Origin of the sequence: Blastopirellula marina DSM 3645, assembly GCF_000153105.1 — a bacterium.
GTDB classification, from domain to species: domain Bacteria; phylum Planctomycetota; class Planctomycetia; order Pirellulales; family Pirellulaceae; genus Blastopirellula; species Blastopirellula marina.
Genome location: NZ_CH672376.1, coordinates 549,092 through 606,762, shown reverse-complemented (window position 1 = coordinate 606,762; position 57,671 = coordinate 549,092). Strand labels below are relative to the sequence as shown.

General features: G+C 57.2%; 46 protein-coding genes (1 of these 46 cut by a window edge). 25 read left to right on the top strand and 21 right to left on the bottom strand.

Going from position 1 to position 57,671, the window contains the following annotated elements; genetic code table 11:
- A protein-coding gene (locus DSM3645_RS04115) for a PVC-type heme-binding CxxCH protein (protein WP_002650768.1) crosses the window boundary here: on the top strand, window positions 1–1,118 show its 3' portion. The gene continues 1,828 nt to the left of window position 1, outside the view; only the last 1,118 of its 2,946 coding nucleotides appear in the window; its start codon lies off the left edge, out of view; its stop codon occupies window positions 1,116–1,118.
- Window positions 1,119–1,147: 29 nt separating this feature from the next.
- Here the strand turns inward: DSM3645_RS04115 and DSM3645_RS04110 are convergent, their stop codons facing one another.
- The 3 genes from DSM3645_RS04110 to DSM3645_RS04100 form a co-directional block, all read right to left on the bottom strand.
- A complete protein-coding gene (locus DSM3645_RS04110) occupies window positions 1,148–2,035 on the bottom strand; it encodes a LamG domain-containing protein (RefSeq protein WP_040351591.1) in 888 nt (295 codons plus the stop codon).
- 165 nt (window positions 2,036–2,200) lie between these two features.
- Window positions 2,201–3,334, bottom strand: coding sequence for a formylglycine-generating enzyme family protein (locus tag DSM3645_RS04105; protein WP_002650766.1), 1,134 nt, complete (start codon window positions 3,332–3,334; stop codon window positions 2,201–2,203).
- 235 nt (window positions 3,335–3,569) lie between these two features.
- Window positions 3,570–4,184 carry a hypothetical protein gene (locus DSM3645_RS04100; protein ID WP_002650765.1) on the bottom strand — a complete coding sequence of 205 codons (615 nt, stop codon included), beginning with the start codon at window positions 4,182–4,184 and terminating at the stop codon, window positions 3,570–3,572.
- Window positions 4,185–4,483: 299 nt separating this feature from the next.
- Here DSM3645_RS04100 and DSM3645_RS04095 point away from each other — a divergent pair, with 299 nt between their 5' ends.
- A complete protein-coding gene (locus tag DSM3645_RS04095) occupies window positions 4,484–5,608 on the top strand; it encodes a prenyltransferase/squalene oxidase repeat-containing protein (protein WP_116344363.1) in 1,125 nt (374 codons plus the stop codon).
- Between the two features lie 229 nt (window positions 5,609–5,837).
- Here the strand turns inward: DSM3645_RS04095 and DSM3645_RS04085 are convergent, their stop codons facing one another.
- Entirely contained in the window at window positions 5,838–9,158 is a 3,321-nt protein-coding gene (locus tag DSM3645_RS04085; RefSeq protein WP_002650763.1) for an efflux RND transporter permease subunit, read from the bottom strand.
- Complete coding sequence (locus tag DSM3645_RS04080; protein WP_081444710.1) at window positions 9,155–10,891, bottom strand: HlyD family secretion protein; 1,737 nt, start codon at window positions 10,889–10,891, stop codon at window positions 9,155–9,157. The genes DSM3645_RS04085 and DSM3645_RS04080 overlap by 4 nt, the downstream gene beginning before the upstream one ends.
- Before the next feature lie 95 nt (window positions 10,892–10,986).
- On the opposite strand from DSM3645_RS04080, the gene DSM3645_RS04075 reads away from it, so the two are divergent.
- Together DSM3645_RS04075 and DSM3645_RS04070 are read left to right on the top strand one after the other, a co-directional pair.
- Entirely contained in the window at window positions 10,987–11,607 is a 621-nt protein-coding gene (locus tag DSM3645_RS04075) for a TetR/AcrR family transcriptional regulator (protein WP_002650761.1), read from the top strand.
- Between the two features lie 71 nt (window positions 11,608–11,678).
- The gene (locus tag DSM3645_RS04070; protein WP_002650760.1) at window positions 11,679–12,005 is read left to right on the top strand and encodes a hypothetical protein; all 327 of its coding nucleotides are present in this window, start codon (window positions 11,679–11,681) and stop codon (window positions 12,003–12,005) included.
- Between the two features lie 139 nt (window positions 12,006–12,144).
- On the opposite strand, the gene DSM3645_RS04065 is transcribed toward DSM3645_RS04070, so the two are convergent.
- The 5 genes from DSM3645_RS04065 to DSM3645_RS04045 all read right to left on the bottom strand — a co-directional run bounded on the left by DSM3645_RS04065 (window position 12,145) and on the right by DSM3645_RS04045 (window position 20,636).
- Window positions 12,145–13,599 (bottom strand): catalase, encoded by a 1,455-nt coding sequence (locus DSM3645_RS04065; RefSeq protein WP_002650759.1) that lies wholly within the window; start codon window positions 13,597–13,599, stop codon window positions 12,145–12,147.
- A gap of 311 nt (window positions 13,600–13,910) precedes the next feature.
- The gene (locus DSM3645_RS04060; RefSeq protein ID WP_002650758.1) at window positions 13,911–16,178 is read right to left on the bottom strand and encodes a glutamine amidotransferase; all 2,268 of its coding nucleotides are present in this window, start codon (window positions 16,176–16,178) and stop codon (window positions 13,911–13,913) included.
- Window positions 16,179–16,185: 7 nt separating this feature from the next.
- Entirely contained in the window at window positions 16,186–18,537 is a 2,352-nt protein-coding gene (locus tag DSM3645_RS04055; protein WP_002650757.1) for a BatA domain-containing protein, read from the bottom strand.
- 3 nt (window positions 18,538–18,540) lie between these two features.
- Window positions 18,541–19,437, bottom strand: a complete 897-nt coding sequence (locus DSM3645_RS04050; RefSeq protein ID WP_002650756.1) for a DUF58 domain-containing protein — start codon at window positions 19,435–19,437, stop codon at window positions 18,541–18,543.
- 242 nt (window positions 19,438–19,679) lie between these two features.
- A complete protein-coding gene (locus tag DSM3645_RS04045; RefSeq protein WP_040352100.1) occupies window positions 19,680–20,636 on the bottom strand; it encodes an AAA family ATPase in 957 nt (318 codons plus the stop codon).
- 288 nt (window positions 20,637–20,924) lie between these two features.
- On the opposite strand from DSM3645_RS04045, the gene DSM3645_RS04040 reads away from it, so the two are divergent.
- The 3 genes from DSM3645_RS04040 to DSM3645_RS04030 all read left to right on the top strand — a co-directional run bounded on the left by DSM3645_RS04040 (window position 20,925) and on the right by DSM3645_RS04030 (window position 26,843).
- Window positions 20,925–23,357 carry a DUF4159 domain-containing protein gene (locus tag DSM3645_RS04040; RefSeq protein ID WP_002650754.1) on the top strand — a complete coding sequence of 811 codons (2,433 nt, stop codon included), beginning with the start codon at window positions 20,925–20,927 and terminating at the stop codon, window positions 23,355–23,357.
- Window positions 23,358–23,652: 295 nt separating this feature from the next.
- The gene (locus tag DSM3645_RS04035; RefSeq protein ID WP_002650753.1) at window positions 23,653–25,215 is read left to right on the top strand and encodes a glycosyhydrolase; all 1,563 of its coding nucleotides are present in this window, start codon (window positions 23,653–23,655) and stop codon (window positions 25,213–25,215) included.
- Window positions 25,216–25,403: 188 nt separating this feature from the next.
- Window positions 25,404–26,843, top strand: a complete 1,440-nt coding sequence (locus tag DSM3645_RS04030; RefSeq protein WP_002650752.1) for a sigma-54-dependent transcriptional regulator — start codon at window positions 25,404–25,406, stop codon at window positions 26,841–26,843.
- 32 nt (window positions 26,844–26,875) lie between these two features.
- Here the strand turns inward: DSM3645_RS04030 and DSM3645_RS04025 are convergent, their stop codons facing one another.
- The 4 genes from DSM3645_RS04025 to DSM3645_RS04010 form a co-directional block, all read right to left on the bottom strand.
- Entirely contained in the window at window positions 26,876–27,433 is a 558-nt protein-coding gene (locus DSM3645_RS04025; RefSeq protein WP_002650751.1) for a hypothetical protein, read from the bottom strand.
- 102 nt (window positions 27,434–27,535) lie between these two features.
- Window positions 27,536–28,006 (bottom strand): PA2169 family four-helix-bundle protein, encoded by a 471-nt coding sequence (locus DSM3645_RS04020; RefSeq protein WP_081444709.1) that lies wholly within the window; start codon window positions 28,004–28,006, stop codon window positions 27,536–27,538.
- A 135-nt stretch (window positions 28,007–28,141) separates the two neighbouring features.
- On the bottom strand, window positions 28,142–28,312 hold the full coding sequence (locus DSM3645_RS29205) for a DUF1328 family protein (protein ID WP_002650749.1): 171 nt from the start codon (window positions 28,310–28,312) through the stop codon (window positions 28,142–28,144).
- A gap of 253 nt (window positions 28,313–28,565) precedes the next feature.
- Window positions 28,566–31,424, bottom strand: coding sequence for a hybrid sensor histidine kinase/response regulator (locus DSM3645_RS04010; RefSeq protein ID WP_161603287.1), 2,859 nt, complete (start codon window positions 31,422–31,424; stop codon window positions 28,566–28,568).
- Between the two features lie 137 nt (window positions 31,425–31,561).
- Between DSM3645_RS04010 and DSM3645_RS29200 the strand changes: the two genes are divergently transcribed.
- The 9 genes from DSM3645_RS29200 to DSM3645_RS03960 all read left to right on the top strand — a co-directional run bounded on the left by DSM3645_RS29200 (window position 31,562) and on the right by DSM3645_RS03960 (window position 40,668).
- Entirely contained in the window at window positions 31,562–31,846 is a 285-nt protein-coding gene (locus tag DSM3645_RS29200) for a hypothetical protein (RefSeq protein WP_116344362.1), read from the top strand.
- A gap of 363 nt (window positions 31,847–32,209) precedes the next feature.
- Window positions 32,210–32,575 carry a hypothetical protein gene (locus DSM3645_RS04000; protein WP_002650746.1) on the top strand — a complete coding sequence of 122 codons (366 nt, stop codon included), beginning with the start codon at window positions 32,210–32,212 and terminating at the stop codon, window positions 32,573–32,575.
- An 84-nt stretch (window positions 32,576–32,659) separates the two neighbouring features.
- Complete coding sequence (locus tag DSM3645_RS03995) at window positions 32,660–32,911, top strand: hypothetical protein (protein WP_002650745.1); 252 nt, start codon at window positions 32,660–32,662, stop codon at window positions 32,909–32,911.
- Window positions 32,912–32,983: 72 nt separating this feature from the next.
- The gene (locus DSM3645_RS03990) at window positions 32,984–33,538 is read left to right on the top strand and encodes an exopolysaccharide biosynthesis protein (RefSeq protein WP_237564862.1); all 555 of its coding nucleotides are present in this window, start codon (window positions 32,984–32,986) and stop codon (window positions 33,536–33,538) included.
- A gap of 512 nt (window positions 33,539–34,050) precedes the next feature.
- Window positions 34,051–34,974, top strand: a complete 924-nt coding sequence (locus DSM3645_RS30810; protein ID WP_002650742.1) for a hypothetical protein — start codon at window positions 34,051–34,053, stop codon at window positions 34,972–34,974.
- A gap of 183 nt (window positions 34,975–35,157) precedes the next feature.
- Window positions 35,158–37,908 (top strand): cation-translocating P-type ATPase, encoded by a 2,751-nt coding sequence (locus tag DSM3645_RS03975; protein WP_002650741.1) that lies wholly within the window; start codon window positions 35,158–35,160, stop codon window positions 37,906–37,908.
- Window positions 37,909–37,952: 44 nt separating this feature from the next.
- Window positions 37,953–39,113 (top strand): site-2 protease family protein, encoded by a 1,161-nt coding sequence (locus DSM3645_RS03970; RefSeq protein WP_002650740.1) that lies wholly within the window; start codon window positions 37,953–37,955, stop codon window positions 39,111–39,113.
- 41 nt (window positions 39,114–39,154) lie between these two features.
- Window positions 39,155–39,697, top strand: a complete 543-nt coding sequence (locus DSM3645_RS03965; RefSeq protein WP_002650739.1) for an ankyrin repeat domain-containing protein — start codon at window positions 39,155–39,157, stop codon at window positions 39,695–39,697.
- 89 nt (window positions 39,698–39,786) lie between these two features.
- Window positions 39,787–40,668, top strand: a complete 882-nt coding sequence (locus DSM3645_RS03960) for an alpha/beta hydrolase (protein ID WP_002650738.1) — start codon at window positions 39,787–39,789, stop codon at window positions 40,666–40,668.
- A gap of 78 nt (window positions 40,669–40,746) precedes the next feature.
- Here DSM3645_RS03960 and DSM3645_RS03955 read toward each other — a convergent pair whose 3' ends face one another.
- Entirely contained in the window at window positions 40,747–41,679 is a 933-nt protein-coding gene (locus DSM3645_RS03955) for a DUF1559 domain-containing protein (protein ID WP_081444902.1), read from the bottom strand.
- Window positions 41,680–41,814: 135 nt separating this feature from the next.
- Window positions 41,815–42,231 (bottom strand): hypothetical protein, encoded by a 417-nt coding sequence (locus DSM3645_RS30805; RefSeq protein ID WP_040351587.1) that lies wholly within the window; start codon window positions 42,229–42,231, stop codon window positions 41,815–41,817.
- Window positions 42,232–42,450: 219 nt separating this feature from the next.
- On the opposite strand from DSM3645_RS30805, the gene DSM3645_RS03945 reads away from it, so the two are divergent.
- Window positions 42,451–43,599 carry a serine hydrolase domain-containing protein gene (locus DSM3645_RS03945; RefSeq protein WP_002650735.1) on the top strand — a complete coding sequence of 383 codons (1,149 nt, stop codon included), beginning with the start codon at window positions 42,451–42,453 and terminating at the stop codon, window positions 43,597–43,599.
- A 66-nt stretch (window positions 43,600–43,665) separates the two neighbouring features.
- On the opposite strand, the gene DSM3645_RS03940 is transcribed toward DSM3645_RS03945, so the two are convergent.
- Both DSM3645_RS03940 and DSM3645_RS03935 read right to left on the bottom strand, forming a co-directional pair.
- Window positions 43,666–44,244 carry a TMEM175 family protein gene (locus DSM3645_RS03940; protein WP_002650734.1) on the bottom strand — a complete coding sequence of 193 codons (579 nt, stop codon included), beginning with the start codon at window positions 44,242–44,244 and terminating at the stop codon, window positions 43,666–43,668.
- 261 nt (window positions 44,245–44,505) lie between these two features.
- Window positions 44,506–45,204, bottom strand: coding sequence for a hypothetical protein (locus DSM3645_RS03935; RefSeq protein WP_002650733.1), 699 nt, complete (start codon window positions 45,202–45,204; stop codon window positions 44,506–44,508).
- Window positions 45,205–45,609: 405 nt separating this feature from the next.
- Here DSM3645_RS03935 and DSM3645_RS03930 point away from each other — a divergent pair, with 405 nt between their 5' ends.
- The 3 genes from DSM3645_RS03930 to DSM3645_RS03920 all read left to right on the top strand — a co-directional run bounded on the left by DSM3645_RS03930 (window position 45,610) and on the right by DSM3645_RS03920 (window position 49,857).
- Window positions 45,610–47,175, top strand: a complete 1,566-nt coding sequence (locus DSM3645_RS03930; protein ID WP_002650732.1) for a hypothetical protein — start codon at window positions 45,610–45,612, stop codon at window positions 47,173–47,175.
- Window positions 47,176–47,855: 680 nt separating this feature from the next.
- Window positions 47,856–48,752: a hypothetical protein gene (locus tag DSM3645_RS03925; protein ID WP_002650731.1), complete on the top strand. Its 897-nt coding sequence runs from the start codon at window positions 47,856–47,858 to the stop codon at window positions 48,750–48,752.
- 19 nt (window positions 48,753–48,771) lie between these two features.
- Window positions 48,772–49,857, top strand: a complete 1,086-nt coding sequence (locus DSM3645_RS03920) for an SHD1 domain-containing protein (protein ID WP_002650730.1) — start codon at window positions 48,772–48,774, stop codon at window positions 49,855–49,857.
- Between the two features lie 318 nt (window positions 49,858–50,175).
- Here the strand turns inward: DSM3645_RS03920 and DSM3645_RS03915 are convergent, their stop codons facing one another.
- Complete coding sequence (locus DSM3645_RS03915) at window positions 50,176–50,559, bottom strand: CoA-binding protein (RefSeq protein WP_002650729.1); 384 nt, start codon at window positions 50,557–50,559, stop codon at window positions 50,176–50,178.
- 19 nt (window positions 50,560–50,578) lie between these two features.
- Window positions 50,579–51,847 carry a hypothetical protein gene (locus DSM3645_RS03910; RefSeq protein WP_002650728.1) on the bottom strand — a complete coding sequence of 423 codons (1,269 nt, stop codon included), beginning with the start codon at window positions 51,845–51,847 and terminating at the stop codon, window positions 50,579–50,581.
- Between the two features lie 187 nt (window positions 51,848–52,034).
- Here DSM3645_RS03910 and DSM3645_RS03905 point away from each other — a divergent pair, with 187 nt between their 5' ends.
- Together DSM3645_RS03905 and DSM3645_RS03900 are read left to right on the top strand one after the other, a co-directional pair.
- Entirely contained in the window at window positions 52,035–53,042 is a 1,008-nt protein-coding gene (locus DSM3645_RS03905; protein WP_161603285.1) for an exonuclease/endonuclease/phosphatase family protein, read from the top strand.
- A 184-nt stretch (window positions 53,043–53,226) separates the two neighbouring features.
- Entirely contained in the window at window positions 53,227–54,093 is an 867-nt protein-coding gene (locus tag DSM3645_RS03900; protein ID WP_002650726.1) for a 3-keto-disaccharide hydrolase, read from the top strand.
- Window positions 54,094–54,335: 242 nt separating this feature from the next.
- On the opposite strand, the gene DSM3645_RS03895 is transcribed toward DSM3645_RS03900, so the two are convergent.
- Entirely contained in the window at window positions 54,336–54,812 is a 477-nt protein-coding gene (locus tag DSM3645_RS03895) for a DUF1499 domain-containing protein (protein WP_161603284.1), read from the bottom strand.
- A gap of 112 nt (window positions 54,813–54,924) precedes the next feature.
- Between DSM3645_RS03895 and DSM3645_RS03890 the strand changes: the two genes are divergently transcribed.
- The 3 genes from DSM3645_RS03890 to DSM3645_RS03880 are packed head-to-tail and all read left to right on the top strand — an operon-like array spanning window position 54,925 to window position 57,421.
- The gene (locus tag DSM3645_RS03890; protein ID WP_237564751.1) at window positions 54,925–56,277 is read left to right on the top strand and encodes a replication-associated recombination protein A; all 1,353 of its coding nucleotides are present in this window, start codon (window positions 54,925–54,927) and stop codon (window positions 56,275–56,277) included.
- Window positions 56,274–56,555 carry a GlsB/YeaQ/YmgE family stress response membrane protein gene (locus tag DSM3645_RS03885; protein WP_002650723.1) on the top strand — a complete coding sequence of 94 codons (282 nt, stop codon included), beginning with the start codon at window positions 56,274–56,276 and terminating at the stop codon, window positions 56,553–56,555. The genes DSM3645_RS03890 and DSM3645_RS03885 overlap by 4 nt, the downstream gene beginning before the upstream one ends.
- A 50-nt stretch (window positions 56,556–56,605) precedes the next feature.
- The gene (locus DSM3645_RS03880) at window positions 56,606–57,421 is read left to right on the top strand and encodes a sugar phosphate isomerase/epimerase family protein (protein WP_002650722.1); all 816 of its coding nucleotides are present in this window, start codon (window positions 56,606–56,608) and stop codon (window positions 57,419–57,421) included.
- The last annotated feature ends 250 nt before the right edge of the window (window positions 57,422–57,671 follow it).

The following is a 57,671-nucleotide window of genomic DNA, read 5'->3' as shown; positions in this document are numbered from 1 at the left end:
TTGCCGCGGTCGCTCGATCCATCTCAGAATTGCCGCTTGAAAACGATTCGGTCCGAGAAGTTTACCGTGACGTGATGCGTATGGCGTTGGCGCTGGATGTGCATCAGCCGCTGCTCCACACGTTTTCGACAAATCTAGGCGAAGCGCAAGACCTTGCCAGGACGATGATCGCCATCGACATTGTCAGCCGTTTGCCTAAGAGCCAGAGGGAAAAACTTCCCGCCCAGGCGATCGCAGCAATTCCGCAGGTCGCCCAGACGTCACGTGATCTGATTGCGTCTGATACGGCTCCCACTTGGCTAAAATCGTTGGCGATCAATTCGCTGTTCCTGGTTCCCGACAAACTTTCAGCCGACCTTCAATTGGCCACGCAAGTCTTGCAGCCCACGGTCTCCTCGGATCTTCAGAAAGCCCTGATCCGCCGACTCGGGGAACAGTCTACGCCAGAATGCTGCGACGTGTTGCTCTTGGGTTGGTCCGCCTATTCTCCGCAAATGCGACGCACCGTTCTTGAAGTAATCGCATCTCAACCCGCCTGGCACGACCGATTCGTTCAGGCGCTGCGTGATCGCAGGCTCGTCGCGGCGGATATCGATTTGGCGCTGCAACAACGCTTTCTCCATCACCCTGCGGCGGATCAATTTCGGGTCTATTTCGAGAGCCCTGCCGGGTCGAAGAAGGAGATGAGCTCTACGACCATTCTCGTTGATCAAGGAGACGCGGGGCGAGGAAAAATCGTCTTCCAAAAGAACTGCAGCGTTTGCCATCGCTTTCGCGACGCAGGCGGTCAGGTCGGACCCAACTTGGGATCATTGACCAACCGAACGCCCAAGAACCTGCTGGAAGCAATTGTCGCCCCCAATAAGTCGGTCGACTCGAAGTACCTGAACTATCTGATCGCTACGATCGATGGCCGCGTGATTTCAGGAATCATCACGCACGAATCGGATCATAGCCTGACAATCCTGCAAGCCAATGGCGAATCGACCGCCATCTTTCGGGAAGATATCGAAGAGCTGCAATCCACCGGAAAGAGCCTGATGCCGGAAGGCTTTGGCAAATCAATCTCGCACGAAAAGATGGCCGACCTTGTGACTTACCTGATGCAGCAGGACTGACGCCGCGTCAGGCGCCAGTCTGGCCCGGGTTATTCGGTCGCGGCGCCTTCTCCGGCAAGTTGGCCTAATTCCGTTTCGCGGAGCGCTCGATTAAAGATGGCCAAGCCTCCGATATCGCCGCCAAAGAAATTCCCCCACTCGTTAGAGCGATGCACGGCGCCAACGGTAAAGGGGGAGCCTTCCTTTTTTCCATCAAACAGGCCGCCTGGAGCGGAAAAAGGATTGTAGTCGTCCAGCGAGTCCAATTTACCATTCACATAGACTCGCGACGCTTGTCCGTCATAGCTCATCGCAATGCAGACCCATTCCCCCAACGGAATCTCGGTTGCTCCGCTGGAATAGGTAATGCAATACTTTTCTCCCGGCGTCGCTCCGCCGACATTCGAGACATGTCCATGCACTCGGTTCGAAAGAGGATACCGCTTCATTTCACTCGCTTTCGTACCGCGCGGCGCATTAAGAAATAAGCAGTATTGTCGTTGCCCGCGCGTTTCATCCCACAGCCCGGCAATAGCTTGCCAATGCGACTTCGATTGGCGGCGAACCCAAGCGACGACCGTCACTTGAGCAGCGGGACCATGCTGATTCAACGCACCCACGTCAGGCCGGTCGATCATGAAAAACTGTCCCAGCCGGATCCGAGCGGCGTACGATCCGAAGACTCCCTCCTGCACCCTCTGGATCGGCCCGTTTTGTTCCTGGAGAGCAAACTGGTGGGGTCCCTGGGACATTCGCGGCTGGCCTTCCGCTTCCTGAAAATCCCAGAATGCGATCAATCCATCGATCTGCAAAATCGATTTTGGTGCGACGCTATCCTCCGCCCGGCTGATCGCAAGCATGCTCCCCATCAAGCAGCACCCAGCGGTGACCGCAATGACCAACCCGAATGTTGCGACTCTCCAAACTTGCAATTTCATTGCCGATCTTTCCAATGGTAGAGGGCTTTGGCTCTCGGGCAGATTTCATCGGCTTAGGCCGCGAATGAACCCATCCTGCGCAAAAGCGATGACGAGAATCGCCGGCGCAAAAAAAACGCCGAGGGATAAACCCGCGGCGTTGTGTGGATAAGGCGCGTGCGACGGTTAGTCGGCGACCTTTTTGATCGCGGCCGGCAACTTTTCGTCGACCAAGCCCAGCACGCCGCGGCCGCCGCCCAGACGATCGTTGACGTCAAACTGTAGGAACTCGGGAAGCGAGTCCCAGTATTTGACCATCTCGGCCTTGGGCAATTTGGTTAGCGGCCGCATCAGGCGGAAACCGACGCAGGTCGCCGGGTATTCCGTGAACCACCACGGGCTGAGCGGAATGTTCGGATCGGAAGCTTTCCAATCGTCATCATGCGAACCCAGCTTGGAGGTAACCTTACAATTTTCGGCGTCGTCGTCCCACGAACCTCCCTTGGTGCAGAGCGGGAACGGTTTGGTCGGCCATTGAATCGCTTCAGCGACGGTGACCGTCTTACCGGCCAGCGTCTCTGGCGGCGCTTCGGTATAGGCGTCCAACACCCATTCCCAAACGTTGCCGTGCATATCGTACAAGCCGTAGGGATTCGGCTTCTTTTCGCCCACCTTGTTTTGAGCCCCTTCCGAGTTTTCGACATACCAAGCGTAATCGCCGATCTTGTCGACATCGCCAAACGAGTAGGGCCCGGCCACGCCGCCGGCGGCCGCATGTTCCCATTCGGCTTCGCTCGGCAACCGGTATTGGTCGCCGGTGACGCCGCTCATCCATTTGCTGTATTGCATCGCCGAGTACTGCGTCATGGTAACGGCCGCTTGCAGCGGGTCTTCCCCATTCTCAAAGGTGAAGCTCGGTTCGTACAACGGTGTTGGGATCGTCACGGCGTCAACTTTATTGTCGTCCGTGACCAGGCGATCTCCGTTGCCTTCGATCTTCTTGAAAATGTCATAGAGCTCCATGAACTCTTTGTACTGCGCCCAACTCGTTTCGGTCTTCGACATCCAGAACGGCTCGATCTTGACCGTATAGGCGGCGGCGCCTTCGCCCATGACGCGAGTTCCGCCGGGGACGGGAACCATCGACAGTTTGACCTGGGTTCCAGGGACGTCGATTTCGTAAGGGACCATGAAGCCGCCGTCGATTTCGACAAACGGGCCCTCGGCTGGTTTTGTCTTAGAAACGCCAAGCGTATCGGCCGCCGTCGCGGTAGACACGGCCAACAGAAGTGCGATCAAACAGGCAGACGCAATTCGCATGAATCTCAGTTCCGGTGGAGAGTGAACAATTCGCCCTGGTGCATAGCGGCGACCATCAACAGTCGCCCAAGCACTCTATCTTACACTACGCCGGTTCGAGCGACGACTGACGCATTGTCCCAGGAATGGCCGAATTTTGCCGCGATAGCGGCTATTTCGCGCTCTCTCGGCAAATAATTGCGCTGGCGGCGAGTACCGGCCCGGTGGGCGCCGCGCCACTCCCACAGCGACGAAGCTAGTCAGGATTACTAGTTTCGAGATCGATTTCCACGACGTTGTGATTCGCGGCGACGATTCGCCAGTCCGAAATGACGACTCCAACGGCCGGAAAAATCATGTTGCAGGTGAGCCAGGTCGGCGCCGCCGCGATCTTGCCGCGAAAGACGAGCCCGTCGCCGACATTCAGCTTGCGCACCAGCGAAAACGGAATCTCTTCACCGATTCGCAAACCGACAGGCTGCACAAACAAGTTGCGGCGCGGCATCGGCTGATAGATCCAAGTTTCGTTGTTGCCAAACATCGGCGGATGACTGTGCTGCATCGCAATCAATGTGCGACCAGCCCACGAAACGTTGACCATCACTTCGTCGTGATCAAAGTTGCGAACCCCCGCGGTGAACTCCACTTCTCGTCCCACGAGCGAATCGGCGATCGCTTGCAGCTTGATCGCTTCGTCGTGGTAGAGATACGGATTGGGGCGATAGGTCGCCAGCGTCGCGGCCAACTGTCCAAACTGATACAGCTCGTCCATATCGACCAGTTCGACTTCTTCCGCCGGTTGAGCGGCCGAAACCGGAGCAGCGCCAAACCCACCAACGAGAAGCGCGACGAATAATGCAAAACGAGACATGGTTCTACTTTCCGAGGTAGCAAAAAAGCGCAGGTTCCCCCCAGAGGGTTCTCTATTTTAGGTCACGCCGAGCAGCGGCGGCAAAAAATTGAACCTCCCCTGCTGACGGATAAACCGACATACATGTCGAATCCGCCGACAACCGATACCCACGCCCGAAATCAAGGTACAAATAGAGAAGCAAGCGGTCCGACGATATCGCCGCTTTGTAACGGATAATCGGCTTGGCGCGGCAATTGCTATCCTGGCCAGTTGTAATCACATGGCCCCCTGCTCTGTCACATCCCATGGAGAATCGTATGTTGGTGAACCCCTCGGCTTGTCACAAGTTTCTCAGCGCCGTTGTGCCGCTGTTGGTCGTCACCTTGGCGTTTGGCTCGCTCCGCAGCGCCAGAGCGGCCGACGCCGACTATGACGCGGTTGTCGCCAAAGGGGTGAAGTTCCTCTCCTCCAATCAGGCGGACGACGGTTCCTACAGCTCGCAAGTCGGCATCGGCCCGACCGCCATCGCGACGCTGGCCCTGCTCGAACATGGTCGCAGCCCCAATGATCCGCAGATCGCCAAAAGCCTCGCCTATCTCGAAAAAGCGGTCCACGATGATGGCGGCGTCTACGCGGCCAATGGACGGCTCAAGAATTACGAAACCTGCATCGCATTGATGTGCTTCAACAAAGCGAACACCGACGGCAAGTACGACACGATCGTCAAAAACGCCGAACAGTTTGTTCGCGGCGTGCAGATCACTGACACCGATGGGGTCGGGGAAGAAGAGGTCAACTACGGCGGATCAGGCTATAGCGGCAAAACGCGCCCCGACTTGTCGAACACCGCATTTCTGATGGACGCGCTCGTTTCAAGCGGCGCCGATAAAGAGGACGAAGCGATTCAAAAGGCGCTCGTCTTCGTCAGTCGCTGCCAAAACCTGGAAAGCGAATACAACACGACCAAGTTCGCCGGCAAAGTGAACGACGGCGGCTTCTACTACACTCCGGCGGTGAGCGGCGATCAGGGAGATCGCGGGACGCCGGACGGCGGGCTGCGAAGCTATGGCTCCATGGGTTACGCCGGGCTGAAGAGCATGATCTATGCCGGCGTCGACAAAGATGACCCGCGTGTGAAAGCGGTGCTCAAGTACATCCAGAAAAACTTCGACGTCACGGCCAATCCCGGCATGGGTCAGGCCGGCGTTTTCTATTACTACCAAACGTTCGCCAAGTCGCTCGACGCATTGGGACAACCGACGATCACCGACGCGTCCGGCGTCGCTCATGATTGGCGCAAAGAACTGCTGGCCGAACTGGCCAAACGCCAAAAAGAGGACGGCTCGTGGGCCAACAGCAACACGCAATGGCTCGAAGGAGACGCCAACCTGGCGACCTCGTTCGCTCTGCTGGCTCTGGCCGATTGCCAGGAAAAGAAATAGCGCGCTGCCCAAGCCGACGCTAGAAAAAGGAGGGCATGCTTCGGCACGCCCTCCTTTTTTTATGGAGCCCACCGCTGGACTGCGCACCAACATTCTTCGTAGCCCTCGCTTGCGCTTCGGGCTACGAAGAAGGAGAAGCAGGAATAAAAAAGGCTTGCATCGAGGCCATGATGCAAGCCTTTTCCGGTACGCTCGTCGCAACGAGCGTTAGTCCCTTCCTTCGTATTTCTTAACTACTGGGCGCTGGCGTCTCATCTTTCACGAACGGGCGCAGTCCGAAGGTCTCGATCACCACGGCGTACAAGGCCGGTATGACGAACAACGTCAACAGCGTCGCGACCATCAGGCCATAGATCATCAGCCAGGCCATCCCCTCCCACAGCGGACCGCCGGCTAGCGCTAGTGGCAACAAACCGCCTACCGTCGTCGCCGTGGTCAAAAAGATCGGCATCAAACGTTGGCGGCCTGCTTCGACCAAAGCGTCGCGAAACTCGGCTTTCGTCAAACCAAGAATGGGACCGCCAGTCGCTTTTTCAGCTCGCTCGCGAATGACGATATCGGCGAACTCCATAAAGATGATCCCGGCGTTCAGCACGATGCCAAACAGCGACAGTACGCCCAACTGCGGCATAAAGCCGAGCGGATTGGACGTGATCCAAAGCCCAAAGATTGATCCGATCATCGCCAGCGGCAACGTGCCGACGATCACCAGCATCTTGGACAAACTATTGAACTGAATGATCAACAGCAGCACGATGACCACAAACGATAGCCCAAACGATTTAAGCATCTTCCCTTGGGCCTTCATCGACTCTTCCATGGCGCCGCCGATCTCGACGCGAAAGCCTGGCGGCAACTGCGCTATCAGCTCTTTCATCTCTGGCGAGTTCATCACGCGCATCGTGATGTCGTTGCCTGACGCTCCTGGCTCCACGCGTGAACGAACTTCAATCGTCCGGTTCATATCACGACGGTCGATCATCGCCGGCTCCCAGGTCGCCGAGATGGTCGCGACCGCCGAGAGCGGAATTTTCCCGGCGTCTCCTTCGACATAGGCCGATTCGATATCGGCGATCGAGCGCCGTCCCTCGGGCCGCAGGCGAAAGTAAACCGGCACCTGATGATCCCCTTCGCGGAAGGTGGTCAGCAAACGTCCCGAATAAAAGGCATTAAGCGTCTCCGCGATCTGCGAGTTGCCGACACGCGACAAGCTCGCTTTGTCAGAATCGACGTCGACTTGCAGCTGGTAACCTTCGACGCCCCACGAGTCGTTGACGTCCCACGTCTCCGGCTCCGCTTCGACCATCGACTTGACCTGATCCGCCGCTCGATGCAGTCGCTTCATATCGGCGAATCCGTCTCCGACCACGCGCAGCACGACGGGATCGGCCGGTGGCCCCAAGAACAGCTCGATCGGCACGACACGCGCGCCCACAATCGGTTGCAAACCGAGTTGCTCATCCCCCCGCTTCGAGACCGCTCGCAACTTTTCGGCAAACTCGTGCGTCAACTTTCCGTCGGTCGTGTGAATCAAAATTTCCGCGTAGTTCGGCTTACGCGGCTCCGGTTCCCACGACAGATACCAGCGCGAACCTCCTCCACCCACCAAGGTGCGCATGGCAGCCATGCGTTCGCGTTGATTTCCTTCGGCGTCAACATACGGAGAGAGCTCGCGAATCATCGCTTCGACTTCTTTCGCGACGGCGTCGGTCTGCTGGATCGTCGCGATTTCCGGCAACCAGATTTCTACCACAAATTGGTCACGTTCGGTCAGCGGAAAGAATTCGCTACCAACCGGCAACCGCATCGCCAAAATCAACATCAACACTGCGAACCCAATCGTCGCAAACTTGAACCGTAAAGCGAACCGGCCGAGCAATGCGTAGGTCGCGTAGACGATCCCCTGCCCTTCTCCCTGCGGTCGTCCTCCGCGGCGAAATCGCGCGGCGCACCAGACCATCAGCCGCGGAATCGGCGCGGTCGGCTTCGCTGGATCTTTGGGCGCTCGGATAAAAGCTGCGGCCAGGATGACGCAAAAAGTCATCGCCAAGATCCAACTGATCCCCAGCATGACCGACAAGGTGACCGGCAAGCCGTAGATGAACTCGCGATTGGCGCCATCCAGCGCAATCAACATCGGCACAAATGCGGCGATCGTCGTCAACGTGCCGTTCAGCATCGACGCGCCCAACATCTGCGCGCCCGCGACTGCGGCGGCGGTTGGCGACATGCCCGCCATTTGATTGGTGCGGGCCTGATCGCAAATCTGAACGGCGTTGTCCACCAATAGTCCCAACGCGATGATCATCGAGGCTAGCGACATTTGCTCTAACTGCACGTCAAACAACGTGATCACGCCGATGGACGACAGCACGACAAACGGAATGTTCGCCGCCATCACCGCCGCCGTACGAAATCCGACCACCAGATAGACCAAGACGATCACGATCAAGATCGCTTCGATGATGTTGACGATCACATCCCGAATTCGCCCTTTCACGCTGTCGGACTGATCCGAAATGATCGTCACGCCCAAGTCCGGCGGCAACGAGCCGACGACGTTCTGCATTTGAGCAACTTTGGCTTTGGCCGAATCGCAAATCTCAATGATGTTCGAGCCCGACTTCATCGTCACGGCGACCACTACTGCGGATTGTTCCAGTTCGTTGTCGCCGTAACGGCAAATCAGCGGCGGCGGGTCAAGATAATCGCGACGGACGCTCAGACCGAGACTTTCGAGATAGACATGGTTGGCGCCGCTATCGGTGGGCGACAGGGCCGCGATGATCGAATCGAGTTCCTGGACCGCGTCGAGTTCACCACCCGGTTTGACATAAAATCGCCCGTCATCGGCGTCGATCGTGCCGCCGGGCGCAACAATGTTGCGCGCTTCGACCAGCGACTTCAATTGCGACGAGGTCAACTGCAGCTTCGACCAGGTTCCCGCGTCGGTTTCGATATAGATCGCTTCTTCCAAAACGCCGAACCGGTCGACTTTGGCCACGCCTGGCAACAGTCGCAGTTCGTCTCGAATCTGCTCCGAGAAAAGATCCAAGTCGCGCGGCGAGTAAGCGTACGCCGGGTCAATTTCGGCGGCGCCGTTAAGCGGCTTTTGATGCACCGCGAACAAGATGATGTTCGTATCGGTGAACTCGTCATTCACGTACGGCGTGATGTTCGGCTCCGGCATCGGGACATTCCGAACGCGAGCGCGAACCTTGTCCCACGTGTCGTCGACTTTGTTTCCCGGCAGCGCATCTTCCAGCTCGACAAAGATCGTTGAGAGTCCGTTGCTAGAATTCGAGCGAATCAGCTTCACTTCTTCCAGGCCGTCAATCGCTTCTTCCAGCGGATCAGTGACTAACTCTTCGATCTTTTGAGCCGAAGCCCCGGTCCAACGGGTCGCGACGACGCAAACCTTGATCGTAAAGTCGGGGTCTTCACGGCGCGGCATCGTCATAAAACTGACGACGCCCCAGATGACGGTCATCAGCACGATCGAGACGACGACCGTCGGCCGTTTGATCGCGAATTCTGGCAGATAGTTCACTGGGCGGCTCCCGGTTTCTTGATCAACACGATCTCATCGCCATCGACCAGATAATGGACTCCTTCGACGATCAATTGTGCGCCGGCCGCCAAGGTCCCGGACTTGACCGGTTCAATCCGCTGCAGCGCGGCGTCTTGTCGCAACGCCGCGTCAGCCGTCGCAATCGTGACCGGCACTTCGCGCGCGAGGGGGCGATCCGGCGTGGATCGATCTACGACAAAGACCGACGCCTGACCGCTGGCGTGCCGCAGCGCTTTCATCGGGACATACAACCCGCTCCCCGCCGATTCTTCCGAGAGTTCGACGCGCACCAGATCCCCTGGCCGCAACAGCCAGCCGCCGCGATCGTAGAGCAACTTATCGCCGTTCCAATCGTCGACTTCTTGTCCCTCGACGATCATCTTGCCGGCGATCAAATCCCGCTCTGGATCAAAGTTTTGATCGCTGCGAATCGTGACCGGCACAAAGTTCCAGTTTCCTAAAAACGGCACGCTGACCGACTGAGCGTCGACGCGAATCTTCTCGACCGTCAGCACGCGGTTTTTGTTTTCGGAAATTTCCCCCATATGCCGATTGGTCGCTTTCCAAACGAAGGCGCCTTGCGAGTCATGATGAATCGATTCTTCTTCGACAAACAGACGTTGGTCACCGCTCAAAACGGGGCCGATGTTCAGCGGCCAAAGATCGACAGTCCGCGCCACGGGGTATCCATCCAACTCCATCGGCGGCGTCATTTGCACTTCTTCGTTACGAGCCAGCAACTTGACCGTAAAGGTGCGCGTCTGCGAATCGGCGACGGCGTCGGTCAGATAGACAAAGCCGCATAGCTCTTTCCGCGGTTGGCCAGGATTGATCGTATAGATCCGCAGCGAATCGCCATGTTGAAATTTGCGCGACGCCGCGGCGGACAGCTCAAACTCGATCGAGACGGGATCCATCAGCTGCACCGTGATCACCGGATCGCCTGCTTTGACGTAGCTGCCCGGCAGCACATGCGTCTCGGCGACCTGTCCGCGAAACGAGCTGTAGAGCACGACATCTTCTAAATTACGCTCCGCATCGGCCAACTGTTGTTCGGCTTGCAACGATTGGGCTTCCAACGAACGAACTTCCGCTTGTCGTGAGGAGAGCTCGGCTTTGGCGCGCGCGACGTTCGCTTCGGCAGTCGCCATCGTCGTGATCGCTTGATCGAGCGCCGCCTGGGTGCTGGCCGATTTGTCAAACAGCTTTTGCGTGCGAGCCATCTCAATCGCGGCAAGCTGCTTCTCCGCTTCGGCCGCGGCGATGCTGGCCGGAATTCGCTGTTCGATATCTACTTGGACGGCCTCGATCTGCCGGCGAGCCACTTCGACGGCGGCCTTCGCCGACAGCACGGCGATCTGAAAGCGTTCGTCATCCAACCGGGCCAGCGGGGTCCCTTCCGCAAGTAACTGCGACTGGCCATTTTGGGCGACCAAGCGCCCTTCGATCTGTTCGTTCGGCTCAATCACCTGACGAACGCGGCCGTCGACCTCAAAACCAATCTGCTCGGTTTTCCAAGAAACGACCGATCCGGTTACCTCCGAAGCGATTCCAGGTCGCGTTGCATTCAGCGTGATCGTCGAAACGGGACGCGGCGGTTTATGAACTTCCGCAGTTTCGGCCTGCGGCGAGCAGCCCGAAAGCCCCCCCACCAAGAGACCAACCAAGGAGACGAAAGCCGATATATGCGTTAAACTGCGAGTAAAGGCCATAAGATTGCCTTAGTTTGTCAGCGGATTTGCCGAAAAGTAAACCGATCGGTATAGTTTAAGCGTTGCCCTGCAAAAGTAAACCCCAAGGTGTAAGTTTGGCCGTCGAGCTCCCCACCGAATCCCGCCTGACTGATCGCAAACGAGCCGCGATCGTGGCCGCTGCGGTGAAAGAATTTGAAGCATGCGGCTTCGACAACACCAGCATGAACCGGATCGCCGAGACCGCCGAAGTCAGCAAAAGGACGGTCTACAACCATTTTGAGAGCAAAGACGCGCTCTTTCTGGCGATTATCGAAGAGCTGCTCGAAACGACCGAATCGCTGCCGGACTTTCCTCATGAACCAGACCGCAACTTGGCCGACCAACTTGCGGAGAACGCTCGGCATGTGGTCGAGCTGTTCACCTCCAGCAGCTTTCAGGGACTCGTACGGGTCACCCTCTCGCGTTTCTTGATGTCGCCCCATTTGGCCCAGCAGACGATCGGCGATCAGAAACGCTTTCGCGTGCGATTGGTTCGCTGGCTCGAGCAAGCGTCCGCAGCAGGGCGACTTCAAATGGAAGACACGGAGTTCGCCGCCGCCCAATTTTGCGGGCTGCTGCAAGCGTTTACCTTCTGGCCGCAAGTCTTTGGGATCGAACCGATGCCGGCGGCGGCCGAAAAAGAACGGATCATCCAATCTGCGGTCGAGATGTTCCTCAAGCAATACGCCGTGTAGTCAACCGGCGTGGGCAAGTGCTACGATGTCGGCATTGTTATTCGCCTGTCGACCTCTGAAGGATCTGTCCGTTGTCTGAACCGAGCACTTACTTTTTGATGGTCGAGCTAAAACCGACCGCCGACAGCGCCTTCAATCCGGCCGAAGTCTCCGGCATCTTCACCCACTGCTTCGTTCCGACCGGCAACTTCTACGAAGCGGTCAAGCTGTTTGAAGCGTCGATCGCCGAACAGAAACTGGAACTGGTCAACATCGAGTGGTGCATCTTGTTCGACACGTTCGACTGGACGCCGGAAGATATCGCCGTCCACGCGCCGCTCCGCGAAAAGGCGATCAGCAAGAGCGAAGTCTGCTTCGGCGACATGATCACCTGGGGTGAAGATGAAGAAGAGGATTAACGAGCCGTAGGGTCCGCTGTGAGTGCGGACCATCTGAAACGGGGCTGCGACGCGATTTCCTCAAACTTGATCCGCGCAAAAAAAACGCTCCCGGCCGGATTTCTCCGACCAGGAGCGCTGCAGTGTTTCAATCCGTTGACTAACCGCCGCTGACCCCCTTGGCGATGCGATCGCCGATCGTCTTGTCGATGTTGCGCCAATACTCCAGAACGCGGGCCAGCACCGGCTCTTTGACCCCTTCTTTAATGTGTCCGACGACGTTTGACACCAAGCGGTCCCGCGCGGCGTCGTCCATCACTTCACGCACCAAAGTTCCGGCTTGGCCCCAGTCGTCGTCATCGGGGCGAAGCGTATAGGCGGCATGCACAAACTCGCCGTCGGCGCTCCAAACTTCGGCGGCCGGATGCAGCGTGGGATCGGCGGCCGGGCCCCCTTTCGAGTTGGGCGCGTAGACCGGATCGGTCACGTTATCCATCCGCAGCGCGCCATCTTTGCTGTAGCTATGCACCGGGCACTGGGGACGATTGACCGGGACCTGCTTGTAGTTCACTCCCATGCGAGCACGATGCGCATCGGCATAGGCGAACATCCGGCCGAGCAACATCTTATCAGGACTGACGCCGATCCCTGGGACCAGATTGTTCGGCTCGAACGCCGCTTGTTCGATCTCGGTATGGAAGTCGGTGGGGTTCCGATTTAACGTGAGCTTGCCCACTTCCTGTAATGGATAGTCGCTGTGCGGCCAGACTTTCGTCAGATCAAACGGATTGAAGCGATAGGTCTTCGCGTCTTCAAACGGCATGATCTGCATGTGGAGCGTCCAACTGGGATAGTTACCCTGCTCGATCGCTTGGAACAGATCGCGGCGATGATAGTCGGCGTCTTCGCCGGCGATGCGAACCGCTTCGTCCTGGGTCAGAAAATCATTTCCCTGATCGGTGTGGAAATGGTACTTCACCCAGAACCGCTCACCGGCCGCGTTGACCCACATATAGGTATGGCTCGAATAGCCGTTCATGTTGCGCCAGGTCTTGGGAATCCCGCGATCCCCCATCAGCCATGTGACCTGATGAGCCGACTCCGGCGAGAGCGACCAGAAATCCCATTGCATATCATGATCACGCAAACCGTTGTCAGCGCGACGCTTTTGCGAACGGATGAAATGTTGAAATTTCATCGGATCGCGAATGAAGAACACCGGCGTGTTGTTCCCCACCATGTCGTAGTTACCTTCGGTGGTGTAGAACTTCAGCGCAAAACCGCGGGGATCGCGCCATGTATCGGGGCTCCCTCGTTCACCGGCCACCGTCGAAAAGCGAATCAACGTGTCAGTTTTCACGCCCGGCTGAAACACAGCCGCTTTGGTATAGGCGCTGACGTCGTGCGTCACCTCAAAATGCCCAAACGCGCCAGAGCCTTTGGCATGCGGCTGTCGTTCGGCGATCCGCTCGCGGTTGAAATTCGCCATCTGCTCGATCAGATAGTGATCATGCAGCACAATCGGCCCATCGGCTCCGACGGTTAGCGAATGTTCGTCACTAGCCACCGGAATCCCGGCGTCGGTGGTTGTCGGCTGCGGTTTCTCACTGGTCATCTTTCGTACCTCCCTGACACCCTTCGCCGGATGCGCTGTTGACGATGTGAAGCAAAACCGACCTCCCGCGCAAGACGCACGCGCAAGTCGTTCAGCTTACTAAGCGTCATTGTAGGACTCGGGAGGAGCGTTGTCACTGGAACGAAGTTTTCTTCGTTGCCCGAATCGCTCCGTAGTTCGTCATTCGAACATTAGGGCATTCATTCGACATTGGCGATTCGACCTTCGCCATTGAATAGAGAACTCATTTCCCTCGCTTGCGCTTCGGGCTACAAAGAAAAATCGCCGCTGCGTCTGGCCCCAGGCCCTACCTACACCATGCCCCACTTCTTGCGCAGATACCATTCGCCGCTGAGCAAGCCGACGACCAAGATTAGATTCAGCCACGCGTCGCGGGCCGACTCGGGCCAGGTCCATTTGGTTTGGACTTCGATCTCGGTCTCAGGCGGCGACTTCTTCACCAACTCGATCAGTTCTGGCAATTGCTCGGCGGCCCAGGCTTTTCCGCCGGCGCTGGCGGTGATCGCGGCCAGACTGGCCATTTGGGATGGTTTGGCCGAAGGATCGGCGAGTTCCAAATCTTGATCGGCGACAAAAAATCGCCCGTTACCGACGCCGAGCGCTTTCCCGTCGCGCAGCGCCGTGACTTCCAGCATGTAGTCGCCGGCGGTATCGCCGGTTTCGACCGTGCCGATCACCCCTTCATCGCCTGGCGCCAAGCGTACGTTGGTTTTACTGCCGTCAGGTGCGATGAGCGACGCTTGGAACGTCGCATCGGCGATCACATCTCCGGCAGCGTCCCGCGCGCCGGCGTTGAAGGTGAATTGCGACTGCGGCGGGAAGCGGCGCTGCGGCAGTTCGACAAAGACATCGCGGCGTTCTAGCTCTTCTTTCTTCGCCAGCCACAAGATGCACTGCCGCCAAAACCGTTTGTGCAGATCGGCCTTGCCAGACAACGCCCATTGCCAGGTTCCATCGACGGCGAAAGCCAACACGCGGCCGAGACCATACTCGCCGGCGACCAAGATCGGTACGTTGCGATTGGTTTCTAGCAAAACTTGAGCCCGCGGCTTAATCCCTTCAAAATGATTGGCGCCGCGCAGCGGCGGCAACGACTGCCAGGCGTTGTTATTTTCGGTCAGTACGGCGATTGTCGTTAAATAGTGCGGCTTGGTCGGATGCAATGCGAGCGGCCCGGCGACGTGCAGGTCTTCACGAATCGGCGCATCAAAGTCTTGCCCTTCAAAGCGGTTGATCGTGATCGGCAGCACGTCGGCCAGCGGGGTTCGTTGATATCGACCGGCGCCAAACGTGTGAAAGCCTCCCTGCATCATCAGCCCTTTTCCTTCTTCAACCTGCTTGGCCAACAGCGCCAGCGTCGGTTCGCTCAAAGCGGTCGAATCGAGATCGCCGATGATGAAAACGTCGTACTTCCCTTCTTCAATCTGCTTGGTCAGATCGATCGGCCACTGATCGCGGCGACGGCGATCGAGCCATTGAAAATCAATCTGCATATCGGCCGACTTGGCGATTGCGCGGCGCAAATACATTTGCTCATACCGATCGACTACGCGACCTTCGATATACAGCACCTTCAATCCGCCCGAGAGCACATTCAAGTAAGCGTCCAGCCGATTATTCTTGCTGATCAGCTCTCCTTCTTGCGGTTCGACCGCAACGGTCAGCTTGTACTGCCCCGGGGTTTGCGGCGTGAAGCGAAAACCGACATCCAGCGTCTCCTGATCTTTCGTCGATTGAATTCGCTTCGTATCGATGACGGTCGCTTCTCCCTTTTCGTTTTCGAGGATCAGCTGCACCGGCACCGGGCGATTGGCCATCCCTTGAATGTGAATCGCCGCCTGAACGACCATCTCGTTTTTGACGAAGACGGTAAACTGATCGGCCAACGTCTTGATCGCCACATCGCGGGCCTGCGACGGGTCGATCGCTTGACCAAATGTCAGCGTATGCAGCGGCACATCCAGCCGCGCCAAATCGCGGGCCGCTCGTTGCAATTCAACCCGCGGAGTAAAGACGCGCTGTGCACCATCGGACAACAGCACGACACCGGCCAGTTTTTTGCCGGCCATCTGCCGCACCACATCATCCAGTGACGAACCAATATCGGTAAAGCGGCCGACGGCGTCTGTGGGAAATGCAATCTTGCCATTTTCAAACGCGACGCGTTCGGCTTGTGAATCAAACGAATAAACCGCGACCTCAATGTTCTGACCGAGTGACGCGAGATCGGACTGCACCCCTTTCAGCGCCTCCTTCACCGCGTCATAGCGAGTTTCGCCAGAGGATGAGTCGGGGATCGACATGCTTTGACTGACGTCGTACATCACGACCAACGTCGCCGTTTGCGGTCGTGTGGTGGTCGTCAACCAGGTCGGCCGCAACATGGTCAGCACCAGCAGTGCGATCGCGCCAAAACGCAACAGCGCGATCAGTCCACGCCGACGTTCGGTGGTCGAGGCAAACGAAGGCGCGATCGCCAACAGCGCTACCAGGATCACTGCCGTAATGAACACGACCGTAAGGCTATCGAACGTTGGTTGCAGGTACCAGCCAGACATGCGCGCGCTACGCCTCCTGTCGATAGAAGCGTTGCGACAGGGCGAATTCGATCGCCAACATCAGCGCCACCAGCATGATCAAGGGCGAGAAGAACTCGCGGCCGACGCGGGCCTTCCCTTGCTCGCGCTCGATTTCGCTTTGCTCTTTGGCGACCTGATAGCGATCAGCGCCAAAGATCCCGTTCAACTCTTCCGCTGCAAGCGGAATGAGTTGCGTCGCATACGGCGGTAAATTCACACTAAAGCCGATCGCTGGACCGCCGCCGAGCGGGCGCAAACGGTACGAGCCGATTTGGTCAGTGAACGGAATCGTGATCAAACCCCGATCGGGGATCACCTCTTGCGGATCCCCGCCGCGCGGCGTGAACAGCAGATGCGTTTGTTCGGCTTGTAGCGGCCCCGTTTGCAGCGACGCACGCTCGCCGACAAAGTAATTCAATCGCTCTTCGCCGCTACGCACCAAATATTTCGCGATTTGATTCGTCAGCACGAAAAAGGGCCATGAGTCGAATCCGGTGAAGAGCGTATTCCACGGCGGCGATTCGCCCGAAGCGATCGACGTGGTGAAGGTCAGCACCAGGCCGTCTCCGATGCGCTGTTCGATCAGCGCCGGCAGATTGTTGCCGTCGCTAAACGGAATGATCACATCGGCCTCCGGCGCGAGATCGTCAAAGGACCAATGCCGTTCGACCGGAAAACTGCGCCACGGGACGCTGGCGCCGATTTCACGAAACGGAGCGAGCAACTGATGTTGGTAATCCTTCGGCTCCAAAAACCAGACTCGATCGCCGGCTCTCCATTGCCGCGACAATTTGCCGGGCAACAGCTTTTGCGGCTCTTCGCCGTTCAGCTTGTCGAGCGACGCCGCTGGCCCCAAAAAGATCGCGAGTCCCCCGCCTTGTTGGACGAATTTATCGAGCTTTCGCCAGGCGCTATTGGAATAGGCGCCGGGATCGATCAGCATAATGCCGCGATAAGCGTCCAACTCTTGCCGCTCAAGCGTATCCGGCGTCACAACATCCACCTGAAACGGCGCGCGGCCCGAATCTTGAAACGCCGGCGGCGCGATCGCGTTGATCAAATCGCGACTCGCGTCTGGCGTCGTCTCGACAATCAACAGCGGCCATGGCTCACGAACTTCAAACGTAAACCAACGCTTGTCATCCGCATCGAGACCATCGGCGGCGGTCAGATTGACCCAGCCGTGATGCACGCCGACCGGCAAGTCGGACAGGCGAAATTGAACTGCCTGCGACTCTCCATCGGTCAATTGCAAATTACGGCGATCCCGTCGATCGGCCTTCGGCAAGATCAGCTCGCCATCTTCGACGATCGGCAATGCGTTATCGAGTTGCTCGAGATAGAGCTCTAACGTCTCTGACGTCTCTGGTCCATCCTGCGCGACTTCTACCTGGACCAGCACGTCGCTATTTTTTGAGACGCTATCGGCCGAAAGTTGCAGGTCGGCGACCGACGTATTGCGCACATCGGCGGCGCTAACGTCGATCAAGTACAACGGGTAATCGGGGTGCTCGGCCAGCTTGTTTTTCAAATCGCTCTGCTGTGCCCCGTTCCAGGCCGGCTGGCTGAGATCGGTAAAGACGTAGATTTCTTTCCGCTTCTTTTCGCTGGAGTCGGCCAGATCGATTGCCTGCGAGACGATCCGATCCATGCTTTCGCCGCCAGGCGAAACTTCCAGCCGTTGAATCGCTTGACGCGCGGCGCCGATGTCGGCGGCGAAGATCGACGCGCCGGTGCGCCGATCGGCGATCGCGACTTCACTTTCTGGCGGCAGTTGGCCGGTCAGCCAGATCGCGATTTCTTGGGCTTTCTCCAGCCGTGTTTGATTCTCGTGCTGGTACAAAAGACGCGGCGAAGTATCAAACACAAAGACCGCCGAGACCGGCGCCTCTTGATCGCCCAGCGAACCGGCGCCTCCAGCGCTGAGCGCCAAGGGAGTGACAATCCCCACGCCAACAAGCAGCGCAATCGCGACCACCGTCATGCCGATGGCCAACCCCCGACTAGCGCCCACCATCCACGTCGCCGCCGCGATGATTCCGGCGATCCCGGCGCCGAACGCGAGCAGCCCCACCAAGACCCAACTGCTAACCGCGGCCGAACTGACGCTCGGTCGCGCCAGCGCCAACACCAGCAGCAAGATCGCAACGCAGCGGAGGAAGAGCAGGATCCAATGCTTCAATTCAAGCCGACGCTGGTTTTGCACGTTGCGCGCACGCACAAATCGCAAAGCGGGAAACACGATCCGCTTCGGCTGCTGCCGCATCACCAGATGCAACAAGATCGGGACGCCGATTAACAGGCCGCCGATCAGCAAGCTGAGGTTGGCCAACTGCATGGCTTAAAACCTCGTGCGACGGTTAATCAGGTATTCGGTCAACGCTTTGTCGAACGGCATGCTGGTATCCAGCTCGACGTAGTCGACGCCGGCCTTCGATGCGTCGCGGCGATAACGCTCGCGAAACGCTTCGACTTCTTTGCGATAGTCAGACCGATAACTGCCGGCGTCGAGTTTAAGGACTTCGTTCGACTCGGGATCTTCCAGTTCGACCATGCCGTCAAACGGAAACGTCACTTCCGCTTCGTCGAGAATATGGAAAAGAATCACGTCGTGCTGACGATGCCGCAGTTGATATAGCGCCTTGAAAACTTCGTCGGGGTCCGACAGCAAATCGCTGAAGATCATCACCACGCTGCGATGTTTGAGCATCGCAGCCAATTGCGACAAGCTATGAGCGATGTCGGTCTCGCCGGTCGGCTTTAAGTTGGTCAGCAGCGAGAGGACGTCTCCCAGATGTTTCCGTTTTGACTTCGGAGGCAGACTTTGGCGGATCTTGGTGTCGAACGTCACCAGGCCGACCGGGTCTTGCTGATGAATCATTAAGTAGCAAATCGCGGCGGCTAACGAGATCGCGTAGTCGAACTTGGTCATCTCTTGGCGGTAGGTGTAGCCCATCGACTTCGAGAGATCCATCGCGATATAGCCGGTGATGTTCGTTTCGGCTTCAAATTTTTTGATGTAGTAACGATCGGTCTTGGCGAAGACGAGCCAGTCGATGTCTTTGGGATCATCCCCTTGTTCGTAGCGGCGATGCTCGCTGAACTCGACCGAGAAACCGTGATAGGGAGACGCATGCAAACCTTGAAAGAACCCCCGCACGACAAACTGAGCGCGCAGGTCGAGCCGCGAAATCTGGCGAATGACTTCCGGCTTTAAGTAGCTCTCAACGGTCGACATGGAGTTCGTTCGTAGGACGTTGGACGAAACACTAGCCCGCTGCGCAAGCGAAGGAATGCGTGCGGCGATGTTTGTTCAGCATGGTTTTTGTGGGGGTAGCGGCGATGTTTTTATCTGTGGCGATGATTCTTTAATTCCGGCCGCATTCCCTTGGCTTGCGCCGCGGGCTAGTGTTCCGTCGTTTTGCAGGGCGAAGGTGCGTCGTGACGCACCCTACTATTTTACGCTTTCCGCTTTCCGCTTTACTTCTCAAACTTCTCAATCTCCGGCTCCGGGATCTCTTTCAGCAGTTTGCGAATCACGTCTTCGTTGGTCATCCCTTCGGCTTGAGCTTGGAAGTTGGTGCTGATGCGGTGACGCAGCACCGGGATCGCGATCTTCTTGACATCTTCGATCGCGACCGAGAAGCGACCTTCCATCGCGGCGATTGCTTTGCCGCCGTTGATCAGGTTTTGTCCTGCCCGGGGACCGGCGCCCCAGTCGACCAGTTCTTTGATGAACTTGGGGGTCTCTGGGTCTTTTGGACGGGTCGCGCGGACGAGTCGCGCGACATATTTGACCACGTATTCGCTGACGGCGACCGATTGGACCAGCTTTTGGATATTCAGAATCGCGCGGGCCGAAAAAATCTTACGGACTTCGACCTTCTCTTGCCGCGTCGTGCTCGACAAGATCTTCTCTTCTTCGCTCAGCGACGGATAGCCGATGATGATGTTGAACATAAAGCGGTCCAACTGCGCTTCAGGCAGCGGGTAGGTTCCTTCTTGCTCGATCGGGTTTTGCGTCGCGATCGTAAAAAAGGGATCGGGCAAGTCATATGTCTCGCGACCGACGGTCACTTCGCGTTCTTGCATCGCCTGGAGCAGCGACGCTTGCGTCTTGGGCGGGGTCCGGTTGATTTCGTCGGCCAACAAAATGTTGGTGAAGACCGGCCCTTCGACAAAGCGGAAATTGCGGCGGCCGTTCTCGTCTTCTTCCAACACATTGGTGCCGGTAATGTCGGACGGCATCAGGTCAGGCGTGAACTGCACGCGTTTGAACTGCATGTCCAACACGCGGGCCAACGTGCTGACCATCAACGTTTTGGCCAGACCGGGCACCCCTTCCAACAAACAATGTCCGCGAGTAAAGATAGCGGCGAACAATTGCTCGATGACTTCTTCCTGACCGACGATGACCTTCTGCAACTCTTGCTGCATGACCAGCTTTTGTTGCTTAAACTCTTGTAGTACTTCGCCGAGGTTGCGGGTTTTTGCCACGTAGCGATCCTCAATGGGCTGAAATCGTTGGCGGGCATGTCATGGTTAAATAACAAGCCGTTTCCTGTCAGGGCGAACCGAAATTGCAATTTTGTCGCCCAAAAGCGCCGAATGGCTCTAAAATAGTGGGAAGCGTCCAGACAGCGTGATTTTAGGAATCACAGCCGCCCACGGCAACGTGTACGGGCACTTCTGCATCGGCGTTAACTACTGAAAAGTTAGATATTTATGTCGACCATCCCACGCTGCACAGCTAGCCCGTTTACGGTTCCTGGGAAGCTTACGCAGCTTGCCTATGCAACCCTGGCGATTGTGACGATTGCGGCGACTTTGTCGACCAATTTGTCCACTGCCGCCGCACAGAATGTCCAACGCGGGGGAAACCCGGTCACGCCGCAGCGCGTGAACGAAGCGATTGCCCGCGGCGTCAATTTTCTACGCAAGCAGCAACAAACCGACGGCGGCTGGTCCGAATATCCGGGGCAACCCGGCGGCGTGACCAGCTTGGTGATGTTGGCGCTGATCGAAAGCGGGATCGATGAAGATGATCCGGCCCTGACCAAAGGGTTGCAGTATTTAGAAACGAAGATCGGCCAGCCAGAGCATACCTATGCGCTCAGTCTGCAGATTATGGCCTACAGCATGACCGATCCGACCGGACGCAAAGCGAGCATCGTCGCCAACGCCCAAAAGTTAGCCGGAATCCAAATCCGCGGCGGCGACCGCAGCGGCATGTGGACCTATTCGGATCCGCGCGGCGGCGGCGGCGGCGACAACTCCAACACGCAATTCGCCATTTTGGCGCTGGATGAAGCGGCCCATGTAGGCGCGAAGGTTGACGAACCGACCTGGCGCGTCTCGCACGACTACTGGGAAAAATCGCAAAACCCCAACGGCTCGTGGGGCTATTTGCCGAAATCGCCGGGACGCGGCAGCATGACGGCGGCCGGTATTTCGTCGATGATCATCACCACCAAACGGCTGGCCGAGGGAGACGCCCAGGTCAACGGCGAACACATTCAATGTTGCGGACAGCAAACCCCCAACGATGCGATTGAAGATGGCTATGCCTGGCTCGGCCGCAACTTTACGGTCTATACCAACCCAGCCGACGGGGGCGATTCGCTCAACTTGCTTTACTATTTATATGCGGTCGAACGAGTCGGACGCTTGGGCGGCAGGCGCTTTATCGGCGAGCATGATTGGTATCGCGAAGGCGCCGAAATGCTGGTCAACAATCAAGACGCGCTCAGCGGATCGTGGCGCGGCACCGGCAACGCCGAAGTCACCCATCCCGCAGTCTCGACTTCGCTGGCGCTCCTCTTTTTGGCCAAAGGCCGCCGGCCGGTCTTGGTCGCCAAATACAAACATGACGCCGCCGGCCCACGCAATACGATCAGCAATGACTGGAATCGTCATCGCAGTGACATCGCCAACTTGACCCACTTTATCGAACCGCGGTGGGGCAGTCAGCGCATGACCTGGCAAGTGGTCGACGCCGCGCATGCGACGACCGAAGATTTGCTGCAAACGCCGGTCTTGTGGATCAGCGGCCGCGATGGATTAAAACTGACGCCGGAGCAGGAAAAAAGCTTGAAGCAGTATATCGAGCAAGGGGGTTTCGTCTTTGCCGAAGCGGCCTGCGGAGGCGCCAAGTTTGACGCCGACTTTCGCGCTTTGATGAAACGGATCTTTCCCGACGCTCCGCTGCGACTGTTGCCGCCGGATCACCCGATTTGGTTCGCCGAAGCGCCGATCGAAGCACAGTACGCCAAACCGCTGCTCGGCATCGACGCTTGTTGCCGCACCAGCGTCGTTTATTGCCCCGAAGATCTCGGATGCTATTGGGAACTAAACCGTAGCGAAGCGGTCGCCAACTATCCGGAGAAGGTGCGCGGACAGATCGAAGCCGGCAGCTTGATGGGCGCCAACGTGTTGGCCTATGCGACAGGACGCAAGCTGAAAGATAAGCTCGAGGATATCGAGATCGACGACACGCTGGGAGTCGAAGATGGACAGCTGCGTAACACGCTGGTCGTCGCCAAGCTGCAACATAACGGCGGCGCCGATGACGCTCCGGCGGCGCTGACCAACATGGTCAAAGTTGCGGGACGGCAGCTTGATTTTCGCTTTGACGCTTCGCCGCAGCTGGTTCCGCCCAGTTACAGCAAACTGTACGAATACCCGATCGTCTTCATGCATGGTCGGCGTGATTTTCGCTTTACCCCCAAAGATCGGACCACGCTGGCCGAACATTTGACGCGCGGCGGATTTCTATTCGCCGACTCGATTTGCGCCAGCGTGCCGTTCACCACAGCGCTGCGCCGCGAAATGAAGATGATGTTTCCCGAGGCCGAGCTAAAGGAAATTCCGCTGGATCATCCGATTTATTCCGACGCCTACAACGGTTTTGACATCACCACCGTGACCGTCAACGACCCGCAAGAGCGTCAGGAAGGCGAAGGATTGCAGGCGACCCAATCACGTCAGGCGCCCAAACTAGAAGGCCTGTGGCTGGACGATCGCCTGGTGGTCGTTTTTTCTCCGTTGGACATGAGCTGCGCGATGGAAAATGGCTCCTCCCTGCAATGCAAGGGGTATGTGCGGGAAGACGCGGCCCGAATCGCGGCGAATATCTTGCTGTTTGCAATGCAGCAATAACAGGGACGCGAACTTCCGAAAATCGCAACATTAGCACGCTGCGCAAGCAAGGGAATTCGGCTGAGCACTTCAAACCTTGTTGGCCCTGCCAACCGCATTCCTTCGCTTGCGCAGCGGGCTAGTATTTGGCTTATCTCCAGGTCTGTCCTATTTTTCTGATTCTGCATTCGTCATTTCCATGGGGGAACTGCTCCCTCCGATGCGACGACGTGCAACCAGACTAATCTTGGTTGATCTGAGCGACCTGCTAGATTAGAGGGGAAACTTTGATCTCGCAGCCGGAGCGCTTTAACGCATGTATCAAGAGTCGGAAAGCAGTCGCAAGACGATGGGTGACGTCGACGTCGTGTTTCACGACGGGCTATATCACCTCTTTCACCTCGTTCTGCCAAATCACGACTTTATCGCCCATGCGGTCAGTGATGATGGTCTGGCCTGGCATCGCGTCGAGAATGCGCTCTTCATCGGACATCCCGGTGCGTGGGACGATTCGATGCTCTGGACGATGCACGTTTCGCCCAATCCGTTCAAGCCAAATTCGTGGCGCATGTTCTACACAGGACTCGCGCAGCATGACAACGGACTCGTGCAGCGGCTGGGGATGGCGATCAGCGACGACTTGTATCAATGGGTCAAATCGCCGGTCCGCTGGGTCAGCCAATGCAAGCGTTGTCGCGTGACGAACGCGCCGGCCAGCAACATTAATGCGCATTATGACGAGACGAGTCATTTCCCGTTGGAGTCGCCGGCGCCCTATTACGAAAGCAAATTGTCCGAAGGTCGCAGCTGGATCAGCTGGCGCGACCCCTTCTACTATCGAGATGAAAACCAAGGCTGGCTGCTAGCGGCGGCCCGCGTTCCGGATGGGCCGGTCTGTCGTCGCGGCTGCGTCGCTTTGTTGGAAGAAACCGCCGAAAACCAGTTTGAGGCGAATCCCAGCTTATTTCATCCCGGACTGTACGATGACATCGAGGTCCCCAACTTGATGAAGCTGCGCGGCGAACGTTATTTGATCGGCAGCATTCGAGAAGACGCCAAGATTCGTTACTGGCACGCTTCGGATCTCGAGCAGCCCTGGGCGAACTTTTTCGACAACGTGCTTTTGCCGAAGGGCAACTACGCCGGACGAATTTGCTTTGACGACCATGGCCCGATGATCTGGAACTTTTACTCGCACGATATCACGCGGCGAACCGTGAAAAATCTGCTTCCCCCGCCCAAGCGAATTCGCCAACTCTCGGATGGGCAATTGCAAGTCGCGTCGTTTGAAGGCTTCGACAAACGAATCAAGTCCGACATGACCAGCGAAGTTTTTCACATCTCGAAAATGCTGGCCGACAAGGATGGTTCGGCCGAAGTGAACCATGAAGCCGGTTCGATCCGCTTGCGAAATGACGCCGGCTTTCAGGCGTTTCTATTTGGCTCAACGGTCGATTGTTTTCGCTTTCGGGCGCGGCTAGATATGCAAGGCAACGGAAAATGCGGGCTCGTCTTTCGGATCAACCCCGAGACGCAGGACGGCTATTTTATGTCACTGGATATGTATCGCGGAGTCGCTCAGCTGCGAGCCTGGGCGACTGATCATGCGGCGACCGGCGAGCACATGATGCGTTTTGACACGCTCCAAGCCGGCTACTGGCGAAGCCGTTTGGACCGTCCTTGCGAGATTCGCCTGGTTGCTTACGGCAGCTACATCGAGTTTTCGATCGACCATCGCATCGTGATTTCCCTGGCCGATCAGACGTTTTCGGAGGGAAAACTGGGGTTCTACGTCGAGAGCGCTTGTCTCGATATCGACCAAATTCATTTAGAACAGATGCAACGTCCCGTGACGGCGGACGAAAACCTGGCCCAGTAGTCTAGGCTTCGCTATTTACCCCGCAGTCACTGCCCCACCTTTTGTGGTAGTTTAACAAAGTTTCGCGCAAACCCCTGTTGCTGACCGGTCGCAACTAGACTGATCGATACGTCAGGGGGTAAACTGTCGCTAGCCGGGAATTTCTCTTGAGGAGGGGGCGCGGAAGATCCGCTAGTCTCGATACATCCATGACGCAGATTCTTGTTGTAGACGACGATCGAGCAGTAGCGCGCTTAGTACAGCGTTGCTTTGAGGGTAGCAATGTAGACGTTCTGACGGCCCAGCGCGCCGCCGAGGTGATTCCGCTCATCGAAAACCACGCAGTCGACGTCCTGCTGTTGGACATCATGCTGCCGGAGATCAGCGGTCTCGAAATTGCCCGCCAGATTCGGAAGATCGACTCCAAATTACCGATTATTTTCGTGACGGGTCGCGACGATAGCGAAACGACCATCGAGGCGATGAAATTGGGCGCCTATGACTATTTGGTCAAGCCGCTCGATGTAGGCATGGTTCAAGAGCTGGTCGAGCGCGCGATCGAAAATCGCCGCTTGATGCACGAGCCGGTCGTGCTGACTCCGCAGCAAGCAGACGAAAACGAGACCGGCGATTTGCTGGTCGGTCGCAGTCCGCAAATGCTGGGGGTCTATAAAGAAGTGGGCCGCGTCGCCGCCCAGAACGTCAATGTGCTCGTTCGCGGCGAAAGCGGCAGCGGCAAAGAATTGATCGCGCGGGCCATCTATCAGCACAGCAATCGCAATGACCAGCCCTTTTTGGCGGTCAACTGCGCCGCGCTGAGCGAAACCTTGCTTGAGAGCGAACTGTTCGGCCACGAAAAAGGCGCCTTTACCGGGGCCGACTCGCGTCGCATCGGTAAGTTCGAGCAATGCAACGGCGGCACGATCTTCCTAGACGAAGTGGGGGACATGTCCCTGACGATCCAAGCCAAAGTTCTCCGTTTGTTGCAGGACCAACGTTTTGAGCGCCTCGGCGGCGCCGAAACGATCACCACCGATGTCCGCATCATCTCAGCGACCAATCGCGATCTGGAAGAGATGATCGCTGACGGCGATTTTCGCTTGGACCTGTTTCATCGCTTAAAATCGTTTGAAATCGCGATACCGCCGCTCCGCGATCGCGACGGCGACCTAGAGCAATTGGTGCAATACTTCCTAAAGCAGTTCAACAAACAGCTGGGCAAAGAAATCACTGGACTATCGGCCGAGTCGCTCGTTCGACTCAAGTCTTACGATTGGCCCGGCAACATCCGCGAACTGCAAGGCGTCCTGCGAAAATCGATGTTGATGGCGACATCCACCGTCCTAGCGCCAGAATGGCTGCCGCCGGAAGTATTTGGCGAAGCGGCGCCGATGCGCGGTGATTCGTCCGGCAATCAAGATGACGCCTTTGACGTCTTTTTAGGCCAGCTCGAAAGTCGCGGCTCCGAAGATATGTACGCCGAATCGCTCGAGTGGATGGAGCATCGACTGCTTTCGTTCGTACTCGACAAAACGGCCGGCAATCAATCGAAAGCGGCCGTTCTACTCGGAATTACCCGCGGCAGCCTGCGCCACAAAATGCGGGCCCTCGGCATTACCGTCGAGCAGGTCGTCAAAGGGGACGAATAACCGCGGCCCACTGCAGGCTCCATGTCAATCTGCTAAGCCGCCTGATGAGGGCGGCTTTCTTCCTTCATATCCATTCCTTCGGCGATTCGATTCGGCGAATCCGCCGGCGCGGCGTAGTAACGTATGGCGACGGCGTCGGCCGCACGCAGCGCATGTTCGGCCTGGGCGAGTTGCTCGGGATCGCCGCGCACCACGACTCCTTGCCGACCTGCTAATAGCGCCATGATCTCCGCTTCCTGGTCGCGCGGACGTCCCCAGCCGGACATAGCGCCTATCAGCGCGCCGACGATCGCTCCGGTTACGGCGATCCCCAACGGCGCGCTGCTCGCAGCCAGCTCTCCGCCGAGTGCGAACATCGCGAAAAATGATCCGACCGCGCCGAGCATTCCGCCCAATGCGGCGCCCCACAGAAGTCGCGGCTTCGCTTGATCCGTTTGCATGGCGATATGGGGCGCAAGCGCACGTAGGTCGTGCACGTCGCGCACCAGCTTGAAGTTGCCCTCCGTCAGTCCTCGCAACTCCATTTCGCGTTGGGCCGTTTCCCAATCGTTCGACGAATCAAACGCGCCGATTAGACAATCTTGGCTCATGATTTTTCTCCTTGGCGAAATAAAGAACGCGGCTGCAACTGCAGCCGCGTTCCCTCCCATCACCCAACTTCTTCCGATCGCCTTTCGGAAGGCTCGGTTGCTCTATTGCAGTTTCTGTTGGCGGAATTCGCGAACTTGATCGCGTCCCTGCTTGACTGCAACGAACTGTTCGTGGAAGACGGCGCTTAAGGGGCTGCCGGCCGTCTTGGGTAACAGCTTCTTATATTCATCGACCAGATAATCCTCCAAGCGTTCCATGTCCGCGAGGATGAACTCCAGCTTTCCTCCCGAGACCGAGGAACGAAGCGCCATCCATAATTTCTGCGCTTCGCCCATCAGCGTACCGGAGGAAGGGGGATTCTGGTCGTTTAGCTGAATGTACTGACGCAACTCGTGCTCAAGCTGAGCGCGACGCGTCGCCAATTCGTAGAAAAGCCGCGCCGTTTGCGGACACTCCACCTTCGCGGCGGAATCTGTCAGCGCCGTTTGACTGTCGTGCAGAACTCGCGTGAGCTCATGCAACGCCGTCAGCGTTTCTTCGTCGAGTTGAAAGATTGTATTCATATGAGACATGACGGCTCCCGTTTGGAAAAATTAGGAAGTGACTCGGAGAATCCTTCTTGGCCATCTCACTTGCCGTCGCTGATCAACCCGGGCCGGGCGACACTACGCCCGGCGTTTTCAACGATACTCGACATGCGTCTGCGCCTAAGCGACAGGACGGCGAACAACGCCGCTCAGCAGACTCACGACGAACAAGACTAGAAAGACGAAGAACAAAATCTTCGCGATACCAGCCGCTGCGCCAGCGAGGCCGCCAAAACCAAGTCCAGCAGCGATCAACGCAATAATGAAAAACATCAAGGCCCATGACAACATAATAGTCTCCTTCAGAAAGGCAGGTTCGTTGGATGATCTCGCAAGCCTGGGATGGTTGCGAGATGTTGCTTTCAATAAAACTACCATTGCAGTTGGTATGCCAAACTTCGCGGCGGCGACAAAAGCACACTCGTAACCACAGTGTCTGCAACGAGTTAGAATTCTCGCTGCTAATTAGAAATGCGTGCGACCGCTCAAGGCGAATGATTTGATCGCCATCGCTGTGAACGTGCGGCGACCAGTCAGAAGTCGCTTAACGCCGAAATGGTTCGAGCGCTTTCGCCAGACGATCAAACTCGACGAGCAGCGTATCAACCATCCCCTGCGCTTGCTCCATCTTTCCAGAACGAACCGCTTCTTCCATTTCGGCCGCCACATGAGCAGCCGTCTCGCCGCCGACATTAGCGGCCAATCCCTTGAGACTATGCGAGACCAGTTCTAACCGTCGTGCATCGCCTGCTTGAGACGCTGCGGCCAGATCGCTTAACAACGCTTGCGAGTCTTCGTCGTAAAAGCCGACGAAATCGCGGAACAATTCAAGATCGCCTCCCAGTCGCTCCAGGGTTGATTCTAGGTGCAAAGGTTCCCCTTGCGGGCGGATCTTGATCGGATTGGATTCGTTTTCGCCGTTCATATTGCTACTAAAATCGTTGGCCAGGCTTTCCAGGGTGGCAAGCAGATCATCAATATCGATCGGCTTAGAAATATACGCGTCCATTCCGGCGCCAAGACACTTTTCACGATCTCCCTGCATCGCATGGGCGGTCATCGCGATGATCGGCGTCGGCTCGTAACCTTCTTCACGTTCAATCTGACGGATCGCTGCGGTCGTCTGCAACCCATCCATGATCGGCATTTGCACATCCATCAAGATCACGTCAAACTCGTCGTCCCGAAATTTCTCGAGCGCTTCACGTCCATTGTGCGCCTCGACGACGATATGTCCCCGCTTTTTCAGCAGGCTGGTCACCAGTTTGCGATTCGCGGCGGTGTCTTCGACCAGCATCACACGCAATGCGTGAAAGCTCGACAACACTTCGACCGAACGAGAGCGTTGACTCTCCGGCGCGGCGATCGACATCGCTTCGACCAAGGAGTCATGCAAGCTGGACGCGGTGATTGGCTTGGCCAACGTCGAGCGAATCGGCAGATCTTCTTCGCGCTCGCGAAAGTGATGTCGATCGCTCGGCGCCGCCATCAACACGATCGGCGGAGTCTTTCCAGCAACCTCCCCCAGTCGTTTGCACAAATCGTAGCCGTCGATTCCCGGCATCAGCGCATCGATCAGCACCAAATCAAACGGGTCGCCCACCTTTTGCTTTTCGCTGAACAGCCGAATCGCTTCTTCGGCGTCGGACGTTGTAAATGCGTCCAATTCCCACGAACGTAACAGTTCTCGCAATATCTTCCGGTTCGTTTCGTTGTCGTCGACGACCAGCACCTGCATGCCGGCGAACTCCGGCGGCAGGATCGCACTTCGCAGGCGACTTTCGGCGGTCCGCGTGCGTGGAAAGAGGAGCGCGAACGAAAACCGGCTGCCGACGCCAGGCTCGCTATTCAGTTCCAGCCGTCCCCCCATCAACTCCAGCAGTTCGTGACAGATCGTCAGCCCCAATCCGCTGCCGCCAAAATTTCGGGTGGAAGAGCTGTCGACTTGCGTGAACGGCTCGAAAATCCGCTTTTGATCCGCTGGGGTGATGCCGACCCCGGTATCGCTGATCGTAAATCGAATGCGTACTTCGCGCGGAAATCGCCGCAACAGCTTGACCGACAACAGCACTTCGCCGCGTTCGGTAAACTTGACCGCATTGGAGACCAAGTTGGTGATAATTTGCCGCAGTCGAATCGCATCGCCGATCAATTCTTCGGGAATGCGCGGATCATAGTCGATCGCGACTTCCAACCCTTTCGAGAAGGCTCGTTCCGACAATGCTCGCATCGTTGCGTCAATTGTCTGCCGTAGATTGAACTCGGATCGATCGATCGTAAATTTGCCGGCCTCAATTTTCGAGAAGTCGAGAATGTCGTTCAACAAGCTCAACAGCGTATGCGCCGACGAGTTCGCCGTTTCGACATATTCCCGCACCGCTTCCGGCAGATCTTCGGCCAATGTTAACTTGGTCATCCCGATGATCGCATTCATCGGAGTTCGGATCTCATGGCTGACATTGGCCAAGAATTCGCTGCGAGCCCGATTCGCTCGTTCGGCGGCTGCTTTCGCTTTTTGCAACTCGCGTTCGGCGAACTTCCGCTCAGAAATATCGCGTTCGATGGTCGAGACGCCGATAATCCGCTCGTTGGCGTCGCGCAGCGGAGAGACCGTGATCGAAACCGAGATGATCCGTCCATCACGACGACGACGTTCCGTTTCAAACTGCGTCAATCGCTTGCCGTGCAACCGAGCGTCCGTGATTTCCGGCTCTTCCTCGCGCCGCGTCGGCGGAAACAAAATGGAAATCGGCTTGCCGAGCGCCTCTTCGGCCTGGTAGCCGTAAACCGCGTCGGCTCCGGCGTTCCAACAGGTGATCTTGTCATCGACATCGCGACTGATGATCGCGTCGTACGACGAATCAACGATTTGCGCCAAGCGTTGATACGATTCATCGCGACGCCAACAAGCGGCCAAAACGGACAGCCCGCGCATCGCATCCGCCATTTTCACATCAATCTGCGGATCCTCCAACCTTTCGGAGTCGCCGAATAGCTCGAGCGCCAACACCGGCTTGTCATCCAGAAATACGGGGATCGCCAAAATCGAGAGCGACTGGTCAGCACTCATTGTCGAATCGAGCGGCTCGATCATCGGCCGCTGCTCAAGAAAGGCGCGCCGCACCGCAGCGCCTGCTTCGGCCGGCGCCGCTTCTGAATATCGCCGCCGCAAGCGCTGGGCGACATCGTCGCAATCGATCAGTTCCTCGGGGTGCCAGAGCTGCGCAGCTAAAGTCTGCGGGTTTGCCGAATCGCCGGGAACGCTGACGCATCCAAAGCGACATTCAAACTCGCGCACTAGCCACGGCAATGCACGTCGTACGGAATCGGGTAGCGAATCGCCCACGGCGAACGCCTCCATCAGTCGGAGAAATAATTTCTTCGGCGGATCAGCGGCGTCCACGAACATCACTCCCACGGGAATTGAAAGCTCCTATCGTAGAACGAATTGCCCAATCAATCGACCGCACTTTGGCGCGCCGCTTGCTTACTTGAACCGTTCCGTAAGGCTTGCCCATTCCATTTGAGGTAAAGATCGCCATGACCCTGATCGAATTTTTGTTGTTACTACTAGTTGCCGGAATCTGCGGTTCGATCGGACAATCGCTCGCAGGCTATTCCCACAGCGGTTGCCTTGTTTCTGTCGCGCTCGGATTTATTGGAGCATTACTAGGAGCATGGATATCGCGCTGGATTGGAATCGGCGAACTATTGGCGATCCAAATTGGCGGCGCCACGTTTCCCATTGTCTGGTCCGTTATCGGCGGCGCTCTTTTCGCAGCCGCACTGGCCTTGATAAGTGGTAGAAATCGCTCCGCGGAGTGACCACCACCCCCCCGCATCTCCAGCAACTTTTCCAGATGCGACAACTGAGCAAATAGCCGACCATCCTTGCTTCGAAAGCTCATTTTTCTTGAGTTCAGGTCGAAATCGATCAAATCTGCGGCATCCCCGCCCACTCGCGCAAGTTTCAACAGCAAATCTCCTCGCCCGTGCGTGCGTAGCGCAATCAGGCTGGTCGTCAGACCGCCAACAATGCCCCACGCACAGTTCGCCGCACAGACGTCACAACCTGAAGTTATCACAAGGCTTAGGGTCTTTCGCGATCGATTGGCCCGCGAAATGCCTAAAGAAGGATCGCGTCGTTCGACGCCGTTTCCTTCCGATCCACATCCATGGAGAAACCCCATGAAGAATTACCCATTACGCCGCGGCAACTCGATAGGCGCCGTTCTGGCGACACTCGCCCTGGTAGTCGTGCTCGCTTGCGGAGTCATCTACGCGATGGGCTACGCCACCGTCGAGAACTCCAGTGACAAGACCACGATTGAAGTTAACACGCAGCAAATGAAAGAGGACGCCGATCAAGCGGTCGAGTCGGGCAAGCAGATGCTCAACGACGCCGGCAAATCAATCGAGGATGGCGCTGAAGAAGTCCAAGATCAAGTCGACGGCGATTCGGAGCCAGAAACCGAAGTGAACATCGAAACCGAACCGGCGCCGGTAGCCCCGCCTGCTGATAACAACGACGCGACCGCCACGATACCTGGCTAGTTTCGGCTAGTCGAACGGCTCGCCGCGTCACCAGCAGGGCGAGCCGTTCTTTTTTCGCGATACCTTCAAACTGGAGTCGTTCTCATGTTTCGTCGCCCTGATCCATTTGAACTGTATCACCTCGGGCTTGGCGCCGTCTGTGCGGCCGCGCTCTTACTCGGGTGCGCTCCCCCTCCCAATCAAGTCCCTGTGGATCCCGCCCCCCCCACGATCGACTCGACTGCGGATCCCGCTCCGTTAGAAGAGGAAAGCAAAGCGAAGATCGATATTGATATCGGCGGCGGACAAGGAGTCGACATTGATGTCGACGGACGAACCGATAATCCCGCCAACTAGGCGCAGTAACTTAACCTGGAGATCTTGATGGAGACGGCGTGCGCGAAGGAGGAACCGGAGAATTTGAGCGATGTGCTTGACCAGTTGGTAGACAATACCAAAGGCGATAACGCTTCGTTCGGCGACGTATTGGAGGCGCTGAACAGTCGCAGTTTCGGCCCCGTCCTACTGGTTCCCGCCGTTTTGGCTGTCTCGCCGCTTGGCGCGATCCCCGGCGTTTCCATTTTTACCGGCTTCTTGATCTTTGTCATCGCGGCGCAGATGTTTGTCGCGCGATCTCACATCTGGCTGCCGAAGCGCTTGCTTGCATTTTCCTTCTCGCGTGAGAAGTTGGTCAACGCGGTCAAGTCGACACGTCCTTGGGCGGTCTGGTTCGAGCCCTGGATTCACAACCGCTTCGCATTTTTGATTGATGCCCCATTTCGTCAGGCGATCGCCCTGGTCGTGATGATCTTGGCGGCCCTCTTTATCCCGCTCGCATTTCTCCCGTTCGCTGTCGCCGTGCCGGGAACAGCCATCTCGTTGATCGCTTTAGGCATGACGGCCAAAGATGGAGCATTAGTCTTGGCCGGCTGCGCCGCCAGTGTTGCGGCGATCGTATTGGCAGTCGTCTTCTGGCCATTCTAAAAAGTTGCCGCCGCTGACAAAAAATATTTGCGTCGCCCCCAATCGCGACCTAGATTGAAAGTGTTCGGCTGATGGGCCCTTTCGGTTTATCTGGCTCCAGATGACCGCAGTCGAACAGGGACGCTACACGGAGCGTTAGGTAACTGACCCGTAGCGTGAACCCGACGCGCGTTGACACCTAGCAATCGCGCGCCGGGCTTTTTTTATTTCTTGCCTGCGAACTCTTTCGCAACTTGTTCCGCTTCCATCCTCAACGCGACTGTGCGCGCAGTCGATTCAACAGCATTCGAGCGTCGGAATCTCGCATCGCGCTTTGTTGGCGCTGGTTGGTTGGCGGCTGACGCTTCACGATGGTCGCCGCGCCGGCGCCGTGGCGATTGTCTGGGGTCAAAAACGCCGAGAAAACAGCTTTCGCTCAAGCGGCATGGTCTTTGCTTCTATGTCTGGGCATGAAAACAACGCCGCGTTTCGAGATTCGCGGACGACCGATGGACTTGACTGAGGAGACTACTATGACAAAGACCACTTGGAGCTGGCTGGGCCTATTGGGCATTTGTGCTTTGGCGCTGCCTGTTGCTGCGCAAGACGTTGATCTGACCGAGGCGATCGAAGGCCCCCCGAAAGCCAACGCAGGCGTTGATGTCGACGTGAACGCTCCGAAAGTCGACACGCCGAAGGCGGTCGCTCCTCCGGCCGTTCAAGCGGATGACGCGCTGCCGGTGCCTGCAGCTCAAGGAGACGCCGCTGTCGACGTGGACGTCAAAGCGGATCGCGCCCCGCGACTTGATTCGCAACTAGAAGGGGACATGAAGGCCAGGGCCAACGTCGATCCCGCTCTTCCGGGTAATCCGAACCCCGGTGTTGATGTCGATGCGACGACCGACATTGATGCGCGCAACCGCGCCGCGATGGATCGTAATCGTAACAACGATCGCGACCGCGATCGTGATCATGTCGACAACAATGACCGGAACGCCAAATGGCGCTACAAGCAGCATAACGGCGAATGGTGGTACTGGACCCCTGCCGGACACTGGATGTATCACCGCGGCGGCAACTGGGTGACCTACGATCGTGCGAACTACTCGCGCCCCCGTGGTTATCAGCAGCAAGGTAATTATTACGGCGGTAACGTCGGCGGTCAGGCGTACTACAACGATGGCTACTACAACGGCCCGAACCGTACGTACTATCGCGGCGGCAATAACGGCTACAACAACGGATATGGCCGAGGCTACAACAATGGGTACGGTAACAACGGTTACGGCCGAGGTTACAACAATGGATACGGAAATGGTTACGGACCCGGCTACTACGGTGGCAACCGCGGCGCCCAGCAAGGCGCCAATATTGGGGCCGGAATCGGAGGAGCCGTTGGCGGACAACGTGGTGCGAATCTCGGCGCCGGCATCGGAGCCGCGATCGGCAGCGACTAACCACGCTTGGTAAATCTTTGATATAGCTGAAGTTCAGCAAAACGTCGCACCCCAACGGGTGCGGCGTTTTTTTTGTTGAGGACGCAAGCAGTTGGCGCTCGTACGACGTAGGGATAGCATGACGACGAAGCATGCTGCCGGTTCCCCGGCGATTATTAGCAAGCGCCGCATCCAGGAATCGCGATGTCCCACGATCTATCGATTGAAGACACCCTCTCGAAATTCACCGTCTCGCAGCAATCGGGACTCCCCGCAGACGAGGTGCGGCGCCGCCAAAGAAAATATGGCTCCAATGAGCTCGTAGAACATGGCGGGAAAAGTCCGTGGAAGACCCTCCTAGAGCAATTCTCGGGAACGCTGGTGATTGTCCTCCTTGTCGCGGCCGTCGTGTCGCTTTTCATGCACGAGTGGAAGGATGCGGTCGTCATCCTCTTCATCGTCATCCTTAATGCGATCATTGGATTTCGGCAAGAATATAACGCCGAACGAGCGATGGCCGCGCTGCAGACGCTCGCGAGACCAGCCGCCCATGTTCGCCGTGACGGCCATGTGGGAGAAGTTCCCGGCTTCGAATTAGTCCCCGGCGACATTGTGCTGCTAGAAGCGGGCAGCCTGATTCCCGCCGATGGTCGCTTGGTGGAAGCGGCCAATCTGCGGATTCAGGAAGCGACCCTGACGGGAGAGTCGCAAGCCGTCGAAAAAAAGGCGACAACCACCTTAGCGCCGGAGACGGCGCTGGCGGATCGCGTCAACATGGCCTTCATGGGCTCCTCTGTCGTCTATGGTCGCGGCGTTCTGGTTGTGACCGCCACCGGCATGAGCACGGAACTTGGCAAAATTGCCGACATGATCCAGACGGTTGATCAAGAGCAAACTCCCCTGCAACGACGGCTTGATACCCTGGGCAGACAGTTGGCGATGATCGTCTTGGCGATTGTCGTGATCTTGTTTTTCACGGGACTTTTCTTTTTCAGCCAAGAAGGCCAGACGTTCGCCGAGCGCGCTAGAGTCATGTTTCTCACGGCCGTCAGTATGGCGGTCGCCGCTGTGCCGGAAGGTTTGCCGGCGGTCGTCACCATCGCGCTGGCGATCGGAGCGCAGCGCATGCTGGGTCGCAACGCGATCATCCGTAATTTGCCGGCGGTCGAAACCCTGGGCAGCGTCTCGACCATTTGCTCGGACAAAACCGGAACGCTGACAAAGAACCAGATGACCGTCGCCGTGTTGTCCGCCGGCGATCAGCGCATCGACGACGCTCATCTCGCCGCTTCCAGTGAACAGGAGCAGAGCGCAGGAAGACGCACCGAACTCGGATCGCAAATCGACGCCGATCCATCCTTCGCGCTGCTGGTCGCCGGGGGAGCGCTCTGCAGCGACGCGTCGCTGGATCGGTCGAAAACGGGGGAGCGCATTGTCATCGGCGATCCAACTGAAGGCTCGCTAGTCATGGCGTCCGCCGACTTCCTGTGTTCCAAAGAAGAGCTGGAAAGCAGGTTTCCGCGCATCGCCGAAGCCCCATTTGATTCTGAGCGAAAGCGGATGACGACCGTCCATCAGGTTCACGACGGAGAGCCGATGTCGTTTGCGCCTCTGCTCTCCCAACCTAGCGTCGTCATCACCAAGGGCGCCATTGAAGGTCTGCTCGACTGTTGCACCAGCTATGTGCTGGGAGGCGCGGAGCGAGATTTAGACGACGTCCGGATCGCCCAAATCAAAGCCCAGCATGACGAATTAGCCGAGCACGGCATGCGAATTCTCGGGCTGGCCTACAAGCCGTACGCGGCCAATGGAGACACGTCTCCCGAAAGCTTGGAGCGCGACTTAATCTTTTTGGGACTCTTCGGACTGGTCGATCCGCCGCGTAGCGAAGCGCGAGATGCGGTCGAAATGTGCGCAGCCGCCGGCATTCGCCCCGTCATGATTACCGGTGATCATCCGCTGACCGCCAAGAGCATCGCGACGCAATTGCTGTTTGACGTTTCCGCAGGCGTCCTCACCGGCAATGATCTGGAGCGGATCGAATCGGATGCGGAATTGGATGAAGTATCGAAGCGTGTGAGCGTCTTTGCCCGCGTGTCGCCAAGCCACAAACTGCGGTTAGTCAGCAGCCTTCAGCGACAAAACCAAATTATTGCGATGACCGGAGACGGCGTGAATGACGCGCCGGCGCTGAAGCGCGCCGACATCGGGGTCGCGATGGGGATCACCGGCGCGGATGTCGCGAAAGAAGCGTCCGACATGGTGCTGCGCGACGACAACTTCGCAACGATCGTGTTTGCAGTTCGCGAAGGCCGCATTATCTATGACAACATCCGCAAGTTCATTAAATACACGCTGACCAGCAATACCGGTGAGTTGCTGGTCATGATCGTAGCGCCGTTGATCGGCATGCCGCTACCGCTGTCGCCGCTCCAGATTTTATGGATCAATCTGGTCACCGATGGTTTGCCAGGCCTGGCGTTGGCCATGGAACCGGGCGAACCTGACACGATGTCGCGGCCGCCGCATCCCCGAGACGAGCAAGTCTTGTCGCGCGGATTAGGCTGGGAAGTCATCTGGATCGGCGGCTTGATGGCGATCACTTCCCTCGCCGCGGGATATTTTTATTGGAGCCCCGACGCAAGCGATCATCGTTATTGGCGCACGATGGTCTTTACCGTGTTGACCTTTTCGCAAATGGGCAACGCTCTGGCGATTCGCTCCGCCCAACAGACTCTCTGGAAAATCGGGATCTTCTCTAACTGGTTGATGCTGGTCGCCGTCAGCACGACGTTCATCCTGCAAATCGGCGTGATCTATATCCCGGTCTTCCAAGATCTTTTTCAGACCGTCGCTTTGGCTCCCCGCGATTTGGCGATCGCCCTGGCGATTAGTTCCCTGGTATTTCTCGCCGTGGAAACGAATAAGCTGCTGACACGTGCGGCCGACCGTTAGAATTTATCTCGATATCGCAACATTGGCTCGAAAGGCGTTTACGCATGAAATGGTCGTTAAGGATTGGCACGCTGTTCGGGATCGGCGTTTACGTCCACTTCACCTTCCTAATTATCTTAATCTGGTTCGCCGCGCTTCACTGGACGCGTGGTGACGATTTTAGCGATGCGGTGCTGGGGCTGGCGATGGTCGTCGCTATTTTCACCATTGTGGTGCTGCACGAACTGGGACATGCGCTCGCCGCTCGTAGATACGGCATCGGGACCAAAGACATCACGCTGCTGCCGATCGGCGGCGTCGCGCGGCTCGAGCGGATGCCGGAAGATCCCAAACAAGAACTGGTCGTCGCGATCGCCGGACCGATGGTCAACGTCGTACTGGCGGTGATCTTTCTGGCGCTGACCCTCTTGATCGGCAGCTTGGCTCCTGATCGCAACATGGCCCTGGAGTATCTCAGTTCGGTTGTTTCCGATGAATCCAACGTGTCGATTTCGACGATGACCGATCACACCGTATGGGAGCAGGCCGCATCGATCTGTTTCGTGATGTTCGGCTTCAATGTCATCATGGTGCTGTTCAACATGCTCCCGGCCTTTCCGATGGATGGAGGCCGCGTGCTCCGCGCTTTTCTGGCGATGAACATGGACTACGTTCAAGCCACGCAGATCGCCGCCGGAGTCGGTCAGATGATGGCGTTTTTCTTCGGCTTCGCCGGGCTGTTTTACAATCCGTTCCTCGTCTTTATCGCTCTCTTCGTCTGGATGGGAGCGACGGCCGAAGCGGCGATGGTCACGCGAAAATTCGCCCTGACCGGCATTCCGATCCGCAGCGCCATGATCACCCACTTTCAAACGGTTCGCCCTGACGAAACCCTCGGCGCCGCAGCGGCGCATGTGCTGGCCGGATTTCAGCAAGACTTTCCGGTGGTCGAAGGGGGCCATGTGGTGGGGATGTTGACCAAGCATGATCTGCTGAAGGCGCTGGCCGAAAATGGCAATGCCGCCGCTGTCAGCACCGTAATGCGAACCGATTTTCAGGTTGCGACGCCCGGCGAAATGCTGCAAACCGCCTACGAACGCCTGCAGCAAGGCGCTTGCAACTCGATGCCGATTGTCGCCGGTGGACAACTGGTCGGCGTGGTCGATCTAGAAAACGTCGGCGAGTTTATCGCGATCCGGTCGGCGCTGCGGCAAAGCAGTAGTTAGAATGGATCGTTTCGCTCCTCGTTTCAGGAAAGCTTCGTCCGTTGTTTGATCCGATCGCCAACAAAAAGCTGGGCCGCGCCATTTATGCCGGCGACGCCGCCCTGGTGCAAGAGATTCTCGCCGCTGATCGCAGTCTGATCCGCGACTTTGTCACGACCGAAGACCTGAAACGATCATGGCTCAACTTGGCGGTCAAACGGGGCGCAGCGGCCGTCGTCGCGGTGATGCTCGATGCTGGCTACAACATCGATGTTCAATTGATCCCGACCGGCGAAACGCCGCTGCAAACGGCGATCATGCACGAAAAGGATGAAGTGGTCGCGCTGCTGATCGAGCGCGGCGCCAACCCGAACCTCGACCGTTCGCTCGTTTCGGCCCTCAATTGGAAGATCTCTCCCGATCGGCGACTTCGCTACGTGACGCTGCTCGTCGAAGCCGGCGCCGACTTGAATCGGCGATACGATCTCTACGGCGACCCCGGTTGCCAACTTGCGGCGCTCGACTGGACCGATGATCCCAAAGTGATTGAACTACTACGTAGCCATGGCGCGAAAACCGCATATGAGCTGCAGGCCCAGTGCTGACGCGCCGCGGGGCCCAAAGTTGCTTCGCTCTGCAGCGTCAGCTATTCTCGCGGATACCTACCTTCCCCGCTCTCACCCCAGGCTTCCCCATGAAAACCATACTCGCCGCCGCATTGCTCACCATCGCCGCTTCGCCGGTTTTGGCCGACAATGTTGAACTCAACCTCTGGCCTGCAGGTCAGGTTCCTGACCAAGACCAAGCTGTCAAAGAAGAAATTGTCGAAGTGATCGACGAGCGGATCGGTCGCAAAGTGACCAAGGTCACCAAACCGATGATTACGGTCTATCAACCCGCAGCGGAGAAGCGAAACGGCGCCGCCGTCGTCGTCTGTCCCGGCGGCGGTTACAACATCTTGGCGTATGACCTGGAAGGGACCGAAGTCGCCCAATGGCTGAATGACATCGGCGTCACCGCCGTGGTGCTCCACTATCGCGTACCGCGGGCCAAAGGGGACTATCAGATCGGACCGATGCAAGACGCCCAACGCGCGATTCGTCTCACGCGCCAACATGCCGCTGAGTGGGGCATCGATCCCGCTCGCATCGGCCTGCTCGGCTTCTCGGCCGGCGGTAATCTGACCGCGATCACCGGAGTAGGCCACGAACTAAAAACGTACGACCCGATCGACGACGCCGACAAACTCAGCTGCCGTCCCGACTTCTTGGTGCTGGTTTATCCCGCCTATCTGACGACCGAACCCGATAGCGTCGTCCTGAACGACACGGCCCAAGCAACCGCGACCACGCCCCCGGCGATTATGATCCACGCCGAAGACGATCCAGTTCCGTGCAACAACAGTATCGCCTTCTTTCTGAGCCTCAAGCGATTGAAAACGCCGGCCGAACTCCATATCTACCCGACCGGCGGACATGGCTACGGACTTCGCCCAACCGAGCATGCAGTGACCCACTGGCCGCAGGTCGTGACCACGTTCATGCAGAAACAAGGAATGTTGGACAAGCAAAAATAGTCGCGCCGCACGCACAGCAAGAAACAGCACAGGGGCCGATGTCGGCCCCTGTTTTTGTCGCTGATCGTGATCGCTCGATTAGTAACCGTCCGACGGAATCACGTTCCCATCTTGGCGATTCGCCAGATCGCGATAGATCTGAATATCGATCGTTTCCACGATCAGATGGACCGAACCATCGCAAAACGCAAAGTTGGTTCCTGCCGGGTGACGGCTGCGGAAATCTTCGGGATGGTTGTCATCATCATTCGGCGCATGGTCGTCGACAATTCCCAAGATGCGCTCGATCGCGTATTCCGACTCGCTTACCGAACCAACCCAGGTCGAAGGAGCTTCGTCGGTAAACATCCGCTCGCCGCAGTAGAACGTATTGGACGTGCCGTCGGTGATATGGGCGAATCTCGTGTTGCTGTTGTGATGCAAAACGCCGTTGCCGCCGCATTTGGAACCGGCGGTAAAGTCCTCGCAATCTTCAATCGTCGTCGCTCCATTATCGGTCGAACCGAAAACGCCGATGTAACTCGCGGAGGCAAGTTCGATATCGTCGTGATCTTCGCCGCCTGACTCTTCATGACCATGCTCTTCGCCGTGCACTTCGAAGGTGAATGGAGCCCGATCCGATGGGCAATGGTACCCTTGGACATGATGCGTCCGCACGGCTTCATGGGCCGAGTCGCGAATCGAAAGCCGAAAGTCGATCAAGTTGTCGACGACATTTTGCTGCTCTAGCATCGGCAACAACTGAGCCCCCCAGCCCCAACCGGGTTCGCCATGTGCGAACGGCGTGCTGGTTCCCTCGACGGTGGCGATCCAACCCGAAGGGAACGATTGGAAAGTGTCGTGATAGTTATGGCTCGCCAGGCCGATCTGTTTCAGGTTGTTCGTGCACGACATCCGTCGAGCCGCTTCGCGGGCTTGCTGCACCGCCGGCAACAACAAAGCGATCAAAATGCCGATGATCGCAATCACGACCAACAGTTCCACTAACGTAAATGCATCGCGCTTGGGCACGTTATGCTCTCCGGTGAAGATAGGAATGCTCGAGTCGCCTGCGATTTGTAAAAATCGGGCAGGCCAATCGCAACAGACGCCGCTGCGATCCAAAACCAGGTCGTCGTTCAGAGCGCAGAAAATCTGCGCAATCCGTTAAACGACCGGCGGCGCTCGAGGCGAAGCCGGAGAGAAAATCGCCAGTTGCGGCGAAGCAGGCAGCGTCAGCTCTAGCGAACGCGCGACGTCTTGAGCGACATCCGATTGCGTTGCTGCAGCGTAGGTTAAATTCTGTTGCAGGAAATGGCAGATCGCACAGTCATGCCAAGCGTGCGAATCGCTGCGCAGCTCAACTTCGCCCAGCACAACCGTTCGCGGCGCCTGGGCGATCGCGTTGTGCGAATGATCATGGTGGTGATGATGACCATGATCGTCGTGAGCATGTGAATGTGCATGAACGTGCGGATGCGGCCCGTGTCCGTGAGTACAACCTGAGAGCCCATGCATTCCTTGAGCCAACGTCACCGAAGCGACATAGGCGAGGAAGACAAATTTGGCGGTCAGATTCTGCATCAGGGGAATTTTGCAATCGGGACCAGACTTGCAATTCAATTGCACTCAAGCACATGCTCAATACTATCCAGATTCGCCGCAAAATCAACGGCTATCCTCAATTCTTCATCGACTTCTCCCCGAAACCACCCCGAATCGGCCGCAAAAGGAGGAAAACCGCAGCAGAGTCAGTTAAATTGGGGGTTCTCCCTTTTTTGCCCCTCGCCCTGGAGCCTTCTGATGCGTCCCCTGACTGTCCGACTCACGCTTCCTTTGCTATTGCTGCTGGCGCCGATTGCGGCGGCCGATACGCCCCAGATTCCGGCGATCTCGGAGGCGATGCAAAAGTTCGCCGCCGCCGGAAAAATCTCTGGCGCGGTCACGCTGGTCACCCAGGATGGCCAGATCATGCATCACGCCGCCGATGGCCAAGCCGATCTCGAATCCGGTCAGCCGATGAAGTCCGATACGATGTTCGCTATCGCGTCGATGACCAAACCGATCACCGCGACCGCCGTCATGATGCTGGTCGACGAAGACAAGCTGTCGCTCGACGAGCCGATCTCGAAATACTTGCCGGCCTTCGCCGACGTCCAATTAAAGGATGGTGCAGCACTCGAGCGCCCCATCACGCTCCGCGATTGCCTGACCCACACCGCCGGCTTCCAAGGGAGCCAAGCGTTTGAGACTTCGCTGGCCGACGCCGCACAAGATATTGCGACGCGCTCATTGCTGTTTCAACCCGGCACAAAATGGTCGTACAGTCCCGGCATTACCGTCGCCGGCCGGATTGTGGAAATCGTCAGCGGCCAACCGCTTGAGAAGTTCCTCGAAATGCGTCTCTTTCAACCGCTGGGCATGAATGACACGACGTTTTTTCCCAGCAAACAGCAACAAGCTCGCACCGCGAAGATCTACTCCCCCGGCGATAAGCCAGGCACGCTGAAATACTCGGGCAATCCTTACTCGGACCCCACTAAAGTGAAAGGCCCCAATCCCAGCGCCGGACTCCACTCCACCGCGTCCGATCTGGTGAAGTACTACCAAATGATGCTCGACGGGGGTCAGGCCAACGGCAAACGTTACGTGTCAGAGTCGTCGGTCGCTGAGATGACCAAGCTGCAAACCGGCGATCTAGAAACCGGCTTCACCGCCGGCTGCGGCTGGGGACTTGGCTTTTGCTTGGTGCGAACCCCGCAAGGCGTGACCGAGATGCTCAGCCCCGGCACGTTCGGTCACGGCGGCGCCTTTGGCACGCAAGGCTGGATCGATCCCAAGCAGAAGATGATCTTCGTCCTGATGATCCAGCGGAGCGGCTTTGGCAACGGCGACGACAGCGATGTCCGCAAAGCGTTTCAAACATTGGCGGTTGATGCGGGGAAGCAGTAGCCGTCACTATCCCAGCGCAGCGCTCGCGGTGGATCATCGTTGTGACACTAGCCCGCTGCGCACATTTTACTCGCCGAAAACCTCTCGCTCGATCCGCGGATCCGGAGTAAACCACAACGCGGCGACCGCCACGTATAGGGCGATCGCGATCCACGGATTGACAAACGCCAACGGAATCGCCGCGACGTACATCACCAACGTGATGCTCCCTTTCCAATCACGACCGACTGCTTTTCGCAGACGCGGATTCGCTTCGTCATGGGCCAACAACCGCATTTGCAGCAACTTCCAGGCGAGCGCCGCCATCAATAAGATCCAACCGTACACGGCGGTCGGCAGCGGCGTGAATCCGTTGTTGCCCATCCATTCGGTCGCAAACGGAACCAGCGACAGCCAAAACAACAGATGCAGATTGGCCCACAGCACTTCGCCGCAGACGTTTTCCGTCAACTGCATTAGATGATGATGGTTGTTCCAATAGATGCCGACGTAGATAAAGCTGATCACGTAGCTGGCGAAGACCGGCGCCAGCGGAAGCAAGTCGTTCCAACTATCTCCCTGCGGCGCTGACAGTTTCAGCACCATAATCGTGATAATAATCGCCAGCACGCCGTCGCTAAACGCTTCAAGTCGAGTGGTCGTCATGAGCTGAGATCGCCAAGGGAGAAACGGGAAACGCCGTTGTTATAGCATTTACTGTGATCAGCGATCCAATCCGACCTGAAGCAAAAACAACCGCTACGTTTTCAGGAAAAATATCAGCCGCAGAGCGTTAGCTCCGGTTTCTGTCGCGAGCCTCATTGCGACAAACCATCAGCGAATATTTGCGGTCAATCAGAAACCGCGGCTAACGCCGTGCGGCCGATTGCGCGTTGCGAATTTTTTCGGTGAGCTGAAATCGATGGGCTAATCATCCTCATCAAACTGATACGTGGCCATCGTGTTTTCGACGGCGCGGATTGCTCCATCGTCGCTGCGTGTGAACAGCTGTGGAAAGAGTTCCAGCAAGCGCTCGATCTCGTCAGGCGAAAGATTCTCAGTCGAAAAGATTCGCGGCGCCGCTTTGGCGGCGTTCTCGGCGCTCCCTTCCAACTCGTCCGTATCAAACAAGATTAACACGCCGCTGAACCGGCGAACCAGCATCTCGTCCATCCATTCGACCGGGGTAATCTCGCTGACGATCGCCTGAAACTTGTCAGTCGCTTCTTTGATCCGCTGCTTGCGGTTTTGCTTGGCCCACTGAATCAATTGCTCCAGTTCTCGCTCACTGATGTCGGGTTCAAACTCGACTCCCAGTTTGCGGGCCGTCCGCTTTTGCTTCTCTTTGGCCGGAGGGCTTTGCTTGAGAATGACGGTCGAGCGATCGCGTGACTTTGGCTTGACGCTTTTGACCGCCGGCTTCCCTTTCGCGGCATCGGCCGGAGGCTGACTGTCGACCGGCAAACCGCTGTCGTCCGCGGTCACTTTCTCGCCGGCGACCTGGGGAACACGGATCTTGGTGCTGCAATAGGGACAAGCGAAGCTACGGCCAGCATGCTTCGCTTTCGCTTTGAGTGTTTGCTTACAGGAATCGCATTTGAAGCGAATCCTCTCGTCATCCGACATACTTGCCGCTTTCGTTCCCTTGGCCCATTTGGCGCAATACCGCCCTAGGCTAGTTGGGAAAGATGAAGAAACGCCGATGGCCGGCGCAGTTGGTTAATGAAGCTTTTCGCGCAGGACAGCGAATTCCGCCCCCATTGGGGCATGTTTTGGTCAGACATCCGCGCTTCGTCAGCGCCGATCCGCGACCACGGCATAGGGCGCCTTGTCTGCGCAAACCGCTTTTTACTAAAGGCTTACGACGTCGCTCGCATTCATCGGCAAGGGGGCTTGTTCTTGCATCTATCGCAAAAACCAATATGCTGAATAGATTGACTTGAATCCCTAACCTGACTTGGATGCCTCCGCGATCGCTCGGCGGCGATTCCGATATGCGCAGCCGCACCCTGGCTCACGCCGAAAGTAACGATGCGTGAGATCCTCTTTCAATACGAAAGCATCAATCCCTCGACGTGGGCCTATGTCGCGTCGCTGCTGGCGATTGGTCTGTACTTTAAGTTCAATCGGGTCTGGAGCGTTCGCAATCTCGACATCTTCCTGATCATCTTGATGGCGCCGGGAATGCTGATGGTCCACTTTGGCCAACAGCAAATCTTAGAATCGTCGCAGCCGGCGATCGCGGCGGCCAACCCGGACGCTTCGCCCGACGATCCGAACAAGAATCTGCCCCTGACGCCGACCGCCGAACTCTCAAATTCGTTTGATTTAGAACCCGGCGAAGAGCCCGAATTGGCGGAGGTCGTTCCCTTTCCCGAGAATCCCTCCGAAGCGAACGACAAGGAAGCGGCGCGTACCGCCGCTCGCGACATTGGGCGCCAGCTCGAAAAGTATGGCTACATCTGGCTCTTCTGTCTGAGCGGCCTGTTGGTCGTGCGGCTATTCATTGATCCGACGATGGTTCGTCGTCCGATGCTGGAGCCAAACTTGACCGTCGGCGGCATGACCTTCATGAGCATCGCCCTCTTTATCTTCTTGATGGCGAACATCATTGTGGGTCGGCCCAGCGACGCCGACGTGCGCGGCATACGCGCCGCCGAGATGATGCTGGCCAGCGGCGACTCGCAAGAGGTCGAAAAGTCGCTGCGCCACTTTGGTCCTGGTTATCGCTTGTTAAGCTTCTTGCCGCGGATTCCTACTTCGCAGTTCGCCCAGTCCGAACCAACCACCAACGAAGAGGCCCGCAGTCAGCGAATTATCGTCATCCTGACGAAGCTGGTCGCGATCTTATCGAATCTGGCGATGCTGGTCGGCGTGGTGCTGATCGGCTATCGACACTTCGAGAATCTCTCGATGGGGATCGGCGCGGCGCTGCTTTACCTGTTAATCCCTTATACGGCGCTCTACACGGGTCGCGTCGATCACGTCTTGCCGGGGGCGCTGCTGGTTTGGGCGATCCTTTGTTATCGACGTCCTACGTGGGCCGGCATCTTCCTGGGATTGGCGATCGGCACCGTCTATTACCCCCTCTTTTTGCTGCCGCTCTGGGTCAGCTTTTATTGGCAGCGAGGAGTCGTTCGCTTTGCGATCGGCGTGACCGCGATGCTGCTGCTGTTGACGCTGACGCTGGCGCTTGTGGCGCCCAACTTCACGACCTTCTTAAATCAGTTCAGCGCGATGTTCGGCTTGTGGAGCCCGCGCAGCGAAGGCTTTACCGGCTTCTGGAACTACTTCATCTACTCCAACGACTTCCGCATCCCGATCTTGGCGGCGTTTGTGATCTGCGCGTGCGGCTTGGCCTTTTGGCCGGCGCAAAAGAATCTGGGCACAATGCTCAGCTGCAGCGCCGCAATCATGCTGGCCGCCCAATTTTGGCACGCCAATGACGGCACGACCTATCTCGCATGGTACATGCCGCTACTGCTGTTGACGGTGTTTCGCCCGAACCTAGAAGATCGCGTCGCGCTGCATGTGATCGGTGAAGGCTGGCTACCGCGTCGCCCCGCGCCCGCCAAAGCCGCAAAGAAAGCGGCCTAGTTGGGTAGGGTGCGTCAAGACGCACCGCGAACCTGCCAACTGGGCAACCATCGCATGGCGTGGCAACGCAATCAAGCAGCGGAATCGCGTCGCAACGCGTAGATAGAATCCGTGGTGGTTAGCAAGTCTTGTGCGTCCAGACGCAACCAATGATCTGGCCGACGCCGCAAGCGAGACAATGCGGTTGGTCGCCTCTGACTGCGTTCACTCGCTGGCGAAGTCTGCTAATGCCACAGCGTCCCGATCCCAGGCTTTTCATTGCGTCCGAATTTTCGTGTGGTAGAAAGAATAGACACTGGACGAAATGGGACTTTGTGTCTGGAAAAAGTGGACTGGACGGTGCTATCCCGCGCTACGCCATAGAATTCTTGATATGTGCTTAGGCAGACCTTACGCAACCATTCGTTATCTCTTGTTGACTGAGCATTCCGCTATCCTCCCGCGAACGGATTCCAATGTCACCGTCCGTCACTGACCATCTCGCGACTCCTGGGTTGGATGTAACGACTTACGTTAGGCGTAAACAAATCGCTCTAGCACACGAAATTCGTGCTAGGACCAAGGTTTACCTCGATACAAAGTATTGGGCGTTGCTTCGAGACGTAAGGCTCGGTCGCTCAAATTGTCCTGACACTCAACGCCTTCTCAGAGTTCTAGAGTCACGCGTTTCCGACGGTTCGTTGATTTGCCCGCTGAATGCGGACATCTACTTCGAGGTAATGAAGCAGGATGACGAGCAGACGCTAATGGCAACCGCTGGGCTCATAGACGATTTATCTCTCGGTGTTTGCTTGCTTCCAATGCCGCAACGATTCGAACTTGAGGCCTTTCATTTCGTCGAGTCAACTCGACAAGAAAGCGCCGCGCTCCATCAACTTTGGGAACTCGTCTGGACGAAAACGGCTTACGTTCTTGGATTTATAACGCCCGATAGCGATGCCATGCCGAAAGACCTCAACATGGCTATTCAAAAATCGTTTGCCGATTACATGTGGTCCCTCGGCTTGATAGACGTGCTGACCGTCATGGGGCCCGCAAACGTAGCTGCAAGGCAATCGCCATTTGAAGACATCTCCGACGCCTTAAACTCCGGAAAATTTGCCAACCTTGAGGTACACGCATCATTTAAGGAAATGTTCCTTTCCGAGGTTCAAGGGATTCTCGATGTATATCGAGACGCATTCTGTGATTTGTTTCGGTACATCTACGAACGCGATACGGGCAATAAACTGAGTGACGCAGAGCGACAAGATACACGGAGCGGTCAAATGTTCATCAATCTGATCTATAACGCGCTTCGACTCAACAAGATCACAAATCAATTCCCGTCACTTCGGATTGGAGCTGGGCTGCATGCCGCCGTTCGATGGGACCGAAGCCGCAAATACAAGCCAAACGATCTGTTCGATTTTCGCCACGCAATCGCCGCACTTCCATATTGCGATTTGTTCTTCACCGAACGCTCTTTGTGCCACTTGCTTCGAGACCGAAATTTGAAGTTTGAGTACCAGTTTACGTGCCAAGCGGTTTACAAGCCATCGGAAGCGCTGAAATTGGTTGATCAAGGCAACCCATAAATGCAGAGGTTTCGACAGCATGTTTGAATTTATAATACCAATCAAGACGGCTTGGCTTTACAAGCGATCTGCCATGGAGGTAACTCTTTTGCCTCGCTTCTCTATCGTTTTCGCGTTGTTTCTATTTCCTACGCTCAACGCTTTTGCATTGGGTGACGACGTAGAGTTGGTGCTCACCATCGTCGAACAACCCGACAACCATGTTCAACTTGCTGGCACAACCAATTTGCCACCAGGTACAAAGTTGATGCTGAGCGTCAAAGAAAAGATGGAAAATGGCTTTTCAGGGCAATCAAGCTGTATTGTGTCGAAGGACGGGACGTTTAGGTCCGAAACGTTCGGTCCAAGAGATGGACTCAAAGACGGACGATACATCGCGCAAGCGGTAATGCCGATATCTGCTGCTCAAACCGCTGATGTCAAAAAGCTGATCGGTGATAAAGGGGAGAAACTTACCGGGCCACTCGTTGAGACTGGACGCTTCGGAAGAACCGTCTCACAGCGAACGGGATTTTCTATCGGTGAAGACCCAGACGCCGCTCAGGCGGCGCGAATAAGCGACGCCATTGCGGCTACAGCAGTGATTAAGAGAAATGTCTGTGTACTCCTTGAGCAACTGCTGAAGTTCAAAGACGAACCCAAATTTAGAGAGTTCGGATTTGGAACTGCCGGACCATACAACAAGTGGCTCAAAAGCGTCGAAGCACTTCGTGATTCAACACCTACAGGCCAACACCCGATCCCGTTACTTGTGCGAACAGCGCCCGGAGATTTATTGATGCTTGGTATGGATTACACTCGTAACAGAGAGTCCGACTACAGTCGTCAGATGCTTCCGGAACTGAAAGAAACGATCGAGTATTCGAAATATTTAGCAACAAAAGGTAAACCTCTAGCAAGAACACCCGTTTTTCGAACTTGGAAAGATTCGACGGGCAAATTCAGTGTTGAGGCGAAGCTTGTCAAGAAGTCAACGACGCACGTCGTGTTACGAAAGAAGGATGGAGCAACCGTAAACGTTGCTATCGCTAATCTTAGTGCCGCGGATAAAGAATTCCTCAGTGGCGAAGCTTCAAGCGAATCGCAAGGAAGGCAAAAGCAATAGGTGAACCGGAGCCGCCGGTGAGGCGGGATTTGAGATCATGTTTTACTAGAGTTGCCACCGTCGGTCAGCGCCTCACAAGTGTGTGTATTATTAACGCGTAAGCGGTCGTGCACTGGGCAACTGACCGCTGCAATCCTAAACGCTCACGAAGTCGTTGAGGCCGAACAATCCGCAGTTCCGATGTGGCAACCCATGCTTACGGCTGTGACAGTAACCACCGTTAATGCAGAGTTTCGTTGACAATGCCTGTGACTCGGCCATCAAAGTCAGGTAAAGTGCGTCCAGACGCACCCTACAAATCTGGCCGCATTGCCGCGTTCAATCGGCCAATTCTCGCGGTGACATGCCGACGTCGACAATGCTGCAAGCTTGGATCGGATCGATCCCCAACGCGCGGGCTTTGGCCAGCAGCTCTTCACTTTCGGCGCCGGGATTGAAGAAGACTTCGGTTGCGCCGGCGGCGGCGATCTCTTCGAGCAACTCGATCCCGATCTTCGGAGGCAGATAAACGCTAATTCGATCCAGCTTGTCGATCGGCAAGTCCGCCAGCTTGGCGTATGCCTGCAAGCCTTCGATCTCGCCGGCTTGCGGATTGATCGGGTAGACCTCAAAACCTTGCTGCAGATGGGCGCGGACGGACTTGTTTCCGTATTTGGATCGATGGGTGCTCGCGCCCAAGATGGCGACGGTCGGCTTGTTCATGATTATCCTATTCCGGGTTTCAGTTACCGCGCCGAGCTTGAATCACCGGCGTCGCCGACACTTGCCGCTGCGTGTACCAGGCTTTCCAACTTGCCGCGTTATAGCCGAAATCGCCGCCGCCTGTCAGCTTACGCAGCGCCGCATAAACAGGGGGATTCTCGACCCAAGCAATCGCGTGGGCGCTTTGCGACCTCTCGACCACATCATCCACCGTTTTCATCCGATAAGAGGGAGTCGGCCCGGCGATGTCAAAACGCTGCGAAACCGGAAAACGAGAGTAGTGGTAGATCGCATTTCTTTCGTACGTTTTCCCGTTCGAGCTTTTCCGAAACTCTTGCATGATCACCCGCGTCCGCAGCGCGTTGGCCAACGGCGTCACCGCCGCTGGATACTCTAGCGCCGCCAGGCATTCGGCGGCGCGATTCACCAGGTTATTGTCGTACGAGGTGAGAAATCTCGCATAACGCTCGATCATTTGCGGATGGCGATGCTTGAGCACTTCGATCATGCACATCTCGCGATGATCCGGATTGTTTTGATAAACCGAATGATCCAGCAAAAAACTGAGCGCCGCGTTACGATCCAAGTTTCCCAGCGTTTCGATATAAAGTCGCTGCAGCTTGAGGTTATCCTCCCGCCCTAGCAGCGTCATCAAGCCATGCATCGCCATCGGATCGCGGAGCTGAGAAAAGTCGAGCTGGTTCTCGCGCTCGTGCGGCGTCCCCAGCGATTCGCGCCAACGATTCAGACGCTTGTACCACTCGACTTGCGCCGCTTTGATCAGCCGCGTTTCTTCCATCAACTGCACTTGCTGATGCGTTCGCCAGCGTCCCCGGTAACGGATAAAACCACGCGACTGCATATAGTCTTCGCGCTGGCTCCACTCGCCGTTTCGCTTGCGATAACCGAGCAGCTTTCTCGCTTGCTCATGATCGGGATCTAGCTCTAGGATCCGCTCACAATGTCGATTCGCTTCGTCATGCAGACCGTTTTCTCGACACCACTCGACCAGGCTCCATTGGTCGACGATGGTCGCCGCCGCACGGCGGGCGCGATCTCGGTACTCGGCCAACTCGGGCGGTTCCCGCTCGATCTCGACAATCTGGTCCAACGCCAACTCGACCACGCCATGGGACGAGACGATCCGCTGCGGCGCATCCAAGTCGCCGGCGGTCTCTTGCAAGTCGCCTGAAATCTTTCCGCCGCTAGCTAAGGTCACCGTATCCGACCATGCCGGTTGTGCCGTCATGATCCAGCATGCCGCTGCTAGCAACCAGGTAAACCGCATCGATTCTCCCGCACGTATGAGTCCCGAACAGCCCTTCCAAGATAAAGCTAGCCAACGGCCGATACAACGAAAAGGAGATCTTCGGTCCCGGTTTTTCGCCGACCAATTTTCTCCCGACTGTCTGGACCGGTGCAGCGACCGCGTCCCCCCCAAAGCCGAACTGGCGCAATTTCCTAATCTGGAGCGAATGGTGAACAAAGCGAGCGGACTAGCCCTGGCCGCCATCGCGTGCGGAGCGACTTGGTTCTTCTTTCAGAACTTTCGCATCGAAGGGCTCGACGGCCTCAAAGTCGTTCCCCGTGACGCAACGGCGTCGGCCGATCCATCAGGATCCGGAACCAGCCAGTTGATCAGCGCTCGCAAAGCGCCGATCACGCGCGGCGGCGAGACGATCCGGATCGCGTCGTTCAATATTCAAGTCTTTGGCCGCAGCAAAGCGGACAAACCGCATGTGATGGCTCGACTCGCGCAGATTGTTCGTCAGTACGACGTGATGGCGATCCAGGAGATTCGTTCGCTCGACCAATCGATTTTACCGGAATTTATCGACCAAATTAACGCCGCAGGGCGCCACTACGACTATGTCATCGGTCCCCGTCTGGGACGGAGCGACAGCAAAGAACAGTACGCCTACATCTATGACACCGCGAGTATCGAGCTCGATCGAACGCAGCTCTATACGATCGACGATCCCGGCGATGCGCTTCATCGCGAACCGCTGGTCGCCTGGTTCCGCGTCCGCGGGCCCAACCCAGAACAAGCGTTTACCTTTACCCTGGTCAACATCCATACCGATCCCGACGAAGTCAAAGACGAGATCAACGTGATGGACGACGTCCTCCGCGCCGTCCGCGGCGACGGTCGCGGCGAAGATGACGTGATCTTGTTGGGCGATTTCAATACCGACGAACGCAACCTGGGCGAGTTCGGCAGTCTGACCGGGCTCTCGCCGGCGGTGACCGGCATGATGACCAACACACGGGGAACTGCGTCTTACGACAATCTCTACTTCACCTTGCCGGCGACCAGCGAATTTACGGGCCGCGGCGGCGTGCATGACTACGTTCGCGAATTCAATCTGTCGATCGACGAAGCGCTGGAGATCTCAGACCACATGCCGGTCTGGGGCGAGTTCAGCATCTACGAAGGAGGCGTCCCCGGCAAGATTGCGGCTTCCCCCCAAGCGGTTCGCTAAACCCAACCAGAACCAACTATGTGCTCTCCTCGCCCGTTCTGGTGAAACAAACGCCCAAAAGCGTGAAACAAACGCATGGAATAGCCACCGGTGACCTGCGATACTGGGTAATCTGTGCTGATATCTCGTGAAATCTTGATATCTGTCGCCCTTCCCTGCCTTCTTAATTAGGTCACGCCAGAACATGCCCGCCTATCGCCTGTGCGCTCTTTTTGTCCTACTCGTTGGTCTGTCGACTTCGCTTGTCAGCGCCGCAGAGACTTCGCCGGCCGCCGCCCAAGCGATCACGCCGACCGAGACGATCTCGCTGCTCGGCGACGGCGACCTGTCCAAACATTTCTACACTTGGCTGACCGACGGCGGTTACGAAGATCCCCGCGGCGTCTTCACGCTGGGCAAAGATGGAATCCTCAAAATCTCCGGCGACGGCTTCGGCGGTCTGATCACGCGGCAAGAGTATGCCGACTATTACCTGGTGCTCGAATATCGCTGGGGTACCGAAACGCTGCTCACCCGCAAAGGAAAAGCGCGTGACGGCGGACTGCTGCTTCATTGCCAAGGCCCCGACGGCGGCTTCGGCGGCTCGGCCACCAAGCCTGGGCCTTGGATGACGTCGATCGAATGCCAAATCATCGAAGGAGGCGTCGGCGATATCCTGGTCTTGGCCGGCAAAGACGCCGCGGGCCAGCCGATGAAAGCCGAAGCGACCTGCACCATCGTCCGTGATCGCGATGGCGAAGCCGTTTGGTCACCCAAAGGAGAAGCGACCACCTTCCAACGAGGTCGCATCAACTGGTCCGGCCGCGATCCCGACTGGCAAGACGTCGTTGACTTCCGCGGCGCCGACGATGTCGAAAGCCCCGGCCAAGAGTGGACCAAGCTCGAATGCTTCTGCGTCGGCGACAAGCTCGTCTATCGCGTCAACGGAGTCATCGTCAACCGCGCCAGCGACGTCTTCCCCCAACAAGGCAAGATCCTCCTGCAAACCGAAGGCGCCGAGATGTACGTCCGCAAAGCCGAAATCGGCCCGCTGCCGAAAGAGATTCCGTAGTTGGATAATGACGAATGCCTAAGAAAGCAAGAAACGACTCTGGTCCTGCGAGCTTCATTCGACATTCGTCATTTGGTCCGACCGAATCCCTCTCGCTTGCGCGATTTGAAGTTGCGAATTCAGTAGCGATTCTTGCTAATTCGTGAGCTTCATTTCATCGTCCGAGGCGCGAGCCGAGGGAATGCGGCCGTAAGTGCAAAACTTCAAAATTTGCACGACAAGCTACGCCGAAAAACGTCCGTTCATTCCTCACACTTCCAAGCCTGTTCATCCACCGCCTGCAGCCGCCGCATCAGCTCTTTAATATTCCGCGGGTTCTGCCCCAGGTCTCCTTTGCCCAGCCGTGACTTGCTGTAGACCGCGATCGATGTCGCTGGTTCACCCGGCGTGATCGTCACGCGGATGTCGTCGACAAACCCCCATAGCGGCGTCTTGCGGGTTGCGTGAATCACGGTTTCTACTCCCGCGTCGGCGCTCTCGACATTCCACCGCGGGATAGATGCAATTTGCTCCTGAACCACGTTGCTCGCACAGTCGACGGTTCCTTTCACCAACAGCGGCCGCAGCAGCGGATCCGCAGCTTTGACCTGCGTCTCGGCGACATTGGTCGAAAGATCCCGCGACCAATCGTCGACCGTCATCACCACCGCCAAAACAAACAGAAGCGGGACGGCTCCGACGACGGCCACGGCGATCCAGATCATTTTGCGTAACTTCATTTCGATCAGGGGGGCGAAAACGGCCAGTGAATTGCGACGCCGCCCGGTTGCCCAGGCCGCTTCGTACGATTCCAATAGTATGGCCGAAACGTTCCTTTTGATGGTCGCGCCAGTGTCCTCTTTATTCGAAAAAGCGGAAGCGAAAAATTTTGATCGCATCCGGCCGCTCGCCGCGCGGATGCGCCCCCATACGCTCGCAGAATTCGCCGGACAGACGCACTTTCTGGGAGAAGGAAAACTGCTGCGCCGGCTGATTCAGGCCGATCGGCTCAACTCGGTCCTCTTCTACGGTCCTCCAGGAACCGGCAAAACGACCCTGGCGCAACTGTTGGCCCGCGAATGCCGCAGCCGCTTCGAGCAACTCAACGCCGTCACCAGCGGCGTTAAAGAACTCCGCGAAGTGCTGCAAAAAGCGAAAGACGAGATCGCCGTCGGCGGCCGCCGCACGCTGCTGTTCATCGACGAGATCCACCGCTTCAACAAATCGCAGCAAGACGCGCTGCTGCCGGATGTCGAAAATGGAGTCGTCATCCTGGTCGGCGCAACGACCAGCAATCCCTTCTTCGCCGTCAACAGCGCCCTGGTCAGCCGCAGCCAGGTCTTTCAGTTTCAACCGCTCTCGCCAGACGACATTAAGCAATTGATCCACCGCGCCCTAGCTGACAAATCAGTCGGGCTCGGCGACATCCCGGTCAACATCCACGAAGACGCACTCCACTTTTTGGCCGAAGTCAGCGACGGCGACGCGCGCCGCGCGCTGAACGCCTTAGAGATCGGCGTGCTCTCAAGCAAAGAGCGCCCCGTCGAGTTCACCCAGGAACTCGCCGCCGAGTCGGTGCAGCGCAAAGCGGTGCAGTACGATCGCGACGGCGACTCGCACTACGACGCCGCCAGCGCGCTGATCAAAAGCATCCGCGGCAGCGATCCCGACGCCGCGCTCTATTGGCTCGCCCGCATGCTCGAAGGAGGCGAAGACGTCCGCTTTCTCACGCGTCGCCTTGTGATCCTGGCGAGCGAAGATGTCGGCAACGCCGATCCAAACGCACTCACGCTCGCCGTCTCGGCGATGCAGGCCTGCGAGTTCATCGGCCTGCCTGAGTGCCAACTCACGCTCTCCCAAACGGTCGCCTACTTGGCCTGCGCCCCCAAATCGAACGCCGCGACCATCGCGATCGGCGAAGCGGTGCAAGATGTGCGCGAAGGACGACTAATCCCGGTTCCCGTTCATCTGCGCGACGCGCATTATCAAGGCGCGAAAACGCTTGGGCACGGCGCCGATTATCAATACGCCCACAACGCCGATGACGGAGTCGCCGCCCAAGACTACCTGGGCGTCGATCGCGAGTACTATCGACCTGTTCCCCGCGGCTTTGAAGCGGAACTGGCCGAACGGCTGAAATCGATCCGCGCGAAACTTCGCTCGGCGAAAGCAACGACCTCCTCTCCAGAGGAACCGGAAGCATGACCCTGTTTGAAATCTTGCTGTTTTTGATTGTCGCCGCGATTTGCGGAGGCGTCGCGCGCAGTTTGGCCGGCGGCGCCAACGGCGGCTGTTTCGTTTCGATCGCGGTCGCGTTCGTCGGCTCGATGCTCGGCGGCAAGTTGGCCCAGTACACCGGCATGCCTGAGCCGCTGCCGATCGAAATCGGCGGCGTGCAACTTCCGATTGTCTGGTCGATCATCGGCGGCGCATTGTTTGTGGCGGCGCTGCGCTTGATCAGCGGCGCCGGCCGTCGCGAATAACGACCACCCTTGGCAAATCCTTTCCCTCTTTAACCCACCTGACGAGTCTTATGAAATTCGGCATCTGCAACGAGACCTTCCAAGACTGGCCCCTGGCCCGCGGTTTTGAGTACGCCAAAAACGCTGGTTACGCCGGCGTCGAAATCGCCCCCTTCACCATGGCCAACAGCGCCTACGATATCACGCCGCAGCAGCGCGAAGAGACGCGCCGCGCCGCCGAAGATGCCGGCGTAACCGTGATCGGCCTCCACTGGCTGTTGGCGAAGACCGAAGGTTTTTATCTGACGACTCCTGACGACGAAGTCCGCAACCGCACTAGCGATTACTTCGCCGAACTCGCGCGCCTCTGCCGCGACCTGGGCGGCACAATCATGGTCCTAGGCAGTCCCCAGCAGCGCAATCTATTGCCCGGCGTGACCGAAGCCGAAGCCATGAAATACGCGGCCAACTGTCTCCGCCGCGCGATGCCCACGCTCGAAGAATGCGGCATCACGCTCGCGCTTGAACCGCTCGGCCCGGCCGAAGGAGACTTCTTGCTGACCGCCGAGAAGGGTTTGGAACTTCGTGAGATGATCGACTCCCCCAACTGCCAATTGCATTTGGACGTCAAAGCGATGTCGAGCGAGTCGAAGCCGATTCCGCAAATCATCCGCGACAGCGTCCCCCACATCGCCCACTTCCACGCCAACGACGCCAACAAACTAGGCCCCGGCATGGGCGACATCGACTTCCACCCCATCTTCGCCGCCCTCAAAGAAGTCAACTACGACGGCTGGGTCTCGGTCGAAGTCTTCAACTACGAACCAGGCCTAGAAGCGCTGGTCGACGGCAGCCTGAAGTACATGAAAAGCTGCCTAGGTCAATGAAAGCCCCGTAGCGTGGGTGGAGCAAAACCGCAAACAATTTCACCATCGCCAAACACCGCGACCGGTTTGCGCAACCCACCAGAACCTGCTTGCTCCACCCGCCTACGTCGCGCAAAAATTGCCTCTTGACGAAGCGCACGGAACTGGGGTCGACTACCCAAACTGTAGGGTCCGCCGTGCGGACCAGAAGTGTTGCGAGACTTGCAAGCAATTCGCAGGACCGCTGGTCCGCTTCACGGACCCTACTTAT

Bases quoted from the DNA above. Each gene is read 5' to 3' on its own strand.
- DSM3645_RS04105 (WP_002650766.1), bottom strand. From the start codon at position 3,334: ATGCGAATTGCGTCTGCCTGTTTGATCGCACTTCTGTTGGCCGTGTCT.
- DSM3645_RS03970 (WP_002650740.1), top strand. From the start codon at position 37,953: ATGAAATGGTCGTTAAGGATTGGCACGCTGTTCGGGATCGGCGTTTAC.
- DSM3645_RS04065 (WP_002650759.1), bottom strand. From the start codon at position 13,599: ATGACCAGTGAGAAACCGCAGCCGACAACCACCGACGCCGGGATTCCG.
- DSM3645_RS04060 (WP_002650758.1), bottom strand. From the start codon at position 16,178: ATGTCTGGCTGGTACCTGCAACCAACGTTCGATAGCCTTACGGTCGTG.
- DSM3645_RS03935 (WP_002650733.1), bottom strand. From the start codon at position 45,204: ATGTCGGATGACGAGAGGATTCGCTTCAAATGCGATTCCTGTAAGCAA.
- DSM3645_RS30805 (WP_040351587.1), bottom strand. From the start codon at position 42,231: ATGCAGAATCTGACCGCCAAATTTGTCTTCCTCGCCTATGTCGCTTCG.
- DSM3645_RS30810 (WP_002650742.1), top strand. From the start codon at position 34,051: ATGACAAAGACCACTTGGAGCTGGCTGGGCCTATTGGGCATTTGTGCT.
- DSM3645_RS04040 (WP_002650754.1), top strand. From the start codon at position 20,925: ATGTCGACCATCCCACGCTGCACAGCTAGCCCGTTTACGGTTCCTGGG.
- DSM3645_RS03960 (WP_002650738.1), top strand. From the start codon at position 39,787: ATGAAAACCATACTCGCCGCCGCATTGCTCACCATCGCCGCTTCGCCG.
- DSM3645_RS03885 (WP_002650723.1), top strand. From the start codon at position 56,274: ATGACCCTGTTTGAAATCTTGCTGTTTTTGATTGTCGCCGCGATTTGC.
- DSM3645_RS04025 (WP_002650751.1), bottom strand. From the start codon at position 27,433: ATGAGCCAAGATTGTCTAATCGGCGCGTTTGATTCGTCGAACGATTGG.
- DSM3645_RS04030 (WP_002650752.1), top strand. From the start codon at position 25,404: ATGACGCAGATTCTTGTTGTAGACGACGATCGAGCAGTAGCGCGCTTA.
- DSM3645_RS04045 (WP_040352100.1), bottom strand. From the start codon at position 20,636: ATGCAGCAAGAGTTGCAGAAGGTCATCGTCGGTCAGGAAGAAGTCATC.
- DSM3645_RS03905 (WP_161603285.1), top strand. From the start codon at position 52,035: ATGGTGAACAAAGCGAGCGGACTAGCCCTGGCCGCCATCGCGTGCGGA.
- DSM3645_RS04100 (WP_002650765.1), bottom strand. From the start codon at position 4,184: ATGTCTCGTTTTGCATTATTCGTCGCGCTTCTCGTTGGTGGGTTTGGC.
- DSM3645_RS03930 (WP_002650732.1), top strand. From the start codon at position 45,610: ATGCGTGAGATCCTCTTTCAATACGAAAGCATCAATCCCTCGACGTGG.
- DSM3645_RS03880 (WP_002650722.1), top strand. From the start codon at position 56,606: ATGAAATTCGGCATCTGCAACGAGACCTTCCAAGACTGGCCCCTGGCC.
- DSM3645_RS03945 (WP_002650735.1), top strand. From the start codon at position 42,451: ATGCGTCCCCTGACTGTCCGACTCACGCTTCCTTTGCTATTGCTGCTG.
- DSM3645_RS29205 (WP_002650749.1), bottom strand. From the start codon at position 28,312: ATGTTGTCATGGGCCTTGATGTTTTTCATTATTGCGTTGATCGCTGCT.
- DSM3645_RS03900 (WP_002650726.1), top strand. From the start codon at position 53,227: ATGCCCGCCTATCGCCTGTGCGCTCTTTTTGTCCTACTCGTTGGTCTG.
- DSM3645_RS03940 (WP_002650734.1), bottom strand. From the start codon at position 44,244: ATGACGACCACTCGACTTGAAGCGTTTAGCGACGGCGTGCTGGCGATT.
- DSM3645_RS03895 (WP_161603284.1), bottom strand. From the start codon at position 54,812: ATGAAGTTACGCAAAATGATCTGGATCGCCGTGGCCGTCGTCGGAGCC.
- DSM3645_RS04020 (WP_081444709.1), bottom strand. From the start codon at position 28,006: ATGTCTCATATGAATACAATCTTTCAACTCGACGAAGAAACGCTGACG.
- DSM3645_RS04055 (WP_002650757.1), bottom strand. From the start codon at position 18,537: ATGCAGTTGGCCAACCTCAGCTTGCTGATCGGCGGCCTGTTAATCGGC.
- DSM3645_RS03910 (WP_002650728.1), bottom strand. From the start codon at position 51,847: ATGCGGTTTACCTGGTTGCTAGCAGCGGCATGCTGGATCATGACGGCA.
- DSM3645_RS04095 (WP_116344363.1), top strand. From the start codon at position 4,484: ATGTTGGTGAACCCCTCGGCTTGTCACAAGTTTCTCAGCGCCGTTGTG.
- DSM3645_RS29200 (WP_116344362.1), top strand. From the start codon at position 31,562: ATGACCCTGATCGAATTTTTGTTGTTACTACTAGTTGCCGGAATCTGC.
- DSM3645_RS04050 (WP_002650756.1), bottom strand. From the start codon at position 19,437: ATGTCGACCGTTGAGAGCTACTTAAAGCCGGAAGTCATTCGCCAGATT.
- DSM3645_RS03920 (WP_002650730.1), top strand. From the start codon at position 48,772: ATGTTTGAATTTATAATACCAATCAAGACGGCTTGGCTTTACAAGCGA.
- DSM3645_RS04110 (WP_040351591.1), bottom strand. From the start codon at position 2,035: ATGAAATTGCAAGTTTGGAGAGTCGCAACATTCGGGTTGGTCATTGCG.
- DSM3645_RS03975 (WP_002650741.1), top strand. From the start codon at position 35,158: ATGTCCCACGATCTATCGATTGAAGACACCCTCTCGAAATTCACCGTC.
- DSM3645_RS03995 (WP_002650745.1), top strand. From the start codon at position 32,660: ATGTTTCGTCGCCCTGATCCATTTGAACTGTATCACCTCGGGCTTGGC.
- DSM3645_RS04035 (WP_002650753.1), top strand. From the start codon at position 23,653: ATGTATCAAGAGTCGGAAAGCAGTCGCAAGACGATGGGTGACGTCGAC.
- DSM3645_RS04080 (WP_081444710.1), bottom strand. From the start codon at position 10,891: ATGGCCTTTACTCGCAGTTTAACGCATATATCGGCTTTCGTCTCCTTG.
- DSM3645_RS04000 (WP_002650746.1), top strand. From the start codon at position 32,210: ATGAAGAATTACCCATTACGCCGCGGCAACTCGATAGGCGCCGTTCTG.
- DSM3645_RS03915 (WP_002650729.1), bottom strand. From the start codon at position 50,559: ATGAACAAGCCGACCGTCGCCATCTTGGGCGCGAGCACCCATCGATCC.